This is a genomic window from Stenotrophomonas maltophilia group sp. Smal13, from assembly GCF_030236855.1.
Taxonomy (GTDB): domain Bacteria; phylum Pseudomonadota; class Gammaproteobacteria; order Xanthomonadales; family Xanthomonadaceae; genus Stenotrophomonas; species Stenotrophomonas maltophilia_A.
Genome location: NZ_JASJSQ010000026.1, coordinates 1 through 56,208 on the forward strand (window position 1 = coordinate 1; position 56,208 = coordinate 56,208).

The 56,208-nt window shown below is 65.9% G+C and carries 56 protein-coding genes and 1 pseudogene (1 of these 57 only partly in view); 15 read left to right on the forward strand and 42 right to left on the reverse strand.

The annotated features are described in order from the left end of the window. Positions 1–182 precede the first annotated feature (182 nt). The 23 genes and pseudogenes from QRO95_RS10925 to QRO95_RS11040 form a co-directional block, all read right to left on the reverse strand. Positions 183–599 (reverse strand): hypothetical protein, encoded by a 417-nt coding sequence (locus QRO95_RS10925; protein ID WP_285302539.1) that lies wholly within the window; start codon positions 597–599, stop codon positions 183–185. A gap of 185 nt (positions 600–784) precedes the next feature. Then, positions 785–2,290: a sigma-54 dependent transcriptional regulator gene (locus QRO95_RS10930; protein ID WP_049421906.1), complete on the reverse strand. Its 1,506-nt coding sequence runs from the start codon at positions 2,288–2,290 to the stop codon at positions 785–787. Next, complete coding sequence (locus QRO95_RS10935; RefSeq protein ID WP_010485922.1) at positions 2,287–2,664, reverse strand: response regulator transcription factor; 378 nt, start codon at positions 2,662–2,664, stop codon at positions 2,287–2,289. Before QRO95_RS10935 ends, QRO95_RS10930 begins: the two co-directional genes overlap by 4 nt. A gap of 14 nt (positions 2,665–2,678) precedes the next feature. Further along, complete coding sequence (gene rpoN, locus QRO95_RS10940; protein WP_285302540.1) at positions 2,679–4,088, reverse strand: RNA polymerase factor sigma-54; 1,410 nt, start codon at positions 4,086–4,088, stop codon at positions 2,679–2,681. A gap of 285 nt (positions 4,089–4,373) precedes the next feature. Continuing rightward, the gene (locus QRO95_RS10945) at positions 4,374–5,006 is read right to left on the reverse strand and encodes a response regulator transcription factor (protein ID WP_032970105.1); all 633 of its coding nucleotides are present in this window, start codon (positions 5,004–5,006) and stop codon (positions 4,374–4,376) included. A gap of 91 nt (positions 5,007–5,097) precedes the next feature. Then, entirely contained in the window at positions 5,098–5,676 is a 579-nt protein-coding gene (locus QRO95_RS10950) for a PilZ domain-containing protein (RefSeq protein ID WP_010485910.1), read from the reverse strand. After that, the gene (locus tag QRO95_RS10955) at positions 5,673–5,963 is read right to left on the reverse strand and encodes a hypothetical protein (RefSeq protein ID WP_125895720.1); all 291 of its coding nucleotides are present in this window, start codon (positions 5,961–5,963) and stop codon (positions 5,673–5,675) included. The genes QRO95_RS10950 and QRO95_RS10955 overlap by 4 nt, the downstream gene beginning before the upstream one ends. Continuing rightward, complete coding sequence (gene fliS, locus QRO95_RS10960) at positions 5,960–6,379, reverse strand: flagellar export chaperone FliS (protein WP_049398118.1); 420 nt, start codon at positions 6,377–6,379, stop codon at positions 5,960–5,962. Before fliS ends, QRO95_RS10955 begins: the two co-directional genes overlap by 4 nt. Positions 6,380–6,504: 125 nt before the next feature. Next, the gene (gene fliD, locus QRO95_RS10965) at positions 6,505–7,845 is read right to left on the reverse strand and encodes a flagellar filament capping protein FliD (protein WP_285302541.1); all 1,341 of its coding nucleotides are present in this window, start codon (positions 7,843–7,845) and stop codon (positions 6,505–6,507) included. Positions 7,846–8,028: 183 nt separating this feature from the next. Next, positions 8,029–9,570, reverse strand: a complete 1,542-nt coding sequence (locus QRO95_RS10970) for a flagellin (RefSeq protein ID WP_285302542.1) — start codon at positions 9,568–9,570, stop codon at positions 8,029–8,031. 221 nt (positions 9,571–9,791) lie between these two features. Then, a complete protein-coding gene (locus QRO95_RS25380; protein ID WP_404830348.1) occupies positions 9,792–11,318 on the reverse strand; it encodes a flagellin in 1,527 nt (508 codons plus the stop codon). A gap of 86 nt (positions 11,319–11,404) precedes the next feature. Further along, positions 11,405–12,613, reverse strand: a complete 1,209-nt coding sequence (flgL, locus tag QRO95_RS10985; RefSeq protein ID WP_049398114.1) for a flagellar hook-associated protein FlgL — start codon at positions 12,611–12,613, stop codon at positions 11,405–11,407. Continuing rightward, entirely contained in the window at positions 12,610–14,490 is a 1,881-nt protein-coding gene (flgK, locus tag QRO95_RS10990; RefSeq protein ID WP_285302543.1) for a flagellar hook-associated protein FlgK, read from the reverse strand. Before flgK ends, flgL begins: the two co-directional genes overlap by 4 nt. Before the next feature lie 8 nt (positions 14,491–14,498). After that, positions 14,499–15,697: pseudogene (gene flgJ / locus QRO95_RS10995) on the reverse strand (flagellar assembly peptidoglycan hydrolase FlgJ). Position 15,698: 1 nt separating this feature from the next. Next, complete coding sequence (locus tag QRO95_RS11000; RefSeq protein ID WP_049421917.1) at positions 15,699–16,835, reverse strand: flagellar basal body P-ring protein FlgI; 1,137 nt, start codon at positions 16,833–16,835, stop codon at positions 15,699–15,701. Positions 16,836–16,837: 2 nt separating this feature from the next. Continuing rightward, complete coding sequence (gene flgH / locus QRO95_RS11005; RefSeq protein ID WP_010485899.1) at positions 16,838–17,530, reverse strand: flagellar basal body L-ring protein FlgH; 693 nt, start codon at positions 17,528–17,530, stop codon at positions 16,838–16,840. Between the two features lie 22 nt (positions 17,531–17,552). Further along, the gene (gene flgG, locus QRO95_RS11010; RefSeq protein ID WP_005409571.1) at positions 17,553–18,338 is read right to left on the reverse strand and encodes a flagellar basal-body rod protein FlgG; all 786 of its coding nucleotides are present in this window, start codon (positions 18,336–18,338) and stop codon (positions 17,553–17,555) included. Positions 18,339–18,440: 102 nt separating this feature from the next. Then, complete coding sequence (locus QRO95_RS11015) at positions 18,441–19,190, reverse strand: flagellar basal body rod protein FlgF (protein ID WP_285302544.1); 750 nt, start codon at positions 19,188–19,190, stop codon at positions 18,441–18,443. 32 nt (positions 19,191–19,222) lie between these two features. Next, complete coding sequence (gene flgE, locus QRO95_RS11020) at positions 19,223–20,446, reverse strand: flagellar hook protein FlgE (RefSeq protein WP_107431886.1); 1,224 nt, start codon at positions 20,444–20,446, stop codon at positions 19,223–19,225. A 32-nt stretch (positions 20,447–20,478) separates the two neighbouring features. After that, positions 20,479–21,162, reverse strand: a complete 684-nt coding sequence (locus QRO95_RS11025; RefSeq protein ID WP_049421924.1) for a flagellar hook capping FlgD N-terminal domain-containing protein — start codon at positions 21,160–21,162, stop codon at positions 20,479–20,481. 23 nt (positions 21,163–21,185) lie between these two features. Further along, on the reverse strand, positions 21,186–21,593 hold the full coding sequence (gene flgC, locus QRO95_RS11030; protein ID WP_010485892.1) for a flagellar basal body rod protein FlgC: 408 nt from the start codon (positions 21,591–21,593) through the stop codon (positions 21,186–21,188). 3 nt (positions 21,594–21,596) lie between these two features. Next, positions 21,597–21,992, reverse strand: coding sequence for a flagellar basal body rod protein FlgB (gene flgB / locus QRO95_RS11035; protein ID WP_005409576.1), 396 nt, complete (start codon positions 21,990–21,992; stop codon positions 21,597–21,599). 137 nt (positions 21,993–22,129) lie between these two features. Next, on the reverse strand, positions 22,130–23,074 hold the full coding sequence (locus QRO95_RS11040) for a chemotaxis protein (RefSeq protein ID WP_049421926.1): 945 nt from the start codon (positions 23,072–23,074) through the stop codon (positions 22,130–22,132). Between the two features lie 191 nt (positions 23,075–23,265). On the opposite strand from QRO95_RS11040, the gene flgA reads away from it, so the two are divergent. From flgA to QRO95_RS11060, 4 genes are all read left to right on the forward strand, one after another. Then, complete coding sequence (gene flgA / locus QRO95_RS11045; RefSeq protein ID WP_049421927.1) at positions 23,266–23,922, forward strand: flagellar basal body P-ring formation chaperone FlgA; 657 nt, start codon at positions 23,266–23,268, stop codon at positions 23,920–23,922. Positions 23,923–23,997: 75 nt separating this feature from the next. Continuing rightward, a complete protein-coding gene (gene flgM / locus QRO95_RS11050; protein ID WP_049421929.1) occupies positions 23,998–24,303 on the forward strand; it encodes a flagellar biosynthesis anti-sigma factor FlgM in 306 nt (101 codons plus the stop codon). Next, positions 24,300–24,638, forward strand: coding sequence for a flagella protein (locus QRO95_RS11055; RefSeq protein ID WP_049399388.1), 339 nt, complete (start codon positions 24,300–24,302; stop codon positions 24,636–24,638). Before flgM ends, QRO95_RS11055 begins: the two co-directional genes overlap by 4 nt. Positions 24,639–24,729: 91 nt before the next feature. Continuing rightward, positions 24,730–25,950 (forward strand): ATP-binding protein, encoded by a 1,221-nt coding sequence (locus tag QRO95_RS11060; RefSeq protein WP_019337422.1) that lies wholly within the window; start codon positions 24,730–24,732, stop codon positions 25,948–25,950. Between the two features lie 93 nt (positions 25,951–26,043). On the opposite strand, the gene QRO95_RS11065 is transcribed toward QRO95_RS11060, so the two are convergent. Beyond that, positions 26,044–27,816: an EAL domain-containing protein gene (locus QRO95_RS11065; protein ID WP_032127372.1), complete on the reverse strand. Its 1,773-nt coding sequence runs from the start codon at positions 27,814–27,816 to the stop codon at positions 26,044–26,046. A gap of 4 nt (positions 27,817–27,820) precedes the next feature. Next, entirely contained in the window at positions 27,821–29,923 is a 2,103-nt protein-coding gene (locus tag QRO95_RS11070) for a PAS domain S-box protein (protein WP_285302545.1), read from the reverse strand. A gap of 131 nt (positions 29,924–30,054) precedes the next feature. Here QRO95_RS11070 and QRO95_RS11075 point away from each other — a divergent pair, with 131 nt between their 5' ends. Further along, a complete protein-coding gene (locus QRO95_RS11075; protein WP_285302546.1) occupies positions 30,055–32,814 on the forward strand; it encodes an EAL domain-containing protein in 2,760 nt (919 codons plus the stop codon). Between the two features lie 202 nt (positions 32,815–33,016). Here the strand turns inward: QRO95_RS11075 and QRO95_RS11080 are convergent, their stop codons facing one another. The 10 genes from QRO95_RS11080 to QRO95_RS11125 form a co-directional block, all read right to left on the reverse strand. Beyond that, a complete protein-coding gene (locus tag QRO95_RS11080; protein ID WP_285302547.1) occupies positions 33,017–34,132 on the reverse strand; it encodes a GAD-like domain-containing protein in 1,116 nt (371 codons plus the stop codon). A gap of 121 nt (positions 34,133–34,253) precedes the next feature. Next, positions 34,254–34,781, reverse strand: coding sequence for a hypothetical protein (locus tag QRO95_RS11085; RefSeq protein WP_285302548.1), 528 nt, complete (start codon positions 34,779–34,781; stop codon positions 34,254–34,256). Positions 34,782–34,921: 140 nt separating this feature from the next. Then, the gene (locus QRO95_RS11090; protein WP_285302549.1) at positions 34,922–35,386 is read right to left on the reverse strand and encodes a hypothetical protein; all 465 of its coding nucleotides are present in this window, start codon (positions 35,384–35,386) and stop codon (positions 34,922–34,924) included. Positions 35,387–35,498: 112 nt separating this feature from the next. Beyond that, positions 35,499–35,846 carry a hypothetical protein gene (locus QRO95_RS11095; RefSeq protein WP_285302550.1) on the reverse strand — a complete coding sequence of 116 codons (348 nt, stop codon included), beginning with the start codon at positions 35,844–35,846 and terminating at the stop codon, positions 35,499–35,501. Positions 35,847–35,943: 97 nt separating this feature from the next. After that, positions 35,944–36,159 (reverse strand): hypothetical protein, encoded by a 216-nt coding sequence (locus QRO95_RS11100; protein ID WP_049399379.1) that lies wholly within the window; start codon positions 36,157–36,159, stop codon positions 35,944–35,946. 98 nt (positions 36,160–36,257) lie between these two features. Further along, the gene (locus QRO95_RS11105) at positions 36,258–37,448 is read right to left on the reverse strand and encodes a methyl-accepting chemotaxis protein (protein WP_010485867.1); all 1,191 of its coding nucleotides are present in this window, start codon (positions 37,446–37,448) and stop codon (positions 36,258–36,260) included. 164 nt (positions 37,449–37,612) lie between these two features. Further along, positions 37,613–38,227 carry a high frequency lysogenization protein HflD gene (hflD, locus tag QRO95_RS11110; protein ID WP_032127363.1) on the reverse strand — a complete coding sequence of 205 codons (615 nt, stop codon included), beginning with the start codon at positions 38,225–38,227 and terminating at the stop codon, positions 37,613–37,615. Beyond that, a complete protein-coding gene (gene mnmA, locus QRO95_RS11115; RefSeq protein WP_285302551.1) occupies positions 38,224–39,366 on the reverse strand; it encodes a tRNA 2-thiouridine(34) synthase MnmA in 1,143 nt (380 codons plus the stop codon). Before mnmA ends, hflD begins: the two co-directional genes overlap by 4 nt. Continuing rightward, complete coding sequence (locus QRO95_RS11120) at positions 39,363–39,824, reverse strand: NUDIX hydrolase (protein WP_125895709.1); 462 nt, start codon at positions 39,822–39,824, stop codon at positions 39,363–39,365. The genes mnmA and QRO95_RS11120 overlap by 4 nt, the downstream gene beginning before the upstream one ends. Before the next feature lies 1 nt (position 39,825). Beyond that, positions 39,826–40,299 (reverse strand): hypothetical protein, encoded by a 474-nt coding sequence (locus QRO95_RS11125; protein ID WP_032127360.1) that lies wholly within the window; start codon positions 40,297–40,299, stop codon positions 39,826–39,828. 112 nt (positions 40,300–40,411) lie between these two features. Here QRO95_RS11125 and clpS point away from each other — a divergent pair, with 112 nt between their 5' ends. Beyond that, positions 40,412–40,738 carry an ATP-dependent Clp protease adapter ClpS gene (gene clpS / locus QRO95_RS11130; protein ID WP_006444529.1) on the forward strand — a complete coding sequence of 109 codons (327 nt, stop codon included), beginning with the start codon at positions 40,412–40,414 and terminating at the stop codon, positions 40,736–40,738. Positions 40,739–40,876: 138 nt separating this feature from the next. Here clpS and QRO95_RS11135 read toward each other — a convergent pair whose 3' ends face one another. Next, complete coding sequence (locus QRO95_RS11135; protein WP_285302552.1) at positions 40,877–41,689, reverse strand: APH(6) family putative aminoglycoside O-phosphotransferase; 813 nt, start codon at positions 41,687–41,689, stop codon at positions 40,877–40,879. 138 nt (positions 41,690–41,827) lie between these two features. Between QRO95_RS11135 and clpA the strand changes: the two genes are divergently transcribed. The 3 genes from clpA (at position 41,828) to QRO95_RS11150 (ending at position 44,871) form a co-directional block, all read left to right on the forward strand. Then, positions 41,828–44,113: an ATP-dependent Clp protease ATP-binding subunit ClpA gene (gene clpA, locus QRO95_RS11140; protein ID WP_049421950.1), complete on the forward strand. Its 2,286-nt coding sequence runs from the start codon at positions 41,828–41,830 to the stop codon at positions 44,111–44,113. 183 nt (positions 44,114–44,296) lie between these two features. Then, positions 44,297–44,575, forward strand: a complete 279-nt coding sequence (locus QRO95_RS11145; RefSeq protein ID WP_125895706.1) for a type II toxin-antitoxin system RelE/ParE family toxin — start codon at positions 44,297–44,299, stop codon at positions 44,573–44,575. 8 nt (positions 44,576–44,583) lie between these two features. Continuing rightward, complete coding sequence (locus QRO95_RS11150; protein ID WP_285302553.1) at positions 44,584–44,871, forward strand: HigA family addiction module antitoxin; 288 nt, start codon at positions 44,584–44,586, stop codon at positions 44,869–44,871. A gap of 48 nt (positions 44,872–44,919) precedes the next feature. On the opposite strand, the gene QRO95_RS11155 is transcribed toward QRO95_RS11150, so the two are convergent. The 4 genes from QRO95_RS11155 to aat all read right to left on the reverse strand — a co-directional run bounded on the left by QRO95_RS11155 (position 44,920) and on the right by aat (position 46,916). Beyond that, entirely contained in the window at positions 44,920–45,297 is a 378-nt protein-coding gene (locus QRO95_RS11155; protein ID WP_285302554.1) for a hypothetical protein, read from the reverse strand. A gap of 129 nt (positions 45,298–45,426) precedes the next feature. Next, entirely contained in the window at positions 45,427–45,699 is a 273-nt protein-coding gene (locus QRO95_RS11160; protein WP_049399363.1) for a hypothetical protein, read from the reverse strand. Positions 45,700–45,870: 171 nt separating this feature from the next. Continuing rightward, a complete protein-coding gene (infA, locus tag QRO95_RS11165) occupies positions 45,871–46,089 on the reverse strand; it encodes a translation initiation factor IF-1 (protein WP_005409596.1) in 219 nt (72 codons plus the stop codon). 86 nt (positions 46,090–46,175) lie between these two features. Next, complete coding sequence (gene aat / locus QRO95_RS11170; RefSeq protein ID WP_285302555.1) at positions 46,176–46,916, reverse strand: leucyl/phenylalanyl-tRNA--protein transferase; 741 nt, start codon at positions 46,914–46,916, stop codon at positions 46,176–46,178. A gap of 72 nt (positions 46,917–46,988) precedes the next feature. On the opposite strand from aat, the gene QRO95_RS11175 reads away from it, so the two are divergent. Next, on the forward strand, positions 46,989–47,531 hold the full coding sequence (locus tag QRO95_RS11175) for a hypothetical protein (RefSeq protein WP_285302556.1): 543 nt from the start codon (positions 46,989–46,991) through the stop codon (positions 47,529–47,531). A 60-nt stretch (positions 47,532–47,591) separates the two neighbouring features. Further along, on the forward strand, positions 47,592–48,257 hold the full coding sequence (locus tag QRO95_RS11180) for a hypothetical protein (RefSeq protein ID WP_285302557.1): 666 nt from the start codon (positions 47,592–47,594) through the stop codon (positions 48,255–48,257). An 85-nt stretch (positions 48,258–48,342) separates the two neighbouring features. Here the strand turns inward: QRO95_RS11180 and QRO95_RS11185 are convergent, their stop codons facing one another. Both QRO95_RS11185 and trxB read right to left on the reverse strand, forming a co-directional pair. Beyond that, on the reverse strand, positions 48,343–49,467 hold the full coding sequence (locus tag QRO95_RS11185; protein WP_285302558.1) for a GNAT family N-acetyltransferase: 1,125 nt from the start codon (positions 49,465–49,467) through the stop codon (positions 48,343–48,345). Positions 49,468–49,569: 102 nt separating this feature from the next. Next, complete coding sequence (gene trxB / locus QRO95_RS11190) at positions 49,570–50,541, reverse strand: thioredoxin-disulfide reductase (RefSeq protein WP_197581033.1); 972 nt, start codon at positions 50,539–50,541, stop codon at positions 49,570–49,572. 233 nt (positions 50,542–50,774) lie between these two features. Here trxB and QRO95_RS11195 point away from each other — a divergent pair, with 233 nt between their 5' ends. The 4 genes from QRO95_RS11195 to QRO95_RS11210 form a co-directional block, all read left to right on the forward strand. Then, positions 50,775–53,135 (forward strand): DNA translocase FtsK, encoded by a 2,361-nt coding sequence (locus QRO95_RS11195; RefSeq protein WP_032127351.1) that lies wholly within the window; start codon positions 50,775–50,777, stop codon positions 53,133–53,135. Between the two features lie 39 nt (positions 53,136–53,174). Continuing rightward, complete coding sequence (locus QRO95_RS11200) at positions 53,175–55,118, forward strand: DUF3857 domain-containing protein (RefSeq protein WP_285302559.1); 1,944 nt, start codon at positions 53,175–53,177, stop codon at positions 55,116–55,118. Positions 55,119–55,229: 111 nt separating this feature from the next. Next, complete coding sequence (gene lolA, locus QRO95_RS11205; protein WP_285302560.1) at positions 55,230–55,868, forward strand: outer membrane lipoprotein chaperone LolA; 639 nt, start codon at positions 55,230–55,232, stop codon at positions 55,866–55,868. 286 nt (positions 55,869–56,154) lie between these two features. Next, the coding region annotated (locus QRO95_RS11210) for an AAA family ATPase (protein WP_285302561.1) crosses the window boundary (this coding region is incomplete at its 3' end): on the forward strand, positions 56,155–56,208 show 54 of its 604 nt. The annotated region continues 550 nt past the right edge of the window.

The window sequence follows — 56,208 nt, forward strand, 5'->3', positions numbered from 1 at the left end:
TCGCCGCATCCATGCGGCTCACGCCCCCGCAACCGGACCCACCCCGCCTTCGACAATGTCCTGCGATCTGACGGACGAGCATGGACTGCCCATGGTGGGTGTCGACCTTGGTCGACACGTTCTGGTCGGCACGGGCTCTTACCCCATTGGAGGCGCCATTTAACCGGCGTCGGTTTTCTGGCCTATGGCTGCAGGGTCCAGCGGCCGGAATTCTGGCGCTGGCGCGGTGCGATGGGGCCGTCGTGCTGGGTGTAGATGAAGCGGCCCTGGCGGTCGCTCAGGCAGGTCAGCAGCAGGGTGTAGCGGGCAGGGCCTGCCGGGTGGGCTTCGGTCATCTGGATCTCGGCGATGTGCGGGGCCAGGCGCCGGTAGCGGTAGCTGCCGTCGATGCGCAGATCGGTGCCGAGGATGTCCAGCACGTACTGGTTGCCGGCGAAGCTGAGCTGGACCATGCGTCCGGCATTCGGATTATCTGGCTGGTACAGCGGGTCGCTGAGGTTGGTGAACTGGCGTTGGTCCAGCGTGGTGGGCAGCGTGCAGTCGGCGGCGCTGGCCAGGGGCGGGCAGAGCAGGGCGGCGAGCAGGGTGAGGCGATGCATGGTGGGACCTCGTTGGGATGTCCTTGCCATGCTCCGCACTGCGGCGGTGATGTCTTTAGGAAAACGTGCAAATGCAATGGGGTCAGATTCCTTTCCGCAGGAAAGGGATCTGACCCCTGGTACTGGAAACACCAACGCCTGGGCTAGCCCAGGCGTTCGTGCCCCCTTCATGCTGGTTGCGAGCTTCAGCCGGCCAGTTCAGCCTGCTCACGTTCGATGCCGTACTTGCGCAGCTTTTCCACCAGGGTGGTGCGGCGCAGGCCGAGCAGCTGGGCGGCGTGGGCGACGACGCCCTGGGTGCGTTCCAGTGCTTCGTTGATCAGGCCCAGTTCGATGTTGGCCATGTGGTTGCGCAGGTCCATGCCTTCATCGGGCAGCGCCGCCGGTGCTGCGGCGCGATTGACGGCAATGCCGTGCTCCAGCGCCGGTTGGTTGCCGCCGCCCGGGGTGTGGAACGAGAAGCTGCGCAGGTCGAGGCGTTCTTCGCTGGCCGTCGGCTGTACCGGTGCCGGTGCGGCCACCGCTGCCAGTGCAGCGTCGCCACGGTAGCGGGCCGGCAGGTCCTGCACGCGCACCGATCCGCCCGGATGCAGCACCGCCAGGCGCTCGACCAGGTTGGTCAGTTCGCGCACATTGCCCGGCCACTCGTAGCCGGCCAGGGCCTGCAGGGCTTCCGGGGTGAAGCGCACTTCGCCACGGCCGGTGCGCGCCAGCTGTGCGGCGATGGTTTCCACCAGCGCCGGCAGGTCTTCGCGACGCTCGCGCAGGGCGGGCACGTCGATCGGGAACACGTTGAGGCGATAGAACAGATCCTCGCGGAACTTGCCTTCAGCAATACGGGTTTCCAGGTCGCGGTGGGTTGCGGCCACAACGCGTACGTTGCAGCGGATGGTCTGGTTGCCACCCACGCGTTCGAAGCTGCGCTCCTGCAGCACGCGCAGCAGCTTCACCTGCATCGGCAGGCTCATGTCGCCGATTTCGTCGAGCAGCAGGGTACCGCCTTCGGCCATTTCGAAACGGCCCTTGCGCGCGGTCAGTGCGCCGGTGAAGGCACCCTTTTCGTGGCCGAACAGTTCGCTTTCCAGCAGGTCGGCCGGAATGGCGCCGCAGTTGATCGCCACGAACGGGCCGTCGCGGCGCGGCGAGCGCTGATGGATTGCGCGCGACACGACTTCCTTGCCGGTGCCGGATTCGCCCAGCACGAGCACGGTGGTGTCGAATGCGGCCACCTGTTCGATCATCGTGCGCAACGCAGTCACCGCCGGACCGTTGCCGGTCGGGCCCTGGTCCTGCGCGGCGCCGGCCTGGTGCTCGGCGTCCAGGCGCTTGAGGCTGGCGCGGCGCAGCAGGGCTTCCATCTGCGCATGGCGCAGCGGCGTTTCCAGCGGCCAGATGTTGGCTTCGTGCAGGCCGTGCTGATGGGCAAAGGCTGCGGCATCACCGTCGGCCAGCAGTACCGGCGGCGGCAGGCTGCTGCCGCCCAGCCAGTTGTACAGCGCGGTGCTGGCAGCGGTGTCGTCCAGGCTGCCGACGATCACGGCCATCCAGTCGTTCTGGCGCTGACGGCCCAGGTCGAAGTCGGCCGCGTCGGAAACCCAGCGCGGGTTGAAATCCATGAATTCCAGCAGGGCAACGGTGCGCTCTGCGCGCACGGCGTCGTTGTCCAGCACCAGGATGCGCGATTCGCTCACGATCGATCCTCCCTGAGGCCTTCCAGGATCGGCATGACTTCCTGGATGTAGGACAGCTTGCTGACAAAATTGTCGGCGCCAGCGCGCAGCGCGTGTTCGCGGTGCTCGGCGTCGTCGAAGTGGCTGGCGATCACGATGTACGGTGCATCGTCCTGCGACTTGATCAGGCGGGTGGCCTGCAGGCCGCCCATTTCCGGCATCGCCAGGTCCATCAGCACCACCTGCGGGCGCAGCGTTTCCGAGCGCTCGATCGCTTCCAGGCCGTTGCCGGCGCTGCCGACGATCTGCAGCCAATCGATCTTGCGGAAATGGCGCATCGCCGCGTTGATGAAGCCCTCGTGGTCATCGACCAGCAGGACCGTGAGCTTGTTCATGTCCAACATCCTTTTCAGCCCACCCGGGCCAGCTGCGGTTGCCTGGCGCCAAGCCGGCGCCGTTCACGGGCCGGGGCGATGTCCAGTTGTTCTCGGTATTTTGCGACGGTTCGGCGGGCAATGTTCACCCCCTGGCGCGACAGCAGGCCGGCGATGGCCTCGTCGGCCAGCGGCCGGCCGGCCGGTTCGGCGTCGATCAGGCGGCGGACCATGGCCTTCACGGCCTGGCCGGAGACGCTGGCGCCTTCCAGGCGCACGGCGAAGAAGTGCTTCAGTTCGAAGGTGCCGCGCGGGGTCTGCAGGAACTTGCCGGTGGTGATGCGCGAGACGGTGGACTCGTGCATGCCGATTTCCTCGGCCACTTCCTTCAGGGTCAGCGGCGCCATGGCCTCCTCGCCACGCACCAGGAACGCGGCCTGGCGCTCGACGATCACCCGCGCGGTGCGCAGCAGGGTGTCGTAGCGCATCGACAGGCCGCGGCTGAACCAGCGCGCTTCCTGCAGCATTTCGCGCAGTGCCGGTGCGGCCTCGCTGGTCTCGGCCAGCGCCTGTTCGTACTGGCTGTTGATCGAGACGCGGCGGCTGGTCGCCGGATTCAGCGCCACCTTCCACTGGTCGTCGGCGTACCAGGCGACCACGTCCGGCACCACCACGGCATTGCGTTCGGGCAGCAGGCTGTCACCCGGGCGCGGCTGCAGCGAGAGGATCAGGCGCACCGCCTCGCGCACGTCGTCGATCTCGGCGTCGTGCAGGCGAGCGAGGGCGGGGTAGTCGTGCGCGGCCAGCGCGTCGAGCGCGCCATCGAGAATACGTGCCGCCAGGTGGCGGGCGGGGACTACGCCGTGCAGGCTGCGCAGCTGGGCCTGCAGGCCTTCGCGCAGGTCCTGTGCGGCCATGCCGGCCGGCTCGCCATGCAGCAGCTGCTGACGGATGGCTTCCACGCCGTCGGCGGCGATGTCGAACTGGGCGCTGGCCAGCAGCTGCAGCTGGTCCAGCGGTGCCTGCAGGTAGCCTGCCTCATCGCAATGGTCCAGCCAGAAGGCGGCCACGGCCAGCTCGCGGTCATCCATGTCCAGCGACAGGCGCTGCAGCACGCGCAGCTGCGGGTCGCTCGATTCGCCGGCGGCGATGCGCGCCATGCGGTCGTCGTCGCCGTCCTGCCAGCTGGCGCCGGCCACGTCCCACATCGACGACTCGGGCAGCTCGTCGAACGCAGCGGTTTCCAGCGTGGTGGCGCCGGCCTCGGTGGCTTCGGCGGTGGGTGCTTCAGCCTCTTCGATCTCCAACAGCGGGTTGGAGTCCAGCAGGCGCTGGATTTCCTGTTCCAGGTGCAGGCCATCGAGCTGCAGCAGCCGGATCGACTGCAGCAACTGCGGGGTGAGGTGAAGTTGTTGGCCCAGCTGGGCCGAGAGTGCAGCCTTCATCGTGGTTCCCCGGCACCGCTCCCCGGCGCCTTGTGGAACGCATCTTGCTTTTGATCCGGCGGGGGCGGAATCAGGGGGTTCCTGAGGGGCTTCGTGAATGTCCTGACAGGGTGTAGGGGTATTCCCTACATTGTCGCGGAATGTTGACGATGATCGCCGCTAAGTTGCTGATTTCCGGTGTGGGTCCCGGATTGATCGGGCTGCGCCATGTACGGATTCCTGTCAGGGAGTGTCGGGGTGACGGGAATTCGTCGTCAGTGCGGATCTGACCTCCTTCGCGGAGGATCACTCCAGCTCGTGCTGGTGGCGCGCGGCCAGCAGCAGCAGATCGTTGGCGCGGCGACAGCCCAGCGACTCCATCATGCGTGCGCGGTGGGTTTCCACCGTCTTGACGCTGATGCCGAGGTCGGCGGCGATTTCCTTGTTGCTCTCACCCTTGCCGATGCGGCGCAGAATCTCGCGCTGGCGCGGCGACAGTGCGGCGATGCCGGTGGGTTTTTCGCGACCGAGCATCGGTGCCAGCATCTTGGCGGAGATCTGCGGGCTCAGGAACACCTGGCCGGCGTGCGCGGCACGCAGCGCCAGTTCAAGCTCCTGCGGTGCGGCATCCTTGACCAGGAACCCGACCGCACCGCGATCGAGTGCATCGCGCACGTGGGCGGCGTCGTCGTGCATGGTCATCATCACCACCCGCGTGCCGGGGGCGCGCAGGCGGATGTCGCTGAGGGCTTCCAGGCCGGTGCGGCCGGGCAGTGACAGGTCCATCAGAATCACGTCCGGGGCGTGCTGCAGGGCCAGCTGCAGTGCCTGCTCGGCATTGCTGGCCTCGGCGACGAGCTGCACGTCGGCAAACCCCTGCAGCAGCCGCGCCAGGCCGGCGCGGACCAGGGTGTGATCGTCGACGATGAGAACTCGCACAGGCACGTTGGAGGTCCGTGAGGGGAGTCCACCTTAACTTAGCTGAACGGGCGCGCCAAGGGTTGCCCATCCGGCGTCATGGTGGCAGGTTTCAGCGGGCGCGGCGTGCTTCGGCCACCTGGCGGCGATGCAGGCGGAACAGATGCCGCTCCATTGCCATCTCCAGGCCATCGCCAAGACGCTGGAAACGCAGCCACAGGTAGTGACCACCGCCACCGTCCGCCGCTTCGGCGATCACTTCCACGGGCAGGTCGATATGGTCAGGCAGCCAGTCGCTGGGCTGCAGGCGCACCAGGCCGGCCTGGCCGGGGCTGGCGCCGCTGCGCGGCCCCAGCTGCAGGCGGATGCCGCGGCGTGACCAGCGCACGGGGCGCAGCGTCAGTTCCTGACCCTGCTGGCGTACCAGACGGCCGAGCAGCACCATCGCCAGATCCAGCTTGGCTTCCAGCCGCTGCAGCTGCAGGCTGGACTCATTGCGGTCGTCGTGCTCGTCAACGCGGCTGTCCTCGACCAAGGCCAGGCTGCGCAGCAGGCCTTCGGCACTGCTGGTGCGACCGGCGGCGCTGCCTGCCTGGAACTCGGCCGGCAAGGCCAGCTCGCAGCTGAGCGTTTCGTCGAACAGCTCGCTTTCGGCGGGGTGGTGCAGCGACGTGGTCGGCAGTTGGGTCATGCGAGTGATTCTGCCTGCAGGTAGGCATGCGCCGCGCGAAGGGAGCGGCCGGTGTGCTTCAGGTGAGCTGCGGCTTCATCGCGGAGGGAGATCATGCGCGCCAGTACGCGTTGCTGGTGGTCGCGCAACGCGAGGATGGCGGCATCACTGGGGCGCTCGACAACTAGCGACAGGGCAGCCACGGCTTCCAGGTGTTCGGCCATCAGCCGTTCGCTGGTGTCGTGGTCCTCGCCCTCGAGGCTGGTTTCCAGCGTATCAAGGGCGTCGTGCATAGTCTGAAGGTTCATGGCGCCACCGCTTTGGTGACCTGGCGCTGGTCTGCCGGAATCGCGTTCCAGGCCGAGTCGATCTCCACCATCAAGCCCAGGGCTTCCTTCAGTGCGGTCGGATCGTTGTGCAGGTTGCCCTCGGTCAGGCGCATGATGACGAAGTCGTACAGTGCCGACAGATTGCCGGCAATCTCGCCACCGGCTTCGTGATCGAGCGAGCCGTTGAGGTGGCCGACGATGGCGCAGGCTTCGCCGATGGCCTTGCCCTTGCGCGCCTGGTCATTCTGCTGCAAAGAGGCTTCAGCGGTGCGGATGCGCTCGCAGGCACCGGCCAGCAGCAGCGCTACCAACTTGTGTGGATCGGCATCGACGACCGAGGTGGTCACGCCGACTTTTCGGTACTGCTCGGCGAACTGCCGATTGGAACCGTACATAGGGGAAGTCTCCTGGAATGCCTGCCCATCCGCGTGGGTTGAGGGGTTCGGCACGGGTCTAACGGGTTATCGGCGCAGCCGGGGCTCTACTTGAGTACCGACTGCGCCGGAAAAATGCCTGGTAATCAGTTGCCGAGCTGCTGGATGAGCGAGCCGCCGGCCGACTGCATCTGCGTGACCATCTTTTCCATCGCGGTGAACTGCTTGGTGTAGCGGTCGGCCACCTTTTCCATGTTCTTGTCCAGCTCGTCCAGCTGCTTTTCCAGTGCCTTGATCTGCTTGTTCAAGGTCGCCGTACGCTGGGTGATCGTGCCGGTGGTCGCGTCCAGGCTGCTCTTCAGCAGTTCGGTCATCGGCTTGCCCAGCGCGCCCTCTGCACCGAACAGCTTGGTGGCGGCCTCCGGGTTCTTCGCCAGCGCGGTGTCGAGCTTGGCGCCATCAAGGCTCATGCTGCCGTCGGCGGCAATGGTGATTCCCAGATCCTTGAGGTCGTTGACGTTCGCACTCAGCTGGGCGCGCAGCTGCTGCTGCAGGCCACGGACCATGGCGTCGCCGGTCATGGTCGAGGCCGTGCGCGTCTCAGCGTTGTAGGCGCTGGAATTCTTCAACGTGGTCTGGATGCCGTTGTAGGCGGTGATGAAGGCCGTGAGATTGGTCTTCAGCGTACTGTTGTCCGGAGTGACGGTCAGCGTCTGCGTCTCGCCTTCCTTCGCCTTGGTCAGGGTGAGGCTGATGCCGGGTACCAGATCGGTGATCGTGTTGGAGCTGCTGGTGCGGGTGAAACCATCCACCACCACCACCGCATCCTTGGCGGGCACCATCTCGGTCATCTTCGATGCGGATGTGCCGTCATAGGCCAGCTCGGAGAGTCCGCCATTGCCGCCACTGGCGCTGACCTTCAACGCGCCCTTGCTGCCGGAATCAACGGCGGTCAACACCAGGTGCATGCCATCGTCTGCGGTAACCACGGCCGCGGTGACGCCCTTGCTCTCGGCGGCGGAATTGATCTCGGCTGCGATCTTCTCCATCGTCGCGCCGGGTTCGATGTTCACGCTGATGGACTTGTCGCCGTATGCGATCGTCAGCGTTCCGTCGCCAACCACGGCGTCCTTTGTATACGCCTTGGAGCTGAGCTTCTGGTTCTGTGCCAGGGATTTGACTTCCACGTGGTGGCTGCCCGCAGCGGCCTTGCCGGCGGTCGTGCTGGTGTCCAGGGTCGCAGTGAAGTTCGACTCGGTCGGCGTGCTGACTTTCAGGCCGGGGGTGGCAACACCCTTGACCAGGGTCTTCAGCGCGCTCTGCAGACCTGTCATTCCGCTTTTGATGGTGCCAAGCGCCGAAAGCTTGGCGCTGGCGGCAACACCCGCCGAGTTGATCTGCTTTTCCCGGGGCTCGCGTTCCTTGGCGGTCAGCTGTGCAACCAGGCTGGGAATGTCGAGGCCGGAACCAATCGTGCCGATGGCCATGAGGGGAATCCTTTTTCTTGGACGGGCCGGGCGGGTGTCCTGCACCTGCTATCGGCCTGGGAGGGGCGAGCTTGAGCGTGGAAACGCTCTCCAGCCTTCTGCAAGGCCCATGCCAATCCGCCACCGGGCACGAAGAAGGGGGCTTGCGCCCCCTTCCCGTTGTTGCCTTGTACTACCGCTGGATCAGCGCAGCAGGCTCAGCACGTTCTGGCTGGACTGGTTGGCCTGGGCCAGCATGGCGGTACCGGCCTGCTGCAGGATCTGGTTGCGGGTCAGCTCGGCGGTTTCCGAAGCGTAGTCCACGTCGCGGATGCGGCTGCGGGCAGCCGACATGTTCTCCGACGAGGTGTTCAGGTTCGCAACCACCGAGGTGAAGCGGTTCTGGATCGCACCCAGGTCGGCGCGGGCGGAGTTGATCGAGTTCAGGGCTGCGTCCATCGCCAGGATGGCATTGTCGGCACCGCCCTTCGACGAGATGTCCAGATCGGCGAAGCCGGTCTTGGCGCCACCTGCGGAGTAGTTTGCGGTGGTGCCAGTGGTCAGGCCGGTTGCCTCCAGCAGCGCGGTGTTGCCTGCAGCATCATTGGTAGCAGACGCGACAGTGAAGTTGCCTTCCTTGCCGGTCAGCTGCACCTTACCTTCGACGAGGGCTGCACTCACGCCAGTCTCATGAGTCTTCGCATTGACGGCGTTCACCAACTGCGTTGCGCGGTCGCCAGCGGTCTTGGCGCTTTCCAGATCAATGGTGACAGCCGGGCCAAGCTTGCCGCCAACAGTGCCGGAGATGGTGAAGCTGGTCTTGCCAAACGAAGCGGCAACGGCTTCGGTGCCAGTATTGTGGGTCTTGGCAAAGGTGGCGCCGAATCCGCCTGTTGCGCTCTGGGCAACCGCGATATCCGTGCCATCGGCCTTGGTGAAGACCAGGTCGGAGTCGGCCGCCTTGCCGGTGAACGTGATGCCTGCATCTGCCAGCTTCTTGGTGAGCGTGGAGTCGCTCAGAGCAGTATCAATCGCGGCAGCGTCTACATCAGCGGTACCAGTTGCTGCCTGATTGATGATCGAGATGCCATTGACGCTCAGCGAGTAGGCAGTGCCGGCGGTAACGGTCGTAAAGGCGCCCGAAGCGGCAGTGTTGGTCGCAGTTGGCCCCTTCGCGCCACCGTTGGCAACGACGCCTGTGGACGATGCGTCATTCGTTGCGCTGGTCCAGTTACCCAGCTTGCTGATATTGGCGTTGGCGACCTGGGAGATGTTGATCGTCTGGCCCTGGTTGGCGCCGATCTGGAAGGCCTGGTTGGTGAAGGTGCCGTCCAGCAGGTTGGTGCCGTTGAAGTTGGTCTGTTCGGCGACGCGCTGGATTTCCTGCTTCAGCAGCTGCACTTCGGCGTTCAGGGCCTGGCGGTCGGAATCGGAGTTGGTGGCGCTGCGCGACTGCACGGCCAGCTCGCGGACGCGCTGCAGGTTGTTGCCGATCTCACCCAGTGCGCCTTCGGCGGTCTGTGCCAGCGAGATGCCGTCGTTGGCGTTGCGGGCGGCCTGGTTGGCGCCGCGGATCTGGGTGGTGAAGCGCTCGGAGATCGCAAGGCCGGCGGCATCGTCCTTGGCGCTGTTGATGCGCATGCCCGAGGACAGGCGCTGAATGGTGGTGGCCAGGTTGGCGCCGCTGGTGCCCAGGTTGCGCTGGGCGTTCAGCGACATGGTGTTGGTGTTGATGACTTGTGCCATGGTGCGGTTTCCTTGTAGGCAGTGTGTCCGGCAGAGCAGCCTGACCGGTTTCGGGGGGCAGTGGCTGGCGTCCCCCCAAGGGGTGTGCTACCGCTGCTGAAATCAATAACGGCACTACCCCTCCGGCCTTTAGCGGAGTTTCGATCCTTTTTTTCTGGTCAAACGAAAAGGCCCCGCCATCTGCATGGCGGGGCCCGGCTCCAGCGCGAGTGGTGCAGGTATTACGACTGCAGCAGACGCAGTACGTTCTGCGGCACCTGGTTGGCCTGGGCCAGCATGGCCGTACCAGCCTGCTGCAGGATCTGGCCACGGGTCAGCTCGGCGGTTTCCTGTGCGTAGTCAACGTCGCGGATGCGGCTGCGTGCTGCGGACAGGTTCTCCGAATTGGTGTTCAGGTTGGCGATGGTCGAGGTGAAGCGGTTCTGGATTGCACCGAGGTCGGCGCGGGCGGAATTGACGGACTGCAGCGCGGCATCCATGGCGAGGATGGCGTTGTCGGCGTTGGCCTGGTTGGAGATATCCAGTTCGGCGAAGCCAACTTGCGCAACGCCAGCCGCAAAGTTTGAGGTAGTGTCTGCGGTCAGGCCGGTCTGCTGCGCCAATGCAGTCTTGGCTGCGGCCTGGTCGGTGCCAATTGCGCCGACGGTGAAGTTCGCGTCCTTCGACGTGAGCTGCAGTGTTCCATCCACGAGAGAGGCACTTACACCGGTTTCGTGGGTCTTGGCGTTGATCGCGTTGACCATTTGCGTCGCACGCTCTGCGGCGGTCTTGGCGTTGTCCAGATCAATGGTGACGGGCTGGCCCGGCGCACCGTTCACCGTGCCGGTGATGGTGAAGCTGGTCTTGGCATAGCTGGCTGCCTTGGCTTCGGTGCCAGTGAAGGTTCCGGCAATCGGGCCGGGGAAGCCACCACCGGTCTGGGTGATGACCAGGTTGGAACCATCCGCCTTGCTGAACTTGAGGTCAGCGCCAACGGCTGAGCCGGTGACGGTGATGCCAGCTTTCTTCAGTTCATCTGCTTTCTCGGTCAACTTCGCATCAACGTCAGCGGCGGCAACAGCGTCAGTCGCTTCGTCAACAATCGTGACGCCGGCAACGGTGAGCTTGTAGGCAGTGCCAGCGGCCACGGGTGCAAAGGCACCTGCAGCGCCGGATTCGGACTTGACAGCTTTGATGGCACCGCCATCGGGCGTGACGCCCTGTGCTGACGCGTTCGTCGAAGCACTCGTCCAGCTGCCCAGCTTGTGCACATTCGCATTGGTGATCTGCGAGATGTTGATGGTCTGGCCCTGGTCGGCGCCGATCTGGAAGGCCTGGTTGGTGAAGCTGCCGTCCAGCAGGCTGGTGCCGTTGAAGTTGGTCTGCTCGGCAACGCGCTGGATTTCCTGCTTCAGCAGCTGCACTTCGGCGTTCAGCGCCTGGCGGTCCGAGGCGGAGTTGGTTGCGCTGCGGGCCTGAACTGCCAGTTCGCGGATGCGCTGCAGATTGTTGCCGACTTCGCCCAGTGCGCCTTCAGCGGTCTGTGCCAGCGAGATGCCGTCGTTGGCGTTGCGCGCGGCCTGGTTGATGCCACGGATCTGGGTGGTGAACCGCTCGGAGATCGCCAGACCGGCGGCGTCGTCCTTGGCACTGTTGATACGCATGCCCGAGGACAGGCGCTGGATCGAGGTGGCCAGCGAGCTGCTGCTGGTGGACAGGTTGCGCTGAGCGTTCAGCGACATGGTGTTGGTGTTGATGATCTGTGCCATGGTGCTTCTCCGTGGTTGCTCGGTTGTTTCGGTGTGGAAGGCGCGGGACGCGCCGTGCTGGAAGACGGATGGAACGGGGAAAGGGACTAGCGGATCTTGTTGAACAGGGACATCGCCTGCATCTGGCTGAAGATCGTCTGGGCGGCTTGAAGGGCGGCGGTCTCCAGCTTGTATTGGCCGATGGCATCGGCGTAATCGAGGTCGCGCATCGTCGAGAGCGTGCTCTTGACGGTGACGGCAGTGGCTTCGCGGGCGCTGGCCGCGGTATCGATGGCGGCCAGCTGGGCGCCGCCCTTGGCGCGGGCGTCGATCATCGTTTCCGAGGCCCTGTTGAGGTCGCGGATGCTGGACTGCAGCGTGTTCTGCAGCGCCGTGCGCTGGCTTTCGGTGGACGGGTCGGTTTCCAGTGCGGCGACCAGTTTGTCCAGGGTGGAGAAGATGTCGCGGCTACCCGCGTCGCTGACGTTGAACTGATCACCGGCGGCTGGCTTGCCCTCGATGCGCATGCGCACGCCGCCAACGACAATGTCCTCGCCGGGTTTGTGGGTTCCGCTGCCGACCACCGTGCCGGTGCCATCAACCACTTCATAGGCACCTTCGGCAGTGCCGGTGAAGCGGACATTGAGCGTGCCGCCGGCCCAGCTGCCGCTGCCGTCACGGCTGACTGAGGTCAACAGGCCACTGCCGGTGTTGCCGGCGGCCGCGCTGGCATCCACACGGCCATCGCCGGTGGGGATGCGCATGAAGATCTCGCTGCCGGGCAGGGCGTCGGAGACCAGTTGGCCCGGTGCCACCTCCACCTGCCGCTGGTTCTGGTCACCGCTGTAGGTCACGGTGCCGCCGCTTCGCTGGAACGGGGCGTCAGCGTCGTTGCTGCCACCGAACAGGTAGCGTCCGCTGCCATCCCTGGAATTGGCCAGCGACAGCAGGCTTTCCTGGATGGTCTTCAGCTCGCTGACGATGGCCTTGAGGTCACTGGCCTTGGGCACCGGACTGTTGGCCTGGATACTCAACTCCACGGCGCGCGACATGAGCTCATTGACCTGAGCCAAGGCGTTTTCCTGCAGGCCCAGGCGGTTCTGCACGCTGTTGGCGTTCTTGCCGAGCTGCTCGAGCCCGGCCACGACACGGTCCAGGCCAACGGCCGTACCTGCAGCGACCGGGTCGTCCTTGGCGGAGGTGATCTTGCTGCCAGTCGCGATCTGCTGCTCGAGGTGGCTGATTTTCGACTGCTTGGCGAGCATCAGCGACACGGACTGGTTGAACATCATCCCGGTGGAAATTCGGCTGCTCATCGACGGACGGCTCCCAGGATGGTCTGGAACATGTTGTCGGCGGTGGAGATCAGCTGTGAGGCGGCCTGATAGGCCTGCTGCAACCGCAGCATGTCGGCTGCTTCCTCATCCAGGTTGACGCCGGAGATCTCGTCGCGGGCTGCCTGCGCCTTGTCCGTGATGACCTGCTGCGCGTCCAGCGAGTACTCGGCCGAACGTGCCGCCGCGCCGACCTGCGTGGTCAACCCCCCCAGCGCACCGTTGAGGGTGACGGTGCCGCCGTTGAAGGCCTTGGCGTCCTCGACCTTGGCCAGCTTTGCCGCGTTGCTGTTGTCCGACGAGCCTGCCGGAGTAGGGCTGATATTGAAGGTGTCGCCGACCTTCGGTGCACCGTCCAGCACGAAGCTCCAGCCATTGGCGCTGATGGTCTGGCCCGGTGTGTAGGTCTGCGGCGGCCCACCGTTGATGGTGTAGGTGGTCGCCGACGTGAACGCGATTGCGGCAGGATCGCGCAGGTTCGGATTGGATACATCGTTGACGGTGACGCCGGTCAGCTTCCCGGTGCCGGTGTTGGCCAGTGCAGCCGTACCCTTGACCGCTGCCGCTGCGGCGATGCGGGAGGGATCGGTGATGGCGGTTTCCAGGCTTCCGGCGACGCCCGCAGTCGGCTGCAGGAGGAAACGGTCGTTGGTGGCCGGGGTGCCGCCGACCACCAGCTTGACGCCATTGATCACCAGCGGATCGGCGGTCGTGCCGGTACCGGTCAACGCAACGGTGGCGCCAGTGTCGGCGCGGGTGGCCTGCCACTGGGTGCCGTCGAACTTGAGGACGATGTTCTGTGCCTCCAGCTTGGACAGGTCACCATAGGTCGCAGTGAGGCTGCCAGTACCGGTATTGCTCGCGTTGGGCGTGACGCGTGGGTTGCCGATGGTGAAGAAGTCGCCGCCCATCTTGCCGTACAGGTCCACGCCCTGGTGGTGCGCCTGGTTGAAGCTCTCGGCCAGACCGACGGCGAGCTTGCCCAGTTCGGCCTGGGCCGGTGTCAGCACGGTATCGCGGAACTCGAGCATGCCGCCGATCTTTCCGCCCACTGCCTTGGGATCGAGCGTGATCGTGTTGCCCTGGGTTTCCAGCGCCAGTTGCAGGCGTTCGGGCTGATATGGATCGGTCACCGTAGTGACCTTGGACGCGGTCGTGCCCACCACCAGCGCATTGCCGCCTGCGGTATAGACGTTCATCACGCCGCCATCCTGGACGACGGCAGTGCCACCGGTGTAACCGATCAGCTGCGAGATCAGCTGGTCGCGACGGTCGAGCAGGTCCGGCGCCGCGTTGGCCACGTTGCTGCCAATGGCGCCGTTGATCTGCGCAATCTCCTGCGCCAGGCGATTGACTTCCGTGGCGCCGGCAATGAGCCCGTTGTTGACCTCGCTGCTCAGGTTGTTCATCTGCGTGTTGAGCTGCACGAAGCGGCTCGCCAGGGCCTTGCCGCCATCGAGCAGGCTCTGCCGGTCGGCCGTGCCGGCCGCGTTGGACGAAAGGCCACTGACGGCGTCGAAGAAGTTGGACCAGGAGCCGGCGACATTTGTGGCCGGGTCCGAGAACAGGGCATTCACCCGGTCGGCCATGCCCGAAAGCTGCTTCAGGCGTGCCAGCTCGCCGCTGCTGTCGAGCAGGCGCGAGATGGCCAGCTGGTCGGCAGCACGGCGGATATCGGTGATGCGGGTGCCGCTGCCAACGTCCCCAAAGCCGTAGTTCTGCGGATCAGACGTGGCGAAGTCGACCTTCTGCCGGCTGTAGCCAGGGGTGTTGATGTTGGCGACGTTGTGGCTGGTGGTCGCCAACGCACGCTGGAAGGCGAGCAGGGCACCAGTACCGGTGGAAAGTACGCTGGACATGGGGTTCCTCAACGACGAGTGATACCCAGCGCCGCGGTTGCGGTGCTGGCGAAGGTCTGGCCAAGGCGCGAGCCGGCATCGGCGACGGCGCTGACGGCACGCTCGATGGTCGGTCCGCCGGCGATCGCGGCGATCTTGGCCGCGTAACGCGGATCGGTGGCGTAGCCGGCGCGCTGCAAGCCGCGGGCGAAGCCCTGCACGTCGGTGCCGGCCTGCAGGGCCTGCTGGTAACGCGGGCTGGTCTTCAGCAGGCGCACGTAGTCGGCGAAGCTCTCGGCCGGCGAACTGTAGGCGCGGAAGCTGGCGGTCTCGTTGCGGCGCCGCCATCGACATATTCGTGCGTGCCGGCCACGGCGCGCTGGCCGTTCCAGCCATTGGCCTTGATGCCGAACAGGTTGTGCGAGGTGCTACCGTCGGCATGCTTGATGTGGCGCTTGCCCCAGCCGGTTTCCAGCGCCGCCTGGGCGACCAGGGCGCGGGCATCCACGCCCAGTTCCTTGGCGGCACTCTGCGCGTGCTGCCAGATGCTGGCAACGAAGCCTTCCGGGGTGTGCTCGCCCAGCTGGGCGACGGCGGTACGGGTGGCCATCGCATCGGCCGGGCTGATCGCGGTGCCGCGATTGCTGGCGGTGGCCGACCACTGGTCGCTGTTGGCGGCCCAGTTCTCGCCCTGCAGGCTGCCGATGTACGGATCGTCGGTGCCCAGCGAGCGGTGCATGCTGCTGCTCTCGCGGCCGGCGATCAGGTCCAGGGCCTGTTCCATCGGTGCGACCGCCGCCTGCGCACCGTGCTGTGCACCGGCGGCCATCTGCTGCAGCAGGCGCACGGCCTGGCTGCCGTCTTCCAGCGGCAGCGACGGTGCCGGCTTGGCCGGTGCATTGAGCTGGTAGGCACGACTGGCCTTGGCCGGGTCCACGCGGGTATCCAGCGCCGGGCCGTCGGCGGCCTGGCCGGACAGCTGCCGGCTGATCATGCCCGACAGGCCCAGGCCCTTGCCGCGGGTCATCGCCTCGGCAATCTTCTGGTCGTACATCTCGCGGAACATCTTGTTTTCGCCGGGGAACAGCGAATCGCCGAAGCTGGCGTCACGCATGCTCTTGACCAGCATCTGCGCGAACTGGCCTTCCAGCTGGCGCGCGACCTTGTCGATCTTGGCCGGATCGTTCTGTTGCGCCGGGTGCAGATCGAATGCGGGAGTGATACGCATATCAGATCACCTCGAGCTCGGCACTCAGTGCGCCGGCCTGCTTCAGGGCTTCCAGGATCGCGATGAGATCGCCCGGTGCCGCGCCCACGGCGTTCACCGCGTGCACGATCTCGTCCAGGGTGGTGCCGCCGCTGAACTTGAACATGCGGCTACCGTCGTTGGTGGCGGTGATGGTCGACTGCGGGCTGGCCACGGTGCGGCCGCCGGACAGCGCATTGGGCTGGCTGACGTTGGTGTTTTCCTGGATCGTCACGGTCAGCGAACCATGCGAGATCGCCGCCGGTCCCACGCGCACCTGCTGGCCGATGACCACGGTGCCGGTACGCGAATTGACCACCACCTTGGCCGGGGCGCTGCCGGGGGTGAGTTCCAGGTTCTCGATGCGTGCCAGCAGGCCGATGCGCGCGCCTGGGTCGGTCGGCGCGGTGACCGCCACGGTCACGCCATCGACCGCACGCGCCGCACCTTCGCCGAAGGCGTTGTTGAGCGCGGCAACCATGCGCGAGACCGTGGTGAAGTCGTTGTTGTGCAGGTTCAGGGTGATGTCGCCGCCGTTGGCCAGCGGGTCGGGCAGGGCGCGTTCAACGGTGGCACCGTTGGGAATGCGGCCGACGCTGGGCACGTTCACCGAGACACGGGAACCGTCTTTGCCCTGCGCACCAAAGCCGCCGACGATCAGGTTGCCCTGGGCGATGGCATAGATCTGGCCGTCAGCACCGCGCAGCGGCGCCATCAGCAGCGAACCGCCCCGCAGCGAGACCGCGTTGCCGATCGAGGACACGGTGATGTCGATCGGCTGGCCCGGCTTGGCGAACGGCGGCAGTTCGGCGTGGATCGCCACGGCGGCCACGTTCTTCAGCTGCGGGTTGACGTTCGGCGGCACGTTGACGCCCAGTTCGCCGAGCAGGTTCTTCAGGCTCTGCACGGTGAAGGGTGCCTGGCTGGTGCGGTCGCCGCTGCCATCCAGGCCGACCACCAGGCCATAACCCACCAGCGCATTGCCGCGCACGCCGCCGACCTGGGCCAGGTCCTTGATGCGCTCGGCGCTGGCCGGGGCAGCCACGACCAGCAGCATCAGCGCGACGAACGACGCCATGCGTCGCTGCCAGGAAGAAGAGGAGAAGAGTTTCATGGCCATACTCAGAACGGCGTCAGGCCGGAGTTGAAGAAGCGGCTCAGCCAGCCCATCGCGTTGGACTGCGCGACGGGACCGCGGCCGCCGTAGACGATGCGGGCCTCGGCCACGCGGCTGGACGGAATGGTGTTGTCCTGGCTGATGTCGCCCGGGCGCACGATGCCCTGCACCTGCACCAGTTCATCGCCCTGGTTGAGCCGCAGGTTCTTCTGCCCCTGCACCACCAGGTTGCCGTTGGGCAGGCGTTGGACCACGGTGACGGTGACGCTGCCCTGCAGGCGGTTGCTCTGCGCGCTGTTGCCCTTGCCGGTGAAGTCACGCGCGCCCTTGGCTGTGGCACTCAGGATGTCCTTGCCGCCGAGGGTGACCGGAGCGCCGAGAATGGACGGCGTTCCCAGGCTCAGGTTCGATTCCTTGTTGGTGGCCGTGTTGGCGCTGGTCTGCGCGGTGGTGTTTTCCAGCAGGGTGATGGTCAACAGGTCGCCAACATCGCGCGCGCGCCGGTCCGAATACAGCTGCAGGGTCGGGCCGGCAGCGTAGATCGCACCGGCGGTCGGCTGTGCCTGCGGCGGCATGATCGGCTGGATCGGTGCCATCGTCGGGTAGGGGCGCACGTCGCCCGCGATCACGCAGCCACCGAGCAGGGCGGCCACGGCGCAGGCGAGAGCAGTGCGGGCGAAGTTGGAAATGGGCGACATGGCAGTTTCCCGGTTTGGCCGGTCAGAGCTTGTTGTTGAGATAACCGAGCATCGAGTCGGTGGTGGAGATCGCCTTGGCGTTCATCTCGTAGGCGCGCTGGGTTTCGATCATCGACACCAGCTCTTCCACCACGTTGACGTTGCTGCCTTCCAGCGCGCCCTGCACCACAGTGCCGAGGCCGTTGAGGCCGGGGTTGCCGTTCTGTGCCGGGCCGGACGCAGTGGTCTCCAGGAACAGGTTCTCGCCACGTGCCTGCAGGCCAGCGGGATTGACGAAGTCGGTCAGGGTCAGTGCGCCGACTTCCACCGAGGCGGCGCCGTCGGCCATCTTCACGCTGATGGTGCCATCGGTGCCGATGGTCACCGACTGCGCGCCTTCGGGAATCTGGATGCCCGGCTGCACCGGGTAGCCGCTGTTGGTGACCAGCTCGCTGTCCTGGTTGATCTTGAACGAGCCATCACGGGTGTAGGCCGAGCTGCCATCAGGCATCTGAACTTCGAAGAAGCCGCGGCCATTGACCATCACGTCCAGGGCGCGGCCGGTCTGCTGCTGGCCACCCTGTTCAAAGTTCTTGGCGGTGGCTACCACGCGCACGCCGGTACCCAGCTGCAGGCCGGTGGGCAGCTGCGTCTGCGCCGACGAGGAGCCGCCGGGCTGGCGCACCTGCTGGTACAGCAGGTCTTCAAAACTGGCACGGTCCTGCTTGAAGCCGGTGGTGTTGGTGTTGGCGAGGTTGTTGGAAACCACCGACATGCGCATCTGCTGCGCATCCAGTCCGGTTTTCGCGATCCACAATGCCTGGTTCATCTTCGATGTCCTGTCTGCTGAAGCCGGCCGCGTGGTGCGGCCCTTGGTATCGGGTGTGCAAGCGGTGTGCCAGCGCCGGCATCAACCGGCGCCGGAATTCCGTCAGCTGCCCAGGCGCAGCATGCTGTTGGCGCTGCGCGCGTTTTCGTCGCCGTGCTTGATCACCTGCACCTGCATTTCGTACTGGCGCTGCAGCTGGATCATCTGCACCAGCGCGCCAGCGGCATCCACGTTGCTGCCTTCCAGCTGGCCGCTGTGCACGGCCGTGCCCTGTGCCGGTGCGAACGGCTGTAGCGGGTCGGTGTTGCGGAACAGGCCATCCAGGCCACGCTCCAGGCGTTCATCCGGTGCCTGTACCACTTTGATGCGACCGATCTGCGCCATGGTCTGCGGACCTTCGCCCTGCGGGATGATCGAGAGCGTGCCGTCGGCGCCGATCTCCATCGCCTGGAAGGGCGGAATGGCGATCGGGTTGTTGTTGTCATCCAGTACCGGGCGGCCGCTGGAGGTCACCAGCTGGCCGTTCGGCGTCACCGACAACGCCGCGCCGCGCGTGTACGCCTCGCTGCCGTCACTGGACTGCACGGCCAGCCAGGTGCCGGTCTGCAGGGACAGGTCCAGCGGCTTGCCGGTGATGTGCTGCGAACCGGGCGTGCGGTTGAATCCGGCGTCGACATGCAGCGCATCCACCCGCGAGGCAAAGCCCGGGCCACGGATCGGGAAGGCTTCGGTGTTGGCCAGCGCTTCCTTGAAGCCGGGGGTGTCGGAGTTGGCGAGGTTGTGGCTGAGCGTACCCTGCGCCTGCAGGGAGGCGCGGGCACCGGTCATCGCCACGTAAAGGGCTTTATCCATGCGGGGAGTTCCGTGACGGGGTCAGCAGGTCATCAACGGATGTTGATGACGGTCTGGGTGATCTGGTCCTGCGTGGTGATCATCTGCGCGTTGGCCTGGAAGTTGCGCTGCGCGGTGATCATGTTGACCAGCTGCTCGGTGAGGTCGACGGTGGACGCTTCCAGCGAGCCGGCCTGGATCTTGCCGAGGTTGGAGGTGTCCGGCATGCCGGTGCGCGGGGTGCCCGACTCGAACGTCTCCACCCACAGGTTGTTGCCCTTCTGCTCCAGACCCTGCGTGTTGTTGAACGTGGTCAGTGCGACCTGGCCGAGGGGCTTGTCGTCGCCGTTGGAGTAGCGGGCATAGACCACGCCGGTTTCCGACACGGTGATCTCGTTGAGCTTGCCAGCGGCATAGCCGTCCTGCTGGGTGTTGCGCAGCGCGAACTTCTCGCCGTACTGGGTCGAGCCGCTGATATCCAGCGTCATGTTCAGCTGGCCCGCGCCGGTGGTCGGGGTGAAAGTACCGAGGCTGACCTTGCCGTTGGCAGGATTGGTCAGCTTGCCGCTGTTGTCGAACGTCACCGGGGTCGGTGCGCCGGCCGGCTGGCCATCCACGTAGTTGCGCACGGTCCACTCGTTGGGGTTGGCGCCCTTCACGAAGTACGAGACCTGGATGTGGCTCACGCCCAGCGAGTCGTACACGGTGATGCCGCCGCTGGAGTGGTTGTAGCTGTTCGAGTCGGTCGGATCGAAATTGGTGACCGTCGGTTGCTTGGCGTTGGCGGGCAGGGTGAAACCGACCTTCACTTCGCTGGTCTGCTTCGGCGCGCTGTCGGTAGTCAGCAGCTGCAGGTCCACCAGGCGGCCGGCATCGAAGTTGGTGCCATCGGCGTTCGGCGCGAACACCTGCAGGCGCGCGCCCTGCGGGTTGATCACATAGCCGGCGGAATCGGTCTGGAAGTTGCCGGCACGCGAGTACACGCGCGAGCCGTTCATGTTCATGGTGAAGAAGCCCTCACCGGAGATCGCCATGTCCAGGCTGCGGCCGGTCTGCTCGTTGTGGCCCTGGATGAATTGTTGGGCCACGTTGGAAACGCGCACGCCCGAGCCGGTCTGGTTCTTCGACAGGCCGTAGCTGGTGGAGGCGAACAGGTCAGCGAACTCGGCGCGTGATTGCTTGAAGCCGGCGGTATTGACGTTGGCGACGTTGTTGGCGGTGACGCTCAGGTCGGTATTGGCGGCATTGATGCCGGACAGGGAGACGTTGAAGCCCATGGGATGCTCCTGGTAGATGCGGAATGTGCGGCTCAGCTGACGCGGAGCACGTAGTCGATCGGGGCCGTGCCCAGGCCCTTGAGATTCAGGTACAGGCCGTCGGAGCCGACGGTCACGCTCTCCACCGGGGCCTGCACGAAGGTGGACAGCTTGGTGCTCTTGCCGGCGGTGTCGACGTGGTTGGCGACGATGGAGTACTTGCCCGGTTCCATGCGCTTGCCGTTGGCGTCCTTGCCGTCCCACTGAAACGCGGTTTCGCCAGCGGCCTTGGCTTCTACGCTCAGCGAGGTGACCTTGGTGCCGTTGGCATCGGTGATGTCCACGGTCACGATGCCGGCCGAGGGCGCAGCCACCGTGCCTTCGACGCTGCCTTCCTTTTCCAGTACCAGCTTTTCCGACGGCACCAGTACCTGGTGGCCAACCAGAGCGGCACCGCGCAGCACCTGGTCGCTGGCCATCGATTCCTGGAAACCCTTCACCGTCTTGTTCAGATCGGTGATGCCCTGCACGGTGGACATCTGCGCCATCTGCGCGACCATCTGCGTGTTGTCCATCGGCTTCAGCGGATCCTGGTGCTGCAGCTGCTCGGTCATCAGGCGCAGGAAATCGGCCTGGTCCAGCGTGTTCTTCTTCTTGGTGGCGTTGCTGTTCGGGGCGTTCAGGCCGAGCGCGGCGTAGACGTCCTGGTTGGTCTGGTTGTTGACGGCGGTGGTCATGGTGGTATCCGGTGCTGCGGGCCTCAGCGGCCCATGGTCAAGGTCGCCAGGGCCAGTTCCTTGGCGGTGGTCAGCATCTCCACGCCAGCCTGGTAATTGCGCGAAGTCGAGATCAGGTTGACCATCTGCGCCACCGGATCGACATCGGGCTGGTAGATGTAGCCATCACCGTCGGCCAGCGGGTGGCCCGGTTCATAGCGCTTGATCGGCGCGGCTTCGCTCTGGGTGATCTCCTTGACCTTCACCGACGTGATGTTCGGATCGTTCTTGCTGGTCACGGCCTGGAAGATCGGTTCCAGCGGCTTGTACACGGCATCGGCGGAACCGGCGACGGTGTCGGCGTTGGAGAGGTTGGAGGCGATGGTGCTCATGCGCACCGACTGCGCCTGCAGCGCGGAGCCGGCGATATCGAAGATCGGCAGGTTGCTCATGGCTTATTGCCCCGTGATCGCAGTCAGCATGGAACGCACCTTGCTCTCGACGAAGCTGAGCGAGGCGCGGTATTCGAGTGCGGCGCGGCCATAGGCGGCACGCTCGGCATCGGGATCGACGGTGTTGCCGTCCAGGCTGGGTTGCACGCCTTCGCGCGCGATCTGGAACGGGTTCAGGCCACTACTGATCTCGTAGTGCTGCTCGTGGGTGGTGGCCATCAGGCCATTGGCATCCTGCCCCTGGGCGTGGCGCAGGGCGGCATCGAAGTCCAGATCCTGGGCCTTGTAGCCGGGAGTGTCGGCATTGCCGAGGTTGCTGGCGATCAGCTTCATCCGCTGTTCGCGCAACGGCATGGCCTGGGCGTGGACGCCCAGGTAGTCGGTAATCAGGTTGCGCACGGTGCACTCCCACAGGAACGTTGCCCGGGAAGCTGCAAGGGGTGTGCCAAATTCGAGAGGGTAGTGCCGGCCGCTGGCCGGCTTCCCGGATTGTCCGCGGTTGCCGGCCAGCGGCCGGCACTACCGGATCAGAGGCCTCAGGCCGCCATCGCGACCTTGCGCAGGCGGTCCAGCACGAAGTCGGCCAGTTCGTGCGGCGAGTACTTGGCGACGAAGGCGTTGGCGCCGACGCGCTCGACCATCGCATTGTTGAATACGCCCGACAGCGAGGTATGCAGCAGGACGTAAAGGCCGGACAGGCCCGGATGGCGCCGGATTTCCGTCGTCAGCGTATAGCCGTCCATGGCCGGCATTTCGATGTCCGAGATGACCATGGCGTAGCGCTCGGCGGGGTTCTCGCCCGAGGCCTGGATCTGCAGCAGGTGGTCCAGCGCCTGCTTGCCGTCGGAAAGCAGGGTGGCGCCCACCCCGAGCTGGTCCAGCACGCTGCGGATCTGCTGGCGGGCTACACGAGAGTCGTCCACCACCAGTACCTGCAGCTGCGGGCCGTCGGCGGGCATTGCCATCGCCGGGTCGAGTACTGCTTCACCGCGTACCTGGGCGATATCGGCCAGCACGCTTTCAACGTCGATCACCTGGATCAACTCGCCCTGGAAGCGGGTCACCGCCGTCAGATAGCTCGATTCGGCGCCCAGTTCCGGTGGCGGGTGGATGTCTTCCACCGCGATGTTGACGATGCGCTCCACGCCGCTGACCAGGAAACCCTGGATCGAACGGTTGAATTCGGTGACGACCAGGTAGCCGGGCGAGGTGTCCGCATCGGGCTCACGCTCGGGGTGGCCGATGGCCAGGCCCAGGTCCAGCACCGGCACCGAGCGGCCACGGACGTCGGCCACGCCGGCGAACTGGCTGGGCAGTCCGGGCACCTGGAACAGCTCCGGGCGGCGCAGGACTTCCTGCACCTTGAAGACATTGACGCCAAAAAGCTGACGTCCGCCGAGGCGGAACAGCAGCAGCGCCAGGCGATTGTGGCCGGCCAGTCGGGTCCGCTGGTCGATCCGGTTGAGCAGGTCATGGGACATGGCTGCTGTATCGGCGGGGTGGGCCCCGAACTTGAGCGCTTTTGTAGAGTCGCGCCATGCTCGACCCTGCCTCTGTAGAGTCGAGCTTGCTCGACTGGTCACGAAGCAGTCGAGCAAGCTCGAATCTACACAAGCCCCTCTGGCACACCCCTTGCACGCACCTGGGCCAGATCCCTTCGACAGGAGGCGCCATGCGCCGGGTCACATCTCTGTTCGCCATCGCGCTGGCGCTGGCCTCGCCGTGGGCGGTTGCCGCCGACTGGCAGCCAGTGGCCAGTATCCGCACCGCCGCGTTGTCGACGCTGCCGGCCGGCAGCGAGGGCGAGGCCCAGGTGGCCGATGCGCTGCGCTTGCCCAGGTGTGGTGGCGCGCTGCAGGTGCAGCCCACCGCCAACACCACGGTTGAAGTCAGCTGCCCGGATGCCGGCGGGTGGCGCCTGTTCGTGCCAGTAAAGGTGCGGCGCAACCAGACCGTGCTGGTGCTCAACCGCGGAATCGGTACTGGAGAAACCCTCACCGCCGCCGATATCACCACTGCCCAGCGTGACGCCGCCCGGATTGCTGGTGCGGTGCTGGCCGATCCGAATGCAGCGATCGGCCGCATCGCCCGCCGTCCGTTGCAGGCCGGAGCCCTGCTGTCGAACAACGATCTGGTGGTGCAGCGTCTCATCAAGCGAGGAGACAACGTGGCCCTGGTTTCGCGTCGCGGCTCGGTCGAGGTCCGTATTGCAGGCCGTGCGATGGGCGATGCCGGTGAAAACGAACGGGTCTCGGTGGAGAACCTGTCCTCGCGGCGGATTGTGCAGGGCACGGTCGATGCCGCCGGTGACGTAATCGTGGCGCGTTGATTTACCGCAAAATATCCCTAAAGATCACGGCCCTGCGGCCGTTATCCCTTGTGAACGGCAACTCCAGGACACCCCATGAGCCAGAAAATCGACGGCAACCTGCAGGTCCCCCAGGCACTGCGCAGCGTGACGACCCCGGCCAACAAGCCCGGCGTCAGCACCGATGCGGCGACGCGCCCGGTCGAAGCGGCCGACAGCCTGCGCCTGACCGGCGAGGCCACCAATCTGCAGGCCATCGAGCGTGAGCTGACCACCGCCCCGGCAATCGACGCCCAGCGTGTGGCCGCAGTGCGCGAGTCGCTGCAGAACGGCACCTACAAGATCAATCCGGACGCGATCGCATCGCGCATGCTTGAGCTGGATCAGCAGCTGCACGGATGACCGCGCCGATGAGCGAACAACTGCAGCGGCTGGCCCAGGCGCTTGACGTTGAACGTCAGGCGCTGGTCGATCATGACGTACACGCGCTGATCCGGGCGACCGGTGCCAAGCTGGAGGCGCTGCGTGCACTGGAAGGCACGCCGCCGCTTGGTGAGGGGGATCACCTCCAGGAACTGGCCGAACGCAACCGAGCCAATGGCGTGCTGCTGTCGCGCCGGCGCCGCGAGGTCGATTGGGCGCTGCGCCAGCTCGGGCGTACCGAGGCCTCCTCCTCCTATGATGCCAAGGGCCAGTCGCATACGGTCACTGCGCGGCGCCCACTCGCCATCGCCTGACGCGACGGCGGTCGCACATCCCACCCCCGCGGGCTGAAGCCCGCCGCACGACCGCGTATATTGGGCGCCTGTTCGAATGCCCCGAGTCGCCGTGTCCGCTGCCAATGCCCTGGTTACCGCCCCCCTTCCGCCGCAGCCGGTGCTGCAGGCGCTGCTTGAGCGCCTGCGCGAAGGGCTGCTGCTGTTCACCGAAGACGGGCAGGTGGCCCTGGCCAACCCGGCCGCGCAGAACCTGCTGGCCAGCGGTGAGGGCGGCGGCCTGCCACCGCCGCAGCGCCTGCGTGAACTGCTGCCGCCTGATGCATTGGAGCAGGCGCGCCAGCATGGTCACTGGAACGGCAGCCTGCCGCTGGGCGAGGGCGTGGTCATCGCCCATCTGTATCACCACGGCCCGGTCGGCCAGGGGCACTTCCTGGCGTTGTTCCGCCATATCGAAGGCCAGGAAGACTACGAACGCGAATTGCAGCAGCGTCATGCAGAGCTGCGGCAGGCCTACCTGCGCCTCAACGGTACCCAGGAAAAACTGCTGCAGTCGGAGAAGATGGCCTCGATCGGCCAGCTCGCCGCAGGCGTCGCGCACGAGATCAACAACCCGATCGGCTACGTGCACTCCAACCTGGGCAGCCTGCAGGAGTACCTGCGCAGCCTGTTCACCGTGATCGAAGCCTACGAGCGCGCATTGCGGGCGCCGGACCCGAAGGCGCTGATCCCGGAGATTGACGATATCCGTGACCGCCTGGACATCGATTTCATCAGCCGCGACCTGCCGCAGCTGATGGCCGAGTCGCGCGAAGGCATCGAGCGGGTGACGCGCATCGTGCGTGATCTGAAGGACTTCTCGTATTCCGGCCGCGACGAGTCGTGGAAGCTGGTCGACCTGCACGCGGGCCTGGAATCGACCATCAACATCATCTGGAACGAGCTGAAGTACAAGGTCACCCTGGTGCGGGAGTTCGGCCAGTTGCCGTTGGTGGAGTGCCTGCCGTCGGAATTGAACCAGGTCTACATGAACCTGCTGCTCAACGCCGGCCACGCCATCGCCGAGCGCGGCACGATCACGGTGCGTACCGGCGTCGATGGCGATCATGTGTGGGTCGAGTTTGAAGACACCGGCGGTGGCATCTCGCCGGAACTGCGCCAGCGCATCTTCGATCCGTTCTTCACCACCAAGCCGGTCGGCAGCGGTACCGGCCTGGGCCTGTCGATCTCCTACAGCATCATCAACAAGCACCACGGCCGCATCGACCTGGACAGCACCCCAGGCGTGGGTTCGCGTTTCCGCGTGGTGCTGCCGGTGAAGCAGCCGCGCTGACTGCTTCAGGTAGTGCCGGCCGCTGGCCGGCAACCTCATTGAACCCGGCATCGAGAGCAGCCGGCCAGCGGCCGGCGCTACCAGAGGGGATCGTTACCGCAATGGGCGATCCTCGCCGCCATCTCCGCTTTCCACCGGCGCCGGACCGGCGTTGCTGCGGCGCTGCTCCTCGTAGGTGCGGAACGCCTGATGGATGTGCTTGCGCAGCTCGTCGTCGTTCCACGGCTTGGTCAGGAAGCGGTAGATCGCGCCGCGGTTGATCGCGTCGGTCACGGTGTTCAGATCGGTGTAACCGGACAGCACCAGGCGGATCGTGTCCGGGTACAGCATCTTCACCCGGCCCAGGAACTCGGTGCCGCTCATGTCGCTCATGCGCTGGTCGGACAGGATCACCTGCACGTCATTGATTGCCAGCAGGTCGAACGCATCGCGCACGTTGCCGGCGGCCAGGATGCGGTAGCCGTCGCGACGGAACAGGCGCACCAGCGAGCGTAGTACGTTTTCTTCGTCGTCCAGCAGCAGCAGCGTGCGGTCCGGACGGGTCTCGGCAAAGGCTTCCGGACGCAGGTAGCGGCGGCGCAGGGTCATGCCGGCGGCATCGGCCGACATCGGTTCGCCGAACAGATAGCCCTGGAACACATCGCAGTCGTTGCGGCGCAGGAAGCCCAGCTGGGCCTGCGATTCCACACCGTTGGCGATCACGGTCATGCCCAGCTGGTGGCCCATGGCGATGATCGCGCGGGCGATGGCCGCCTCACGGTTGCCGGCCGGCGCGCTCTTGATGAAGCTGCGGTCGATCTTGAGCTTGTCCACCGGGTAGCGGACCAGTGCACTCAGGCTGGAATCACCGGTGCCGAAATTGTCCAGGCTCAGGCTGATGCCTTCGTTGCGCAGATTGGCCAGCGTCTCGTGCACGAAGTTGACGTTGTTGGTCAGCGCGCTTTCGTTGATCTCCAGCGTCAGCATCTGTGCCGGCACGCCCGCGGCCTGGATCAGGCCCATGACTTCAGCGAAGAAGTTGGGCCGCAGCAGCTGCAGGGTGGAGACATTCACCGCAATGGTGAAGTCGTCGAAGCCCTGGTCGCGCCACAGGCGGGCCTGCTTCAGTGCGCCTTCCAGCACCCAGGTGCCGATCTGCACGATGATGCCCAGCCGTTCTGCCGTGCGCATGAAGCGCTCCGGCACCAGCATGCCAAGCGTCGGCGACTGCCAGCGCAGCAGCGCTTCCATGCCGACCACGTGGCCATCGCGGGCGCTGACCAGCGGCTGGTAACGCAGTTTCAGTTCGCCGTTGGGAATGGCGTCCACGATCTGGCGGGCGATGATGCTTTCGCTGTGCGCGCTCGGTGGCGTGTCCACGGCGTGGATGCGCACCGCGTTGCCGCCTTCGCGGGCCGCCTGGTACAGCGCATCCTCGGCATGATCGAGCAGGCGCGAGGTGCTGCTGGCATGGTCCGGGCACAGGCTGACACCCAGCTTGCCGGTCATGAACAAGGTGTACGGCAGCACCGACAGCGGCAGCTCCATCTGCTGGCGGATCTCCTCGGCGAAGTCCTCCGGCAGCGGCACGTCGGCGGTGCGTGGCACTGCGATCAGGAATTCATCGCTGCCGTGGCGCCACAGCTTGCCGCGACCACGCAGGTAGGACTGCAACCGCTGCGCCACCAGCACCAGGGCCTGGTCACCCACCTCGGCGCTCATGTTTTCGTTGACCGAGGCGAAGTGGTCGATGTCCACGTGCATCAACATCAGTGCGGTGCCGCCCGAGGCCGCCTCGGCGACCATCGCCTGCAGCTCGGGGTTGCCGGCGCCTAGGCGGTCAGGCGCATCATCGATGCTGACCGGGGGCTGGTTGGGATTCCACATAGGCTCAGTAGTCCGGTGACTCAACGGCGGCCATGCTGGCCGCCTGGTAGGGGAGGTGTACGTCGATCAGGGTGCCTTCGCCGTGTGCGGATTCGATCCGCACATGGCCACCGACGCTCTGCGCACGCTCACGCATCACGATCAGGCCCAGCCCGCGCGGACCGTCCGGGTCGAAACCCTCGCCGTCGTCGCGGATCTGCAGGTGCAGGCCGCGCTGGCCGACATCGCGCAGCTGCAGCTGTACCTGACTGGCGCGGGCGTGGCGCAGCACGTTGGTCAGGCTTTCCTGGGCGATGCGGAAGCAGGCCTGCTCGATGCTGTTGTCGGGACGATGCGGCAGCGGCTCGATCTCGGCCAGCAGTTCCACTGGCGACGAACGGAACAGCACCCGTGCCTGCCAGCTCAGGGCTGCTTCCAGGCCCAGCGCGTCCAACTGTGGCGGGCGCAGCAGGGTAGAGATGTCGCGCAGCTTGGCCACCGTGGTGTCGGCCAGGCTGACGATCTGTGCCAGGTCTTCGCCGCGGCGCTGCGGATCGTCCTCGTCCTGAGCGGCATACGCGGACAATTTGATCGCTGTGATCGCCTGGCCGATATCGTCGTGCAGGTCGCGCGAGATCGCGCGGCGCTCATCCTCCTGCAGCGAGAACAGGCGGCCGGCCATCGCCTGCAGTTCACGGTTGCTGGTTTCCAGTGCACTGCGGGTGCGCTCGGAATCGCTCAGGTCGCGCACGATCAGCAGCTTGCAGTCGCGTCCGCCATAACGCACTTCGCCCACCGCCAGGCCGGCATGGAATCTGCGGCCATCCGCGCGCTGCATCGCCACCACGCTGCTGTGACCGGGCCCCAGGTGTGGTTGGCCTGCACGCAATTGGCTGCGTACGCGGGCCAGATCGGCGCTGTCCACCAGTGCTGACAGGGGTTCGCCCAGCAGGGTGTGGCTGCCATAGCCGAACAGGCTGGCGGCCCAGGCGTTGGCGTACAGCACGTGTTCGTCGGAGAGGATGACCACGCCGTCGGGCAGTACCCGTACCAGCTCGCGGAACTGTTCCTCGCGCTCGCGCAGCAGGCGTCGCGACTGCTCGCGCTCCGTCACGTCCTGCAGGGTGCCCAGCACGCGGTTGCGGCCGGCCTCGTCGATGCCGCTGGCCGCACGCAGATGCACCATCAAGGCGCGCCCATCCATCGACAGCAACGGCAACAGCACGTCCACCTGCACGGGATCGCCGGAGCAGAGCTCGGCCAGCAGCTGTTCGGTCTGGGTGGCGGTGGCCGGGTCGGCCGGCACCAGCAGTTCGTCGAAGCGATGCCAGCGCCGCGCCTCGGGCGGGCGGCGACCGAGCAGGCGATAGACCTGGTTCGAATAGCGGCCAAGTCCCGTGGAGGGGTCCAGCTCCCAGGCGCCGATGCGTGCCAGCTCGTGGGCTTCTTCGACCCGCGCCAGCGCCTGGTCACGGCGCAGCTGGGCCAGGTCTTCGGCGGTGCGGTCGATGGCAATCAGCAGGCGGGCGTTGTGGCCGTCATAGCTGATGGCGTTGGAGCGAAGTTCCATCTGACGCAGCGAGCCGTCGCGCAGCTGCAGTTGGGTACGCAGGATGCACAGTTCCTCCGGTGCCTCGCGGATCGCCTCCAGCTTGGTCTGCAGTGCCTGGTCCTGGCCTGGCGGCCACAGCGAATCGATGGTCTGCTCCAGCAGTTCGTCACGGTCCCAGCCGAAGGCCGTACAGGCCGCCGGATTGGCATCGAGGATCGCCAGTGTGTCCAGGTCGTAGACCAGGATCGGGCCGGGGTTGCCTTCGAACATCTGCCGCAGGCGCAGCTCGGAGGCCTGCTGGCGTGCATGGGTGTGCAGCACATGCTCGGCCAGCGGGCGCAGCAGCAGATACAGCAGGCCGGCGCTGGCAAGGGCGAAGAACGAGCCCTTCAGGCCCTGCCACAAGGCCGCCTGCTGCGGGTCGGGCACCAGTGCCTGCACTGCACTGTCGGTGGAGATCATCCAGGCCAGCGCCATCGCCAGGTAGCTCAGCACCACCCGGCGCCGGTCGCGGCTCAGCGCCTGCGCCATCCGCGGGTCGGGAACTGGGGCGTTGCCGGTCGGTTCTGCGGGCATGGACAGGGCGGAAGAAAGGGGCGCCGGCCATCTTACCGCGCAGGTGCGCCCAGACCACTCAATTATCCGCCGCAGGCGCCGTTAACCACTGCGTGCCCCGCTGACGGGCGTGTCATCCGGAGCAAGATCGCGTGGACCAAGGGATCATCGCCAGCCTGCTGCAGCACCCGCTTGCGTCGGCGCTGGTCATCGTCGACCGCACGGGCCGCCCGCTGGCGGCCAATCCGGCTGCGCGCGAGCATGGCCTGCCGGCGTCCGTGGCTGCGTATGCGCCGATGCTGGAAGATCTGCGCCTGATGGCCGCCGATGGCGGCATCGTGGCCTGCACGCTGCCGGGTGGCCCGCACGGCCACTACGACGGCCACCTGCGCGCGGTGCATGATGGCGCCGGCAACCTGCTGGCCTTCACGCTGAGCATTCCCGAGCCGGTGCCGCTCGGCGGCGGTGGGCGCTGGGAGCTGGCGCTGGACAGTGCTGGCCACAGCCTCTGGGACTGGGACATTCCCAGCGACCGTGTGGTGCGCACCCCGGCACTGGGCGATGAAACCGCTACCGAGATTCTGGCCCGCGTGCACAGCGAGGACATCGCACAGGTGCGGGCTGCACTGGATGAGCATCTGCGTGGCTTGAGCGAACAGTACAGCGCACAGTTCCGTTTCCGCCAGGGCGACGGCCAGTGGCGTTGGGTACTGGACCGCGGGCGCGTGGTCGCGCGCACCGCCGATGGCCAGCCGCTGCGCATGGTCGGCACGCATACCGATATCGAACAACAGAAGCAGCTGGAAGGGCTGCTTCAGGAACAGCAGCTGCACCTGAGCGAGGCCCAGCGCATCGCCAGCATGGGCAGTTGGTCGTTCGACCCCAACAGCGGTCATTTCTGGTGGTCGCCGGAGCTGCGTTCGCTGCTGGCGTTGGAGCAGGGGGCCGTACCCGGCCAGCGGCGCTGGCTGAAGCAGCTGCATCCGCGCTCGCGTGGTGCGCTACGCGCAGCATGGCGACGCTTGTGGCGCGATGGCCGGGCCGCCAACATCGAACTGGAACTGACCCGGGGCAACGAACCGTCGCAGCATCTGCGGCTGTGGATGCAGCCGCTGCTGGACACCGATGGCCAGCCCAAGCGCCTGCTCGGCCAGGTGCAGAACATTACCGAACAGCACCAGACCGACGCACTGATCCGCTGGCGCACCGAGCTGCTGAACCGTGTCTCCGCACTGGGCCGCATCGGCGGTTGCGAGATCGAAGTGCAGACCCGGCATATGCAGTGGACCGAGGAGTGCTACCGCATCCACGGCCTGCGCAAGGAGCCGATCACCCTCGACCAGGCGCTGGCGCTGTACACCGAGGATTCGTGCAATGCCTTCGAGGCGGCGCTGGGCCGGATCGCTGCGGGTGGACTGCCCGAACAGCTGGACCTGTGCTTCTACCGCCAGTCTGGCCTGCGCGTGTGGGTGCAGGTACTGATCGAGCTGGATCGCCGTGACGGCCTGCCGCCTCGGTTCGTGGTCCTGTTCCGTGACATCACCCGCGAGCGCGAGGCCAACGAGCGCATCGAGCTGCTGGCGCACTACGATCTGCTCACCGGTCTGCCCAATCGTGTGCTGCTCGGCGAACAGACGGCCGAAGCCATCGAGGAAGCGCGCGACCGCGGCACCTCGCTGGCGATGTTGTTCATCGACCTGGACGGCTTCAAGACCATCAACGACAGCTTCGGCCACGCCACCGGTGATGCACTGCTGAAGGCCGCTGCCACCCGCCTGCACCAGAACCTGCGCAACAACGACCTGTTCGGCCGCTTCAGTGGTGACGAGTTCATCGTGGTGCTGCGCGACCTGGCCGAGCCGGAAGATGCGGGTCATGTCGCCCGCAAGCTGATTGCCTCGCTGGCCGAGCCACTGCGCCGTGGCGAGACCACGTTGAAGGTCGGTGCCAGCGTCGGCATCGCGATGCTGGGCGATGCCCAGACCGATTTCGATTCACTGCTGCGTGCCGCCGACGCCGCGATGTACGCGGCCAAGGAAGCGGGGCGCAACACGTACCAGTACTACAGCCAGGACGCATTGGCCCGCATCCAGCGCAAGCTCGAGTTGGAGCATGCCCTGCACGGGGCGATCGAACGTGAAGAGTTCAGCCTGGCCTACCAGCCGCTGCTGCATGCGCACCAGGGCGAGCCACCAGCGATCGAGGCCCTGCTGCGCTGGCACCGGCCCGGCATCGGCTACTGCAGCCCGGCCGAGTTCATACCGATTGCCGAGAAGTGCGGCGAGATCGTGCGCATCGGCGACTGGGTGCTGAACGAAGCCTGCCGCCAGGCCATCGCCTGGGACCGGGCCGGGCTGTGTTTCGACCGCATCGCGGTCAATGTATCGGCGGTGCAGCTGCGTGATCGTGGCTTCGCCGAACGCGTGATCGAGATCTGCCATGCCCACGGCTGGCCGCCGCAGCGGTTGGAGCTGGAGCTGACCGAGTCGGCGCTGATCCGTGACACCGACATCCTGCGCCATTGCTTCGATGTGCTGGAACGGCACGGCGTGCCGCTGGCGGTGGATGACTTCGGTACCGGCTTCTCGAACCTCAATTATCTCAACCGCTTCCCGGTGGGCCGCCTGAAGATCGACCGCAGTTTCGTGCAGGGCATGCTGCATGATTCTGGCACGGCCGAAGTGACCCAGGCCATCGTGCACCTGGGCCATGCGCTGGGCATGAAGGTGGTGGCCGAGGGCGTGGAAACGCACCAGGAAGAAGACATGCTGCGGCGCCAGGGCTGCGACGAGATCCAGGGCTACCTGTATTCGCGCCCGCTCAGCCCGCGCGACCTGGCGCAGTGGCTGCGGCAGCAGCACCCGGCGCCTGGGCGCACAGACGCTGCCAGCGAGGTCGTGCTGGCACGCTGAGGTTGGCGCCGGGCCTTGCCCGGCGGGATCGCCGCACGCCGACGCACCGCTCTGGTAGGTGTCGACCTTGGTCGACACGGATGCCGGTGCTCGCGATCATCCACGCATGGCGTGGATCTTCTGACGGCGCCGGCTCTGGTGGGTGCCGACCGTTGGTCGGCACTGATGCCTGCGCTCGCGCTCATCCAGGCATGGCGTGGAGCTACCGGTTGTCGCCATCCGGTTGGGTCGGCGGCATTCTGGGTGTTATCCCGGCAAGAGCTTCCAGCTCGGCGAGACGATCCGCCTTCACCAGGTGCGCAGCGTTCCAACCGCCTTCGGAAACCGCGGGCGAAAAACTGTAGATCTCATTCGGAGCCAATGGCCCAAGTCGGTCACGTGCATGGGCATGCAGGGGCTGCTCATCGTCGTCGGTGACGTCAAGATAGGGCCCATCCAGGGCCTCCAGCAGGAATGCCAGTTTCCAGTTGCGTTCCACCGCATCGGCGGGGTCTGGTAGATCCGATTCTGTTGAGACGTGTCCGCTGTGCGGATCGATGCTGATCTGCGCGGAGGTGTTCTCCCCACACAGCAGAATCTGGCCGAAAGCCGTCACCGCGTAGACATGGAAAGTATCGGCACCCTCCATGGGATTGCCTTGCAGGAACGCGGTAGCAATCTCCGCATACAGGTGGGGATCGACCAAGGCGAGCCTGTCGTCGCGATAGCGTGCGAGGCCATCACGTCGCCACAGTGCCAGCAGCAGGTTGGGTAGCACGTCTTCCCATGCTGTCAGGGTGGCTTCGGAAACTGCTTCAACCTTGGAGCTCGGAATGAAGCCCTGAAGAAACTCGTCAGAATCCAACCCCGTCACAGGCAACGCGGTGTTCGGTACGGCCAGCGCATTCCAATCCGTGCTGATTGGCAGGTAGTCCAGGAAGGCGAGTAGTGTCTCCGCCCGTGCAAGTTCCGGGCTGCCCTCGTGGGTTGGAATGACGGTCACCGAGCCTCCGGAGACAAGCAGCAACGTGCCCGCAGGAAGGTCATGCCAAGCCTTGTCCAGCACCAGATACCGCTCTGGCGCCTCATCGATATCAGCGTCCAGGATGATGACCTGTGGGCCACCCTGCAGGCAGCCGGCGGAGACCTCGACGGTTGCGTCGGTCACACCTGCATCAGGATCGTTCACATCCATAGGCGCGGAGTACGGCTGCTGGAAATCGCCGAATGACTGTAGAGCTTGATGAAGCGCAATCAGGGAATCGGGATCCAGGGCAAGCGGGTCTGGGGCAACCGGGAGTTGCAGGGCAAGTGAAAGGCAGAGGGCGGCGCTGGCCATGGGCGGTGGGCTGATCTGAACTGAAATCGGACCTGCACGATGAGGGGCTGTCCGGCCCAGGTCCATGCAAACAATCCGAATCTGCGCGTCTTTATCGGCGACATCCACGCATGGCGTGGATCTACTGCGATGCGGCAACCATTCGCTGCGGAAATTCGGAGCGAAGCCGTGCGCGCACTGCTTCCACCACATGTGCATAGCGTCGGCGCTGGATGAAATAGCCCATGTAGAACAGCAGCAGGGCCACCAGCATCGGCGACGCAGCCGGGCGGACCAGGATGATGGGCACCAACATCAGTGTCAGGCCCAGCGCGAACCAGCTGCCCAGCCCGACCACCCGCACTTCCCTGCGTCGTGCGTCGATCATCACCCGCCCGTGCATCAGCGGAAAGTAGCGACCGCCAAAGCTCGGCACGAAGCTCTCGCGAAAGGCGATACTGCCGTCCGGCAGCGCGCGGAATACCAGGCGAAGCCAGGTATCGGCCGGCAGATCATGCTCCAACCCGGCCAGCGAAAGCTGCGCCAGCTCTGCCGGCGTAGCGGCAATGCGTTGATTGAACAGGACGATGCCGGTGCGGAAGAAGAACGGCGCCCACAGCACAAGCAGCAGGACTTCGATCAGCAGCAATGCGATCAGGGCGATGGCCATCGGTCTTCCATGAACGGGACCGGGGCATCATGCCATAGCGATTACGCCACGCCAGTAGATCCACGCCATGCGTGGATGTTGCCCGGAACGAGCCGCGGTCCTGGCGGGGTCGTCCAGTGAATCGAGCAGTCTCCTTGGGTTCAATCCTCTTCCACCAGATCGCTGAGATCCAGTATCTGTGGATCAACACTGTGCGCGACGATGCTTCGGAGCATTCCAGCCTTTGGGCGTAGGGCATAGCAATGCATCGTATGGATGGGATTGAATTCCAGCCACGGGCAGGATGAGTGCCCCACGATAACCGGCATGTTGAAATTGATGTCTTTTGGATCATCCAGTGGCAGGGTCCATTTGCCGCCGTGATGCTCCCACACTACATCGCCCAGATATCGTGCAAACACAATCCTCAGGCCATCCTGTTCGTCCTCCGACAACGTTGCAGCCATCGTCGTGTACAGCGTCTCCAGGCGATCAAGGCTCTCCAGGCTGCCGTCAAGGTCGACGCCGCGGAGCTGTGCTTGTTCGATCAGCCATTCAATCTGATCGTCCATGATGATCAGAAACTGTTCGAAGGTTTCTCGCGCTTCTTCGGAATTGAATGCCATGCGGCCACCAGGGAGGGAGAGCGACGAGTGTGCCCCGGGTCTGTGATCCACACCATGCAACAAGTCCGAAAGGGTGGAAGGGCGATCGCATGCATCCACGCATGGCGTGGATCTACCGTTTCATCAATGCGATGCCTGCAATGGAATAGCTGACGATCAACAGCCCGAACGCGTACTCCGCGACGATGATCAGCCAGAAGGTCATCGGCTCGATGTCCCGCCATGCATCAATGGTGCCGGAGCGGTGATGGCTCAGATGAACATGCCCGGTGTTGATGGCAGTTGCCGGCGCCCAGGCAAATAGAAAGGCCATCAGCATGAAGAGCAGGCTGCCGAACAGGAATGCGACAGGTCTATGCCGGGGTGGCCGCAAAGTGGCGTAGGCGGGGCGCCAGGTGAAGGTGACCGCGATGAGCACCATCACAGCAAATCCCAGCCAGGTCATGAACGTGGTGCTCATGCGACGACACTCCGTGTCCAGCCGTAGGTGGCATGGGCGGATCATGCCATGGGTTTGGAGCGGGTGGTGGTGAAGACCATCCACGCATGGCGTGGATCTACCTCAAGGCTTCCCCATCCAACCCCAGGTCCCACGCCAGACCCAGCAGCGCGTCGTCCGTGCGGGACAGGGCAGGGCGCGCATCGGCCAGCTGCTGCAATTCGCGGATCTCCTCGCGGGCCACCTCTTCCAGCTGCTGCAGCTGCTCACGCACGCTCGCGTTGCGCGGGCGCTCGGTGTCGGCGAGGGAGGGCAGGGCGCGGATCAGGGTCATGGTGCGTGTACAGGATGCATCCAACGGCGGGTTACAGGCAAAGGCCCCGGACGAACCGGGGCCTTGCGGGCTGCCGGCGGCGGCAGCGGACATCAGGATCAGAACAGCTCGACGGTGCCGGCGCCCATGCTCTGCTGGGCAACCGGCTTGTGCGGCGGGCGTTCCCATTCGCTGCGCAGTTCGCGCAGGCGGCTGCCGGTGCGCTGCAGGGCGGTGGCGATCTCTTCGTCGAACACGCCGCCATTGCGGTGCAGCAGTTCCTGCAGGGCCACCGCCTCGCGGTTGATCGCGGTCAGGCGGTCCAGGTGGGTGTGCACGCCGCCCAGCGCCTGGGTGGCGATGTCTTCGAACTGCAGGGCGCGCACGGCCTCGGCCACGCTGCCATCGATCGAACGGGCGCACTCGGACACTTCACGCATGCCGTCGCCCAGCGAAGCGTTGATCTGCGCCACGTTGTCGAGCATCGCCGCCGCTTCCTGGCGCGCTTCGCGGGAGCGGTCCATGTCACGCGAGGCCATGTGCGAGACCGTCTCGCGCACCTTGGCGATGGCGTCCTTGGAGCTGTGCGCCAGCTTGCGGATCTGCTCGTTGAAGGTGGTCGAGCGCTCGGACAGGTTGCGCACTTCGTCGGCGACCACCGCGAAGCCACGACCGGCTTCACCGGCACGCGCGGCTTCGATGGCGGCGTTCAGCGCCAGCAGGTTGGTCTGGTCGGCGATCGACTTGACGTCTTCCAGCAGCGCGAAGATGCCATCCAGGTGCTGCGCCATCTGGTCGATGTGCTGCACGGTGGTGCTGCTCTGGCCGCTCACCTGTTCCAGTGCTTCCACCAGCTGCTCCATGCGATGGCTGGCGTGCTGGGCGAAACGGGCAACGTCGAGGCCGGCATTGCCTTCATCACCGGCACGATCGACGATGCGCGACAGGGCCTGGCTCTGCTGGCGCGACTTGCGGTTCATGGCGTCGAAGCTGCCGCCCAGGCTGGACACCGCCTGGCGGATCAGGTCACGGGCGCGTTCCACTTCGCCACGCGAACCGTCGATCTCGTTGCCGACGAAGTTGCGCAGTTCGGTCAGCAGCTGGTCCTGCTCACGCAGGACACGGGCGTGTTCCGGGGAACGGTGCGCCTGGGCGCGGGTGGTCCACCACGCAAAGCCGAGCCAGCTCAGCGTCATCGTGGTCAGGATCGCCCAGCGCAGGGCGGCCGGCCATTCGAAACCGATGGCGAAGGGGAGCAGCAGGGTCAGAGCCAGGGGGGCGGCCAGACGGATGAAAATGCGTGAGTACATGGACGTTCTCGGGAGGTGCACGGAGGATGTATCGGCCGTACCCCCTTTCTCTTTAACGTCGAAATGCCTCGAAGTGCATTCTGAATGCGCCGGTTTTCCGACGCCTCGGCGGCTTCGGGGTCAGAGCCCTTTCCTTGCCGGAAAGGGATCCGACCCCATGGGGCTCAGGCCAGCTGGCGGTCCACGGCCTCGATCATCGCCTTGCGGCTGAACAGGAAGTCCCAGTAGCTGCCGCCCAGCTGCCGCCACAGCACCGCCGAGCGCACCGCGGCCAGCAGCAGGGCGCGGATCTCGGCGACCACACCGGCCTGGCCCAGGTAATGCGGGTTGCCCTGCACCATCACCCGCGGCTTCAGGTGGCTGATGGTGTCGGCGTACAGGCCACCCAGGTTGGCCAGCACGTCCGGGTGGCCACTGTCGCCCAGCTCGACGGCCTGGCGCTGGGCGCGTTCGATGCCCGAGGCGACCTTGTTCACGGTGGCGCCGTCCTGCACGAAGCGGCGCTCCAGCTGCAGCACTGACAGGGCCAGCTTGGGCAGGATCGGGTCCTGGCCCTGGCTGCGGAAGTAGTTGTGCAGCAGGCGCAGCCCAGCCTTCAATGCATGGCGGTCACCGAACACCTCCTGCGGCGAAGACGCGTCGACGCGGAACACACTGTCCACGGCGGTGCGCACGGCAGCGGCGTCGGAATGGCCGGTATCGGCGATGCGGCGTACCTGCTGCAGGGCCTGGGCAATGCCGGCCAAGGCCAGGACGCGGTCGTCGACAGTGAAACTCATGCAGCGATTACCTCAAAAGGGGAAGGGGTGGTGCGCAGGCGCTGTTCCAGCGGCGCATCGGTGGCGGCGATCACCGCGCCGCCCAGGCACACATCACCGTCATACAGCACCAGCGATTGACCAGGGGTAACGGCGCGCTGCGGGCGCGCAAAGGTGACCAGCACGCTGCCATCGTCCAGCACCTCGACCGTACACGGCTCGTCGGGCTGGCGGTAGCGGGTCTGGGCGGTGCATTCGAAGCGCCGTGCCGGCGGCGCGCCGGCAATCCAGTGCGCGGTTTCCGAGCGCAGGCGGTCGGACAGCATCCACTTGCTGTCGCGGTCCTGGTCCACGTACAGCACGTTGCTGGCCACATCCTTGCCGACCACGTACCACGGCGCGGCCGGGCGGCCACGCACGCCGCCGATGTTCAGGCCCTCGCGCTGGCCCAGGGTGAAATAGAAGACGCCTGGGTGCTCGGCGATCACACTGCCGTCGGCCGGGTCCAGGATCTGCCCGGGCTTGGCCGGCAGGTAGCGGCCGAGGAATTCGCGGAAGTCGCGCTCACCGATGAAGCAGATGCCGGTGGAGTCCTTCTTGGCGTGGGTCGGCAGGCTGACGTCACGCGCGATTCGGCGCAGGTCGGTCTTTTCCAGGTCGCCGATCGGGAACAGGGTGGCCGCCAGCTGCGCCTGGCCCAGCTGGTGCAGGAAGTAGCTCTGGTCCTTGGAGCGGTCTGCGCCGCGCAGCAGCAGCCACTGGTGGCCGCGCTGGGCCACTCGCGCGTAGTGGCCGGTGGCGATGCGCTCGGCGCCCAGCTCGCGGGCGGCGTCCAGGAAATGCTTGAACTTCACTTCGCGGTTGCACAGCACGTCCGGGTTCGGGGTGCGGCCGGCCGCGTACTCGGCCAGGAAGTGCTCGAACACCCCCTGCCAGTACTCGCTGGAGAAATCACGGAAGTGGAACGGGATACCGAGCAGGCCGCAGATGGCCACCGCATCGCGGCGGTCGTCCTCGGCGCGGCAGTCGCCGCTGCCGTCGTCGGCCCAGTTCTGCATGAACAGACCGGCTACGGCCTCGCCCTGCTGCACCAGGCGCCAGGCGGCGACCGAAGAGTCGACGCCACCAGAGACGCCCACCATCACGCGCGGAGTGCTCATGCGACCTCCCGGACCAGCGAAAGCGGATGGCGCTGGCCACCCAGGAAATCAGCCACCACCTGCCAGACCAGCGGGCTGCGCAGGCGCACCGTGGCGGCCTGCAGCTCGGCCGGGGTCAGCCACAGCGCGCGATCGATGCCGGTGTCCAGCGGCTGCGCCGGGTCGTGCGAGACCGGACGCGCCGCATAGCAGAAGCGCAGGAAGGTGGTGCCGTCGCCGGCCGTCCACTGGTAGCAGCCTATGAAGTGGGTCAGCTGCACCGTCCAGCCGGTTTCCTCGCGGGTCTCGCGCAGGGCTGCCTCGGCCAGGCTTTCGCCCGGCTCGAGGTGGCCGGCCGGCTGGTTCAGCACCTGGCGGCCGTCGATGGTCTCCTCGACCAGCAGCACGCGGCCGCCGTCGACCACTACGGTGGCGACAGTGGCGTGCGGTGCCCAGCGCGGGTCCGGCGTGGTGTTCAACTCAGAACTCGTCCTTCTTGGTCAGTTCCAGCTCCATGGCGTCGGCGGTGCGGATGGCCGCATCGATGGCGTCGCTGAGCTGGTCGGCCGTGGCATCGGCGTCGATCTTGACCACGAACATGGCGGTGGTGTCCTGCTTCACCCAGCCGCCCATCTTGGCGTCCTGCGAATCTTCCAGCAGGCGGTTGGCTACGGCCACCGGGAATTGCTTGGTCTTGGCGTTGTAGGCCGGCGACCAGATCTCGCGGATGTTGTGGGTGCCGAAATCTTCCACCGACGAGCGCACGTAGACCATCTGGGTGCGATCACCCTCGACGTCGAACACCATGCGGTAGTCGCCGTCCTCGTCGACCTCGTAGGTATAGCCCAGCTTGTCCAGGTGGCGGGCCACGGCCTTGTCGGCCTGGGTCTCGGCGGCGGCGGAGCCGGCGGCGGCCAGGGCGATCAGCAGGGCGGGAAGAAGGGTCCTTTTCATGAAGATCCTGTGAAACAGTGTTGAGAGAGGGTGCAATTGTGACGGTGGGCGTGCGTGCCGTCCAATCTGCGGCAGGCCGACGCAGGCTGGCCCGTGCCTCTATAATGGGCAGATGCCCCATGAGTCTTCCCCCGATTCCCATCACGAGCACGGCGTTGCCGTGGAGCCCGCGCGCCCGGAAGTGGCGCCGCCGCCGTTCTACCAGGTGATGCTGCTCAACGACGACTACACCCCAATGGATTTCGTGGTGGACGTGCTGCAGCAGTTCTTCAGCATGGACCTGGACAAGGCCACGCAGGTGATGCTGCACGTCCATACCCGTGGCCGCGGCGTGTGCGGGGTGTTCACCCGCGAAGTGGCCGAGACCAAGGTCGCCCAGGTCAACGAGTATTCGCGGATGAACCAGCACCCGCTGCTGTGCACGATGGAAAAGGCCTGACCGGCTGCCGGTTTTCGTCCGGGCACATCGACTCCGGACCCGGTGTGCCCACCAAGGTGGGCACCTACCAAGGCAGGGGCCTGTATCGATAATGGATGGGGCGTGCCCACCAAGGTGGGCATCTACCAGAGCGCGGGATCAGCCCTCCGCCAACGCCTCCAGCGCCATTCTCGCCACCGCCTCGTCGACTTCGGCGGGGTCGCCATCATCCCGGAACCACGCCGCTGACAGCCCCGCGCTGGCTGCGATCCAACGCAGCAGGCGCGTGCGTTCCAGGCCCGCCAGCGCGCCGACCTGTTCCAGCCGGGTGGCAAACCGCTCGGGTCGGGTGGCCACATGGATGCCGGGGCCGCACAGGTCCGGATTGCTGAACATCGTCGTGTAATCGAACGCGCGGTCGCCCAGCAGCCGCTTCGGGTCGATCGCCAACCAGCCGCGCGCGCCGAAATCCAGCACGTTGTCGTGGTGCAGGTCGCCGTGCAGCGGCCGGATCTCCTGTTCCTGCTGCAGCAGTCCCTCCGCCAGTGATCTGCACTGTTCCAGCAGTGTCGGCAGCGCAGCCCTTGGCTGCAGCAGGTCGGCGAACCATGTTCGCAGGCAGACCAGTTCCGCTGGCGGCGCGCCCCGTGGCCGGTGCAGCCGTTGCAGGACCTGGCACAGGACCGTGGTGCAGGTGTCATCGTCGCCCTTGATCGAGCGTTGCCGCAGCGAGTCGCCGCCGGCACGTTCGATCAGGATCGCCGGCCCCTCGTGGGTCAGCAGGCGGGCGGCGCCGTCACCGTCCCACCAACGCAGCAGGCGATGGCTGTTCTGCTCTTCGGTTTCGCTGCTGATCTTCAGCATGGCCGGCTCGCCGGTGGCGGTCAGCACCGGCCAGAGCCGGGCATGGGGCGTTTCGATGGCTGCGCCATCACGCCGCAATCGCCAGCGGCTCAGGTAGGGTTCGCTCATGCCGGGTGGGCTGTCCTGGAGTGAATGAAGATCAAGCGATTCGCACTGATAACGCCATCTGAACGCAGCAATCCGCTAGGGTGATGGAAATCGCGTAGTCAGGCCGCATATTGTCCCCATCTGCCGCCGGAGTAATCCATGTTCAGCAAAGACCTCGAACACACCATCGGCCAGTGCTACAAGCGCGCCCGTGAGGCCCGGCATGAGTTCATGACGGTCGAACACCTGCTGTTGGCACTGCTCGACAACCCGTCCGCCCAGGCCGTACTGAAGGCCTGTGGCGCCGACGCCGAACGCCTGCGCCAGGAGCTGGAGCAGGCCATCGAGGCCTCCGTGTCCCGCCTGGCCGAAGATGACGGCCGCGATACCCAGCCGACCCTGGGCTTCCAGCGCGTGTTGCAGCGGGCCGTTTACCACGTGCAGTCCTCGGGCAAGAAGGAGGTCACCGGCGCCAATGTGCTGGTCGCCATCTTCGGCGAGAAGGACTCGCACGCCGTCTACTATCTCAACCAGCAGGATGTCACCCGGCTGGATGTGGTCAATTACCTGTCCCACGGCATCGCCAAGCTGGGCGAGGAAGGCGAGCAGCCGTCGTCCTCCTCCGAGGGCGAAGGCCGCATCGAAGGCGGGGAGGGCGAGCCGAAGGGTGATGCCCTGACCGAGTTCGCCAGCAACCTCAACGAACAGGCCCGGGCCGGTCGCATCGACCCGTTGGTTGGCCGAGCCGACGAGATCGAGCGCACCATCCAGGTCCTGTGCCGCCGCCGCAAGAACAACCCGCTGTACGTGGGTGAGGCGGGCGTAGGCAAGACCGCCATCGCCGAGGGCCTGGCCCGCCGCATCGTCGAGGGCTCGGTGCCCGACGTTCTGGCCGATGCGGTGATCTATTCGCTCGACCTGGGCGCGCTGGTGGCTGGCACCAAGTACCGCGGCGACTTCGAGAAGCGCCTGAAGAGCGTGCTGACCGCGCTGAAGAAGGTGCCCAATGCAGTGCTGTTCATCGACGAGATCCACACCATCATCGGTGCCGGTTCGGCGTCGGGCGGCACGATGGATGCGTCCAACCTGATCAAGCCGGCGCTGGCGTCCGGTGAGCTGCGCTGCATCGGCTCGACCACCTTCCAGGAGTACCGTGGCATCTTCGAGAAGGATCGGGCGCTGGCCCGCCGCTTCCAGAAGATCGACATCGTCGAGCCGACCGTCGGCGAGACCTACGAGATCCTGCAGGGCCTGAAGTCCAAGTACGAGCTGCACCACGGTGTGACCTATTCCGACGAGGCGCTGCAGGCTGCGGTGGACCTGTCGGTGAAGCACATCGGCGACCGCCTGCTGCCGGACAAGGCCATCGACGTGATCGACGAGGCGGGCGCCCGCCAGCGCCTGCTGCCGGAAGGCCAGCGCAAGGAGCTGATCGACGTCGAGGAAGTGGAGGCGATCGTCGCCAAGATGGCGCGTATCCCGACCAAGCAGGTCAGCGCCACCGACAAGGATGTGCTGCAGCACCTGGAGCGCAACCTGAAGATGGTGATCTTCGGCCAGGACCCGGCCATCGAGACGCTGTCCTCGGCGATCAAGCTGGCCCGTTCGGGCCTGGGCAACCCGGAAAAGCCGATCGGCAACTTCCTGTTCGCCGGTCCCACGGGTGTCGGCAAGACCGAGGTGACCAAGCAGCTGGCGCTGCAGCTGGGCATCGAGCTGGTCCGCTTCGACATGTCCGAGTACATGGAGCCGCATTCGATCAGCCGCCTGATCGGTGCGCCTCCGGGCTACGTCGGCTTCGACCAGGGTGGCCTGCTGACCGAGAAGATCGTCAAGACGCCGCACTGCGTGCTGCTGCTGGACGAAATCGAAAAGGCGCATCCGGACATCTTCAACATCCTGTTGCAGGTGATGGACCGCGGTGTGCTGACCGATACCAACGGTCGTGAAGCCAACTTCAAGAACGTCGTGCTGGTGATGACCACCAATGCCGGTGCGGCGCAGGCCTCGCGGCGTTCGATCGGCTTCACCAAGCAGGACCATGCCACCGACGCGATGGAGACCATCCGCCGCAGCTTCACCCCGGAATTCCGCAACCGCCTCGACGCGGTGGTGCAGTTCCAGGCGCTGGGCTTCGAGCACATCCTGCGCGTAGTCGACAAGTTCCTGATCGAGCTGGAGATGCTGCTGCAGGACAAGCACGTCAGCCTGTCGGCCACCCCGACCGCGCGCGACTGGCTGGCCCACCATGGTTTCGACCCGCTGATGGGTGCCCGCCCGATGGCCCGCGTGATCCAGGACAAGATCAAGCGTCCGCTGGCCGACGAGCTGTTGTTCGGCAAGCTGGTCAACGGTGGCAAGGTCAGCATCGACGTCCGCGACGACGAGCTGGTGGTCGAGACCCAGGCCGAGCCGGAGCGGCTGCTGCCGGTCACGGTGGAATGAGCTGATGCCATAGGCTTGGCGTGAAAGACTGGAAATGACAAGGGCGGCTTCGGCCGCCCTTGTTGTTTCCAGTGGGGCTGTCGTCCGCGGCCTTGCTTGAACGGAACGGAGGTGCCAATGCTGTCTTCTGGTCGCGATAGGGTGTTGCCCTGTTTGTATCGCGAAACGATACAGGATACAGTGATGATCATCGGTTTTCGCCACAGGGGCCTCGAGCGGCTCTACCGTTCCGGCAGTAGCAGTGGAATCCGCCACAGTCACGCCAGCAAGGTGTTGTTGATCCTGTCGATCCTGGATGTTGCTTCGGGTCCTGAGGATCTGGCCATGCCTGGATTGCGTCTGCATAAGCTCCGGGGCGGCCTGAAAGGGCATTGGTCTGTATGGGTCAATGGAAACTGGCGGATTACCTTCCGTTTCGCCGGCAGCGACGTGGAGCTGCTGGATTACCTGGACTATCACTGAGGCCGCGCATGATTCATCACCATCCGCATCCCGGGCAGGCGATCAAGGCAATGGTCTTTGATCCAATGGATCTGTCTGTGACCGAAGCGGCCGAGCGCCTGGCAATGTCGCGGGTAGCCCTTTCGCGGGTTCTGAACGGCAAGGCGGGCATCAGTCCTGACCTGGCCATCCGCCTTGAGATGGCGGGGGTGAGTACTGCGGTTCTCTGGATGGGGCTGCAATCCAGCTACGATCTCTGGTTGGCACGGCAGCGCGCGCAACCGAGAGTGTTGTCGCTGGTTGCCGCGACGCGTTGACGTATATCGCGACAAGGGCGGCTTCGGCCGCCCTTGTCCTGTCTGGGGTCAGCGGCTGCGGCGGCGCGCCTCACGCTTGAATCGCCCGGTTTCGTTCCTCTCGATGCGTGCAACCTCGCAGCTGCCGCGACCTGTGTCCAGTGCGCTACGGCCCTCGCTGCACAGCTCGTCAGCTTCTTTGCCGTCGGTCTTGAAGCCGAGGCGGGTGGCCAGTACGGCAGAAGGGCAGCTGTTGCGGAAATGCACAACATAGTGGTCTTCGCCGGAGCGAAGCAGGATGTTCTTGTCGGCGCCGGCGCGAACGATCTGCTGTTCGCCGGTCAGTGATACGCACTGTGCCGGCGCGGTGTCGGCGGCATGGGCGGACGACGCCAGCAGGGTGACGGCAGACAAAGCCAGGGGGATGAGCAGGGAAGACAGGTTCATGGCGGGGCAGGGGGCAGCGATCCGGACTGGATCGGATCCCAAGATGCCGCCGCCGCTGCAAATGCGAATCTGCCGCAAGCAGGGCTGACCGACGCCACGGTGAGATCGGTCACGATGACCTTTGGCGCCTCAGGCCGCGATCGAACGGAATCCCTGCTGGCGCCCCTGGTCGCCGCCGTCTTCGATGACAAAGGCGACCGCCTCGTGCGGAATGTGCAGGCGCTGCTTGAGGGTGCTGCCCATATGCGGAATCTCGCGCTGCACGGCCAGGTACAGCGGGTGCGAGGCGTCCATGCTGGTGCAGACCAGGCAGGGCTGGCCGAACCAGGTGCCGTCCGGGCCCTTGCTGGCGTAGCAGCGGCTGGTGACGGACTGGGGGTCCAGGACGATCAGGTAGGTCATGCGCGCAACGCCTTCTGTGAAGAACGCATTGAGTCTAGAGTCGCGGCGCGATGCGGTATTTCGGACAGGGACGAAAATCGAGCGGTCCCGGTGCCGGTCGCTTTCTTCCGCGCACGACAAAGGGCCAGCAGCGAGGCCGGCCCTGTCGGAGTGGCGCAATGCGCCGACCGCTTACTTCATGCGGTAGGTGATACGACCCTTGGTCAGGTCGTACGGGGTCATTTCAACCTTGACCCGGTCACCGGTGAGGATGCGGATGTAGTTCTTGCGCATGCGGCCGGAGATGTGGGCGATGATTTCGTGCCCATTTTCCAGACGAACGCGGAAAGTGGTGTTCGGCAGCGTCTCGCTGACGGTGCCCTCGAACTCGATGGAATCGTCTTTCGACATGTAGTCCTGTGCGGTTCAGAAAACGGCCACGCTGGGCCTAAGGCGCGGTATTTTACGCGTGATGGGCCCGGCTTGCAAAGTTTGTGTTAACCCCCGGCCAAACGCTGTGCTGGCAAGCGTCCTACCGCCTGGGTCCAGGGGCCTTCACGGCCGTCACGGTGTACGGCCTGACGGACGTGCTCCAGGAAGTCCGCGCGCGGCAGGTGCTCGGCGCCCATCCGCAGCAGGTGCGGATTCTCCACCTGGGCATCGATCAGTTCCCAGCTCCAGCCACGCAGGGTGGCTGCCAACGCGGCCAGGGCGATCTTGGAGCCGCCACTGGCGCCACTGAACATGCTCTCGCCGAAGAACATGGCGCCGATCGCGACGCCGTAGATGCCGCCGACCAGTGTCTGCCGATCCCAGACTTCGAAGGAATGGGCGAAGCCAAGGTCGTGCAGTTGGCTGTAGGCCTCGACCATCGCCGGGCTGATCCACGTACCGTCCTGGCCAGGGCGTGGTGCGGCGGCGCAGGCGCGCATCACCTGGCTGAAGGCGGTGTCGGCGGTGATCTCCCACGTGCTGCTGCGCAGCTGGCGGCGGAAGCGGCTGGACAGATGCACGCCGTCGGTGCGGAACACCATGCGCGGGTCCGGCGACCACCACAGGATTGGCTCACCCTCGCTGAACCACGGAAAGATACCGCCGGCGTAGGCATTGAGTAGACGCACCGGATGCAGGTCGCCGCCCACCGCCAGCAGGCCATCGGGCTGGCGCAGTGCGGTCTCGGCCGGAGGGAAGGGGGCGTCCGGCGCATCGGCCAGGCGCCAGGGCAGCTGGCGGGTCATGGGGCCATTGTATTCGTCGTGGTGATTCGTGATGTCTGGCACCATCACTGTTCACCGGCAAGGAGCCTCCGAATGAGTGACTCGATCAGCGCCATCCTCGACCTGCATGACGCCCCGCGCACGCGCAACGACAGCCAAGGCATGCTGCTGTCGCTGGCCACTGAACAGCCGCGTCAGCTGGGAGAGTTGATGCTGCAGGCGCTGGCGCGGCCTTCGCCGGGCTCGGCCTTCCTCGACATGGCACTGGACCTGCTGCCGGATGACGCGGTGCCCGCGGTCGCGGCCGACGCGTGGCGCCGCTATCGCGCGGGCGAGCGCGGTGACGTGTTGACGAGCGTGATGGAGTTCGCCAGCTATCAGGCGCCGCAGGTGCTGCAGGGCGATTGGGAGGCATTGCTGGCGGTCGCCAGTGAGAATGAGGTGCAGTTGGCCGCGCAGGTCTGGCAGGGCCTGCCCAGCGCGACGGCCGCGCATTGGGCGCAGATCCTGGCCGAAGCCGATGACGATCGCGAAATGGCGCGGGCCAGGGCGCTGCTGCTCGCCGTCCAGCCCGAAACCTACGCCATTGCTCGCGGCTACCTGGTCGACTGGGGGCGCTTGGATGCCGAGGTCTGAGCGCACTGGGCCGGCGTCGCCGAAGGTCCGCAGCCGCGTCGCCTGCATGGCGAGCGGCCATTGCACTTCCGCTTCGGCCGCGAACAGCATCGCGCGCAGCAGGCGGACGAGCCGAGCTGGCGCAGGCGCATCTGGCGCCTGCACCCGACCTGGAATGATGGGCAGGTACACCATGCTGGGCAGATGGGAGGGCCGCTGGAAGCGCTGTGTAGCAGCTGCCATGCGCCGCTGCAGCGCCTGCTGCAGACCGATGTCGCCGCGCTGCAGCCGGGCGCGTCGGGCGAGATCACGCTGGGGCTGTGCCTGGACTGCTGCGGCTGGGAAGACCCGCCCGTGCGTTTCTATCGCCATGATGCGGCCGGCCTGCCCAGCTGCCACCCCAGCCAGCACCGTGAGGTACCGAACACACCCACCGACAGTGGCGACCTGATGCAGGCCGAGGTGGGTCTGGTCGCCATGGACAGTGCGCGCTGGCAACAACAGGACTGGGGCCAGTCCAATCATCGGCAGAACCTGTCGCGCGTGGGCGGCGCGCCGAGCTGGGTGCAGAGTGCCTGGTACCCGGCGTGCATCGATTGCGGCGAAGAGATGCCGTTCGTGATGCAGCTGGATTCGACACTGCCGACCACGGGTGAGGGCACGCTGCTGTGGGGCAGCGGCGGCATGCTCTATACGTTCTGGTGTGCAAAGTGCCGGGTGAGCGGGCACTTCTGGCAGTGCACCTGAGCACAGCGCCCTCGCTATTGCCTTGGCAGTTGCCAACCTTGGTTGGCACGCTTTTCGGCACCGCGCCAATCGAGCAAGCGCGCCTCTACGGTTCTACGCGGAACGGCCCATGCCCCTGCAGCTCCTGCTGGTAGCGCCGCACACTCTGTCGCTCCTGCCGGCACCACTCCTGCAGCGCTTCCGCGAAGTCCGGATCGGCCACCCAGTGCCGGCTGTGCACCAGCGTCGGCAGGAAACCGCGTGCCAGCTTGTGCTCGCCCTGTGCGCCCGGCTCGAAGCGGGTCAGCCCTTCGCGCAGGCAATACTCGATGCCTTGGTAGTAGCAGGCCTCGAAGTGCAGGCCGGGCAGGGTGGCGCCGCCCCAGTAACGGCCGTACAGCGTGTCTCCACCGCGCAGGCATAGCGCGCCGGCAATCAGCTCGCCGTCCTGTTCGGCCAGGAACAGCACCAGCCCGCGCCCCAGGGATATCGCCAGATGGCGCAGGAAGGTCTCGGTCAGCGCCGGGGCATTGCCGTACTCGAGGAAGGTCTGCAGGTAGAAGCGGTACATCGCCTGCAGGTCGGCGCGGCTGGCTTCGTCGCCGTGCACCACGCGGAAGGTGATGCCCTGGCGGGTGACCTTGGCCCGTTCCTGGCGGATGTTCTTGCGGTGCTTGTGGTCCATCGCGCCGAGGAACTGCTCGAACGTGGCCCAGTCGCCCGGGTTCTGCCACTGGAACTGCACATCCTCGCGCAGCAGCCAGTCATCGCCGAACAACGCCTCGTCACCTGCGGTGTGGAAGTTGATATGGGCCGAGGAGACGTCCAGCGTCGGCAGCGTCTCGCGCAATGCCGACAGCAACGCGGCGCGCTCCAGATCGTGACGGGCCAGTAGGCGCGGGCCGGTGACCGGCGAGTACGGCACCGCGCCCAGCCACTTCGGATAGTAGTCGCGGCCATGACGGGCATACGCGTTGGCCCAGGCATGGTCGAACACGAATTCGCCGTGGGAGTTGGTCTTCAGGTAACCCGGAATGGCGCCGACCAGCGTGTTGCCCTCCCACAGCGTGAAGTGCCGGGGCTGCCAGCCCCAGTCCTCGCGCAGGCAGCCATGTTGTTCCAGGCCCGAGAGGAAGGCGTGGCTGACGAAAGGGTTGCGGCCGTCGTGCAGGGCATCCCAGTCGGTGGCGGAAACGGACTGCAGGGAGTCGAGGAAACGGGAGGAGGGCATGGGGGAAGGATAGGGCAGATGAAACAGAAAGGCCGACGCACCGGCGTCGGCCTTTTATCCGGAGTCGAGCATGGCTCGACCCTACAGGAGCGGGTCAGCCTCTCAGCCGGCCTTGCCCTGTGCGTCCAGGTAGCGCTCGGCGTCCAGTGCGGCCATGCAGCCGAAACCGGCCGAGGTGATCGCCTGGCGGTAGTGCTGGTCGGCCACGTCGCCGGCGGCGAACACGCCTTCCACCGAGGTCTGGGTGGCATTGCCGCCGAGGCCCGAGCGGATTTCCAGGTAACCGTTGTTCATCGCCAGCTGGCCGTCGAACAGGGTGGTGTTCGGGTGGTGGCCGATGGCCACGAAGAAGCCGTGGGCGTCGATGTCGCGGGTGCTGCCGTCCAGCGTGGACTTCACGCGCACGCCGGTCACGCCGGCATCATTGCCCAGCACTTCTTCAACCTGATGGTGCCAGACGGTCTCGATCTTGCCTTCGGCGACCTTCTTGAACAGCTTGTCCTGCATGATCTTTTCCGCCTTCAGGGTGTCGCGGCGGTGGACCAGGTAGACCTTGCGGGCGATATTGGACAGGTACAGCGCCTCTTCCACGGCGGTGTTGCCGCCGCCGACCACGACCACGTCCTGGTCGCGGTAGAAGAAGCCGTCACAGGTGGCGCAGGCAGACACGCCGCGGCCCTTGAACTCGTCCTCGGTCGGGATGCCCAGATACTTGGCGGTGGCGCCGGTGGCGATGATCAGGGCATCGCAGGTGTACTCGTGGCTGTCGCCGATCAGCTTGAACGGGCGCTGCGACACGTCGGCGGTGTGGATGTGGTCGAAGATGACTTCGGTCTCGAAGCGCTCGGCGTGGGCCTGCATGCGCGCCATCAGGTCCGGGCCCATCAGGCCGTGGGCGTCGCCCGGCCAGTTGTCCACCTCGGTGGTGGTCATCAGCTGGCCGCCCTGCTGCAGGCCGGTGATGACGACCGGCTTCAGGTTGGCGCGGGCGGCGTAGACGGCGGCGGTCCAACCGGCCGGGCCGGAACCGAGGATGACGAGGCGCTGGTGGCGGGAGGGCAGGCTGGTGCTCATGTAGACTCGCGAAAAAGTAGATGGGACAAGGCGCTGGCGATGTTTGCGCAGCATCCGTGGCTGGTCATAGAGTGGCGGCTGGGGCAGGGCGATTCAAGCCGATGAACAGAACGCCGTCATCCAGCAGTAGTTCCGGCCCTCCGATTGCCCTGTCAGATGTCGCATAACTGAAAACTGACGCCGTCTCATTTATTATCAATCACTAACAGCGCATTCCAAAGGTATGGTCTAAGGTGGCGAAGCAGGTCCCCGAACGCTCCAAGTCCGACGACAGCAAGGCGTCACGTCGCACGGCCGCGGCGGCGACGACCGACAATCCACGCCGCCAACGCCTCTGGCGCGACCTTGGCCTGATCGCCATCGCGCCGGCGCTGCTGTATCTGGCGGCCAGTCTGTTCACCTATTCAGCGACCGACCCGGGCTGGTCGCACACCGGCAGCGTGGTCGCGCCGGTGCACAACCTGGGTGGTCGCGCCGGCGCCTGGATCGCCGACGTGCTGCTGCAGCTGTTCGGCTACATCGCCTTCCTGCTGCCGGTGGTGCTGGGCGCGCTGGCGTGGATCGCCATGTTCGGCCTCAAGCGCGAGAGCAAGGGCGAGAACGATCTGGACCCGGCGCTGCGCCTGGTCGGCCTGGTCGGTTTCCTGATCGCCGGCACCGGCTTCCTGCATGTGCGCCTGTTCAGTGGCGACGTCTCCAGTGCCGGCGGCATCCTCGGCAAGCTGGTCGGCAATTCGCTCACGGTGGGCTTCGGTGCGCTGGGCGCGAACCTGTTCGTGCTGGTGCTGCTCTTGGCCTCGATCACCCTGGCCACCGGGCTGTCCTGGTTCACGGTGATGGAGAAGATCGGCCGCGGCGTGATGTCGCTGGCGCCGTTGCTGGCGCGCAAGAAGGAAGAAGTCACCGAGTGGCAGCAGACCCGGGTGATGCGCGAGGAGCGCCAGGAAGTGCGCAAGGCCGATGCCGAGGTGCGCGCCAAGCGCGAGCCGGTGAAGATCGAGCCGCGCCCGGAACCGGTGATCGAGAAGAGTGACCGGGCCAAGCGCGACACGCAGATTCCGATGTTCCGGGGCGTCAACGGCGACGGCTCGGACCTGCCGCCGCTGGCCCTGCTGGATGACCCCAAGCCGCAGCCGGTGGGCTACGACAAGGAAACCCTGGACGCGCTGTCGCGGCAGATCGAGTTCAAGCTGAAGGATTTCCGCATCGACGCCCAGGTGGTCGGCGCCAACCCCGGCCCGGTCATTACCCGCTTCGAGATCGAGCCGGCGCCGGGCATCAAGGTCAGCCAGATCAGTTCGCTGGACAAGGACATCGCGCGCGGCCTGTCGGTGAAGTCGGTGCGCGTGGTCGACGTCATTCCGGGCAAATCGGTGATCGGCCTGGAAATTCCCAACGTCACCCGCGAGATGATCTACCTCTCCGAGCTGCTGCGTTCGAAGGAATACGACAAGTCGGCCAGCGTGCTGACCCTGGCGCTGGGCAAGGACATCGCTGGCCGCTCGACCGTGGCCGACCTGGCGCGCATGCCGCACCTGCTGGTGGCCGGTACCACCGGTTCGGGCAAGTCGGTGGCGGTCAACGCGATGGTGCTGAGCCTGCTGTTCAAGGCCTCGCCGAAAGACCTGCGGATGCTGATGATCGACCCGAAGATGCTCGAACTGAGCGTCTACCAGGGCATCCCGCACCTGCTGGCGCCGGTGGTCACCGACATGAAGGAGGCCGCCAATGGCCTGCGCTGGTGCGTGGCCGAGATGGAGCGCCGCTACAAGCTGATGAGCGCGGTGGGCGTGCGCAACCTGGCGGGCTTCAACAAGAAGGTGAAGGAAGCCCAGGACGCCGGCCAGCCACTGATGGACCCGCTGTTCAAGCCGAACCCGGAACTGGGCGAGGCGCCGCGTCCGCTGGAGACGCTGCCGTTCATCGTCATCTTCATCGACGAATTCGCCGACATGATGATGATCGTCGGCAAGAAGGTGGAAGAGCTGATCGCGCGCCTGGCACAGAAGGCGCGTGCGGCCGGCATCCACCTGATCCTGGCCACGCAGCGCCCGTCGGTGGACGTGATCACCGGCCTGATCAAGGCCAACATCCCGACCCGCATCGCCTTCCAGGTCAGTTCCAAGATCGACTCGCGCACCATCCTCGACCAGTCCGGCGCAGAAACCCTGCTCGGCCACGGCGACATGCTGTACCTGCCGCCGGGTACCGCCATGCCCGAGCGCGTGCACGGCGCCTTCGTCTCCGACGAGGAAGTGCATCGCGTGGTTGAACACCTCAAGGCGATGGGCCCGGCCGACTATGTCGACGGCGTGCTGGACGAAGTGCAGACGATGGGCGACGGCGTGGTCGTCGGCGCCACCGGCCTGCCCGAGAACAGCTCTGCCGGCGATGAGTCCGACCCGTTGTATGACGAAGCGCTGCGGGTGGTCACCGAGACCCGCCGTGCCTCGATTTCCGGCGTGCAGCGCCGGCTGAAGATCGGCTACAACCGTGCAGCGCGATTGATCGAGGCCATGGAAGCGGCCGGCGTGGTCAGTCCGCCCGAGCACAACGGCGACCGCACGGTGCTGGCACCGCCGCCGCCGAAGTAAGACCCGACGTATCCCCCACGACGTCCAAGGAACCGACGCATGCTTCACCCCGTACCAAGCGCGCTGGCACTGGCGCTGGCAGCCTTCCTGGCTGCCGGCCCGGCACTGGCAGACACCGCCACCTCCGCGCCCGCCACGGCGCCGCCTTCCACCAGCGGCGATACCGAAGCCAGCAATAATTTCAGCATTGTCCGTTACCGCGCCGACTACCAGGTGCGGCCGGATGCGGGCAATGTGCAGACCGAAACCTACGAAGTCCTGCTCAAGACCAAGGCCTCCGTCGAGCAGTTCAGCCAGGTGCGGCTGAGCTACAGCGAGAAGATGGAGACGCTGGAAGTACTCGGTGCCTACACCATCACCGCCGACGGCCAGCGCCGCGACGTGCCGGCTGACCGCATCTACACCCAGGAAAGCTATTCCAGCGCCTCGGCGGCGATGTATGCCGACCGCAAGGTGCGGGTGATCGTGTTCCCGAACCTGGCCCCGGGCACGCGCCTGTTCTACCAGGTACGCCGCACCCAGGCCACGCCGTACTTCCCCGGCTACTTCGGCCTGTGGGAGACCTTCAACGTCTTCACCGAGTACGAGGACGCCGAGGTCACCCTGAGTGCGCCGGCCAACCTGCCGATGTTCGTCGACAGCCGCGGCGTGCAGGGCAGCGATCGCCCGACGGTGAAGAACGGCCAGGCGCAGTGGCGCTGGCGCTACCAGCGGCGCGAGGCCATGCCGGCACAGAACTGGTCGGCGGCAGGCTGGGAGTTCGGCCCGAACATCATGGCCAGTACCTATCGTGACTGGTCGCAGATGGGTCGCGCCTACCAGCTCAAGGCCGGCCCGGCCGCGCAGGTCACGCCGGAACTGCAGGCGCTGGCCGATGAGATCACTGCTGGCATCAGCGACCGTCGCGAGCAGGCCGACGCGTTGTACCGCTGGGTGGCGCAGAACATCCGCTACGTGGCGGTGTACCTGGGCAATGGTGGCCTGGAGCCGAACAGTGCGCAGAGCATCCTCGACAACCACTATGGTGACTGCAAGGACCATGTGACGATCCTGGAGGCGCTGCTGGCGGCCAAGGGCATCGCCAGCTCGCCGGTGCTGATCGGTGCCAGCGGTGGCCCGACGCTGCCGAAGATCCCGGTGCTGGGCCGCTTCAACCACGCCATCACCTACATTCCCGAGTTCGATCTGTACCTGGATTCGACCACCGCGTGGGCGCGCTTCGGCCAGCTGCCGGAAGGCGACCTCGGTGCACCGGTGATGCGTACCCGCGACGCCTCACTGGCGCGCACCCCGGCCAATACGCCGGAGCGCAATGCCACCTCGATGGAGGTGCGCTTCACCTTCGACGCCAACGGCAACCTGCGCGGCGAGACGATTCCGAAGCTGGGCGAGAACGCCGAGATCGGCATGCGCGCCCAGTTCTCCCAGCTCAACGCGCAGAACCGTGCGCGCGCTGAAGAGCAGATCATGGCCGCGTCCGGTTTCGATGGGCGAGGGCAGCTGCAGATCCAGGGCGTGCCGGTCGACCTGACCCGGCCGTTTGGCTACCGCATGGCGTTCCAGGCCGAGGACTACGCCGACTTCAGCGTGGCCGGCGGCATGGCTGTGCCGGACCCGCCGGGTGGCGAATCGGTGCGTGGCCTGTACGCCACCGCCTCGGCGCCGGCCAACGAGACGCCGTTCTACTGCAACGCCAGCCTGCGCGAGGAAACCTATCGCCTGCAGTTCCCGGCCAATGCGCCGATCATCGCCATCCCGGCCAGCCAGCGTTTCACCAACGCCGCCGGCGAGTATCGCGTGGACTGGAGCCGCGAGGGCCAGGACGTGATCGTCCATCACCGGTTGCAGCAGAATGCGGTGCGTGGACCAGAGGCGCTGTGCCAGCCGCAGGACTATCCGGCGTTCCGCGCGCTGTACCGCGAAGTGCGGCGCGGCTTCCGCGGGCAGGTGCTGTACGGCAAGCTGCCGGGTTCCGGCGGCTGAATCGCCGATGGACGTTCGGGGCGGCATAATGTCGCCCTGATCGCCCATTCATCTTTCCCCGGGCACACTGGCAACCACCTTTCCTGGCGCCCGCGCCCACAGGATTCCCGCATGAACTTCCGCCTCCGCCGTTTCCTTGCCACCACCACCCTGGCCGTGGCCTGCGCCGCCGCCGGCAGCGCCTGGGCTGGCGCCCGCGATGACCTGAAGACCTTCACCAGTGGCCTGAAGGGCCTGGATGGCCAGTTCAGCCAGCAGGTGTTCGACAGCCGCGGGAAGGTCAAGGAATCGACCAGCGGCCGCGTGGCCTTGTCCGCGCCGCGCCTGTTCCGCTGGGAATACGTGCGCCCGCACGAACAGCTGATCGTGGCCGACGGCAGGAAGGTCTGGATGTACGAGCCGGACCTGGAGCAGGCCACTGTTCGCGAGCAGGGCAAGGAAGAGCAGAACAGCCCGCTGACCGCGCTGATCAACCCGGCGCTGCTGGAGCAGCAGTACGACGTCAGCGAAGAGGCCGCGCAGCGCGACGGCCTGCAGTGGCTGTCGCTGTCGCCGAAGCGCGAGACCGAAGCCAGCTTCCAGTACGCCGCGCTGGGCTTCAATGCCCAGGGCCTGGCCAAGATGGAAATCACCGACGCCGTCGGCCAGCGCACCGTGATCAGCTTCAGTGGCTGGAAGCGTAACCCGGGCTTTGCTGCCGGCACCTTCAGCTTTACCCCGCCGAAGGGCACCGACGTCATCGGTAACTGATCTCTGGGCGGAAACGCCTTGGTGGGTGTCAACCTTGGTTGACACGCTTTTGATCTGCCGGCCAGCGGCCGGCACTACCGATCCCTGCAGCTTGATCCGCTACCAAGCACGGCCTGGCGCTATCTGCTCTGGCGGGTGTCAACCGGCACCGCCTTGGTGGGTGCCAACCTTGGTTGGCACGCTCTCGCGGTACAATGAGCGTGTGGCAAGACATCGTTCAACTTCCTTCCCCGGCCCCGATCTGCTGAGCGTCGATCGGGAACATCTGCGCCCACTGGCCGAGCGCATGCGCCCACGCACCCTCGACGAAATGGTCGGGCAGAAGCGCCTGCTGGCGCCG

Coding starts and splice junctions, on each gene's coding strand:
- QRO95_RS10925 (WP_285302539.1), bottom strand. CDS start 599: ATGCATCGCCTCACCCTGCTCGCCGCCCTGCTCTGCCCGCCCCTGGCC.
- QRO95_RS10935 (WP_010485922.1), bottom strand. CDS start 2,664: ATGAACAAGCTCACGGTCCTGCTGGTCGATGACCACGAGGGCTTCATC.
- rpoN (WP_285302540.1), bottom strand. CDS start 4,088: ATGAAGGCTGCACTCTCGGCCCAGCTGGGCCAACAACTTCACCTCACC.
- QRO95_RS10950 (WP_010485910.1), bottom strand. CDS start 5,676: ATGACCCAACTGCCGACCACGTCGCTGCACCACCCCGCCGAAAGCGAG.
- QRO95_RS10955 (WP_125895720.1), bottom strand. CDS start 5,963: ATGAACCTTCAGACTATGCACGACGCCCTTGATACGCTGGAAACCAGC.
- fliS (WP_049398118.1), bottom strand. CDS start 6,379: ATGTACGGTTCCAATCGGCAGTTCGCCGAGCAGTACCGAAAAGTCGGC.
- fliD (WP_285302541.1), bottom strand. CDS start 7,845: ATGGCCATCGGCACGATTGGTTCCGGCCTCGACATTCCCAGCCTGGTT.
- QRO95_RS10970 (WP_285302542.1), bottom strand. CDS start 9,570: ATGGCACAAGTCATCAACACCAACACCATGTCGCTGAACGCCCAGCGC.
- QRO95_RS25380 (WP_404830348.1), bottom strand. CDS start 11,318: ATGGCACAGATCATCAACACCAACACCATGTCGCTGAACGCTCAGCGC.
- flgL (WP_049398114.1), bottom strand. CDS start 12,613: ATGAGCAGCCGAATTTCCACCGGGATGATGTTCAACCAGTCCGTGTCG.
- flgK (WP_285302543.1), bottom strand. CDS start 14,490: ATGTCCAGCGTACTTTCCACCGGTACTGGTGCCCTGCTCGCCTTCCAG.
- QRO95_RS11000 (WP_049421917.1), bottom strand. CDS start 16,835: ATGGCCATGAAACTCTTCTCCTCTTCTTCCTGGCAGCGACGCATGGCG.
- flgH (WP_010485899.1), bottom strand. CDS start 17,530: ATGTCGCCCATTTCCAACTTCGCCCGCACTGCTCTCGCCTGCGCCGTG.
- flgG (WP_005409571.1), bottom strand. CDS start 18,338: ATGAACCAGGCATTGTGGATCGCGAAAACCGGACTGGATGCGCAGCAG.
- QRO95_RS11015 (WP_285302544.1), bottom strand. CDS start 19,190: ATGGATAAAGCCCTTTACGTGGCGATGACCGGTGCCCGCGCCTCCCTG.
- flgE (WP_107431886.1), bottom strand. CDS start 20,446: ATGGGCTTCAACGTCTCCCTGTCCGGCATCAATGCCGCCAATACCGAC.
- QRO95_RS11025 (WP_049421924.1), bottom strand. CDS start 21,162: ATGACCACCGCCGTCAACAACCAGACCAACCAGGACGTCTACGCCGCG.
- flgC (WP_010485892.1), bottom strand. CDS start 21,593: ATGAGCAACCTGCCGATCTTCGATATCGCCGGCTCCGCGCTGCAGGCG.
- QRO95_RS11040 (WP_049421926.1), bottom strand. CDS start 23,074: ATGTCCCATGACCTGCTCAACCGGATCGACCAGCGGACCCGACTGGCC.
- flgA (WP_049421927.1), top strand. CDS start 23,266: ATGCGCCGGGTCACATCTCTGTTCGCCATCGCGCTGGCGCTGGCCTCG.
- flgM (WP_049421929.1), top strand. CDS start 23,998: ATGAGCCAGAAAATCGACGGCAACCTGCAGGTCCCCCAGGCACTGCGC.
- QRO95_RS11055 (WP_049399388.1), top strand. CDS start 24,300: ATGACCGCGCCGATGAGCGAACAACTGCAGCGGCTGGCCCAGGCGCTT.
- QRO95_RS11065 (WP_032127372.1), bottom strand. CDS start 27,816: ATGTGGAATCCCAACCAGCCCCCGGTCAGCATCGATGATGCGCCTGAC.
- QRO95_RS11070 (WP_285302545.1), bottom strand. CDS start 29,923: ATGCCCGCAGAACCGACCGGCAACGCCCCAGTTCCCGACCCGCGGATG.
- QRO95_RS11080 (WP_285302547.1), bottom strand. CDS start 34,132: ATGGCCAGCGCCGCCCTCTGCCTTTCACTTGCCCTGCAACTCCCGGTT.
- QRO95_RS11085 (WP_285302548.1), bottom strand. CDS start 34,781: ATGGCCATCGCCCTGATCGCATTGCTGCTGATCGAAGTCCTGCTGCTT.
- QRO95_RS11090 (WP_285302549.1), bottom strand. CDS start 35,386: ATGGCATTCAATTCCGAAGAAGCGCGAGAAACCTTCGAACAGTTTCTG.
- QRO95_RS11095 (WP_285302550.1), bottom strand. CDS start 35,846: ATGAGCACCACGTTCATGACCTGGCTGGGATTTGCTGTGATGGTGCTC.
- QRO95_RS11100 (WP_049399379.1), bottom strand. CDS start 36,159: ATGACCCTGATCCGCGCCCTGCCCTCCCTCGCCGACACCGAGCGCCCG.
- QRO95_RS11105 (WP_010485867.1), bottom strand. CDS start 37,448: ATGTACTCACGCATTTTCATCCGTCTGGCCGCCCCCCTGGCTCTGACC.
- hflD (WP_032127363.1), bottom strand. CDS start 38,227: ATGAGTTTCACTGTCGACGACCGCGTCCTGGCCTTGGCCGGCATTGCC.
- mnmA (WP_285302551.1), bottom strand. CDS start 39,366: ATGAGCACTCCGCGCGTGATGGTGGGCGTCTCTGGTGGCGTCGACTCT.
- QRO95_RS11125 (WP_032127360.1), bottom strand. CDS start 40,299: ATGAAAAGGACCCTTCTTCCCGCCCTGCTGATCGCCCTGGCCGCCGCC.
- clpS (WP_006444529.1), top strand. CDS start 40,412: ATGCCCCATGAGTCTTCCCCCGATTCCCATCACGAGCACGGCGTTGCC.
- QRO95_RS11135 (WP_285302552.1), bottom strand. CDS start 41,689: ATGAGCGAACCCTACCTGAGCCGCTGGCGATTGCGGCGTGATGGCGCA.
- clpA (WP_049421950.1), top strand. CDS start 41,828: ATGTTCAGCAAAGACCTCGAACACACCATCGGCCAGTGCTACAAGCGC.
- QRO95_RS11145 (WP_125895706.1), top strand. CDS start 44,297: ATGATCATCGGTTTTCGCCACAGGGGCCTCGAGCGGCTCTACCGTTCC.
- QRO95_RS11150 (WP_285302553.1), top strand. CDS start 44,584: ATGATTCATCACCATCCGCATCCCGGGCAGGCGATCAAGGCAATGGTC.
- QRO95_RS11155 (WP_285302554.1), bottom strand. CDS start 45,297: ATGAACCTGTCTTCCCTGCTCATCCCCCTGGCTTTGTCTGCCGTCACC.
- QRO95_RS11160 (WP_049399363.1), bottom strand. CDS start 45,699: ATGACCTACCTGATCGTCCTGGACCCCCAGTCCGTCACCAGCCGCTGC.
- infA (WP_005409596.1), bottom strand. CDS start 46,089: ATGTCGAAAGACGATTCCATCGAGTTCGAGGGCACCGTCAGCGAGACG.
- aat (WP_285302555.1), bottom strand. CDS start 46,916: ATGACCCGCCAGCTGCCCTGGCGCCTGGCCGATGCGCCGGACGCCCCC.
- QRO95_RS11175 (WP_285302556.1), top strand. CDS start 46,989: ATGAGTGACTCGATCAGCGCCATCCTCGACCTGCATGACGCCCCGCGC.
- QRO95_RS11185 (WP_285302558.1), bottom strand. CDS start 49,467: ATGCCCTCCTCCCGTTTCCTCGACTCCCTGCAGTCCGTTTCCGCCACC.
- trxB (WP_197581033.1), bottom strand. CDS start 50,541: ATGAGCACCAGCCTGCCCTCCCGCCACCAGCGCCTCGTCATCCTCGGT.
- QRO95_RS11200 (WP_285302559.1), top strand. CDS start 53,175: ATGCTTCACCCCGTACCAAGCGCGCTGGCACTGGCGCTGGCAGCCTTC.
- lolA (WP_285302560.1), top strand. CDS start 55,230: ATGAACTTCCGCCTCCGCCGTTTCCTTGCCACCACCACCCTGGCCGTG.